Origin of the sequence: Hoeflea algicola (assembly GCF_026619415.1) — a bacterium.
GTDB classification, from domain to species: Bacteria; Pseudomonadota; Alphaproteobacteria; order Rhizobiales; family Rhizobiaceae; genus Hoeflea; species Hoeflea algicola.
The window spans coordinates 3,796,152-3,853,822 of the sequence record NZ_JAOVZR010000001.1 but is presented as its reverse complement, the minus strand read 5'-3'; the positions used below and the strand labels follow the sequence as shown (position 1 = coordinate 3,853,822).

Annotated in this window: 50 protein-coding genes and 2 pseudogenes (2 of these 52 cut by a window edge); 15 read left to right on the top strand and 37 right to left on the bottom strand. The window is 58.9% G+C overall.

The annotated features are described in order from the left end of the window. The 3 genes in view from OEG84_RS18740 to OEG84_RS18730 are tightly spaced (each overlapping or abutting the next) and all read right to left on the bottom strand, a layout consistent with a single transcriptional unit that may run on beyond the window. Window positions 1-2,512 carry the 5' portion of an error-prone DNA polymerase gene (locus OEG84_RS18740; RefSeq protein ID WP_267655135.1) on the bottom strand. It extends 881 nt beyond the left edge of the window, so only the first 2,512 of its 3,393 coding nucleotides appear in the window; the start codon lies at window positions 2,510-2,512; its stop codon lies beyond the left edge, outside the window. Continuing rightward, window positions 2,509-4,050 carry a Y-family DNA polymerase gene (locus tag OEG84_RS18735; RefSeq protein WP_267656255.1) on the bottom strand — a complete coding sequence of 514 codons (1,542 nt, stop codon included), beginning with the start codon at window positions 4,048-4,050 and terminating at the stop codon, window positions 2,509-2,511. The genes OEG84_RS18740 and OEG84_RS18735 overlap by 4 nt, the downstream gene beginning before the upstream one ends. Next, window positions 4,034-4,795, bottom strand: coding sequence for an ImuA family protein (locus OEG84_RS18730; protein ID WP_267655134.1), 762 nt, complete (start codon window positions 4,793-4,795; stop codon window positions 4,034-4,036). The genes OEG84_RS18735 and OEG84_RS18730 overlap by 17 nt, the downstream gene beginning before the upstream one ends. A gap of 224 nt (window positions 4,796-5,019) precedes the next feature. Between OEG84_RS18730 and OEG84_RS18725 the strand changes: the two genes are divergently transcribed. From OEG84_RS18725 to OEG84_RS18695, 7 genes and pseudogenes are all read left to right on the top strand, one after another. Beyond that, on the top strand, window positions 5,020-5,145 hold the full coding sequence (locus OEG84_RS18725) for a hypothetical protein (protein WP_267655133.1): 126 nt from the start codon (window positions 5,020-5,022) through the stop codon (window positions 5,143-5,145). Between the two features lie 47 nt (window positions 5,146-5,192). After that, entirely contained in the window at window positions 5,193-5,327 is a 135-nt protein-coding gene (locus OEG84_RS18720; protein WP_267655132.1) for a hypothetical protein, read from the top strand. Continuing rightward, window positions 5,324-6,193 carry an FkbM family methyltransferase gene (locus OEG84_RS18715; RefSeq protein WP_267655131.1) on the top strand — a complete coding sequence of 290 codons (870 nt, stop codon included), beginning with the start codon at window positions 5,324-5,326 and terminating at the stop codon, window positions 6,191-6,193. Before OEG84_RS18720 ends, OEG84_RS18715 begins: the two co-directional genes overlap by 4 nt. After that, window positions 6,186-7,088 (top strand): glycosyltransferase family 10 domain-containing protein, encoded by a 903-nt coding sequence (locus OEG84_RS18710; protein WP_267655130.1) that lies wholly within the window; start codon window positions 6,186-6,188, stop codon window positions 7,086-7,088. Before OEG84_RS18715 ends, OEG84_RS18710 begins: the two co-directional genes overlap by 8 nt. Beyond that, window positions 7,085-8,144: pseudogene (gmd, locus tag OEG84_RS18705) on the top strand (GDP-mannose 4,6-dehydratase). The gene OEG84_RS18710 and the pseudogene gmd overlap by 4 nt, the downstream one beginning before the upstream one ends. After that, on the top strand, window positions 8,137-9,081 hold the full coding sequence (gene fcl, locus OEG84_RS18700; protein ID WP_267655129.1) for a GDP-L-fucose synthase: 945 nt from the start codon (window positions 8,137-8,139) through the stop codon (window positions 9,079-9,081). The pseudogene gmd and the gene fcl overlap by 8 nt, the downstream one beginning before the upstream one ends. Window positions 9,082-9,134: 53 nt before the next feature. Then, complete coding sequence (locus OEG84_RS18695) at window positions 9,135-9,842, top strand: FkbM family methyltransferase (RefSeq protein ID WP_267655128.1); 708 nt, start codon at window positions 9,135-9,137, stop codon at window positions 9,840-9,842. Here the strand turns inward: OEG84_RS18695 and OEG84_RS18690 are convergent. The 8 genes and pseudogenes from OEG84_RS18690 to OEG84_RS18655 all read right to left on the bottom strand — a co-directional run bounded on the left by OEG84_RS18690 (window position 9,767) and on the right by OEG84_RS18655 (window position 17,171). After that, window positions 9,767-10,492: an FkbM family methyltransferase gene (locus tag OEG84_RS18690; protein WP_267655127.1), complete on the bottom strand. Its 726-nt coding sequence runs from the start codon at window positions 10,490-10,492 to the stop codon at window positions 9,767-9,769. The genes OEG84_RS18695 and OEG84_RS18690 overlap by 76 nt on opposite strands. 143 nt (window positions 10,493-10,635) lie before the next feature. Then, window positions 10,636-11,517, bottom strand: a complete 882-nt coding sequence (locus OEG84_RS18685; RefSeq protein WP_267655126.1) for an alpha-1,2-fucosyltransferase — start codon at window positions 11,515-11,517, stop codon at window positions 10,636-10,638. Next, complete coding sequence (locus OEG84_RS18680) at window positions 11,514-12,221, bottom strand: class I SAM-dependent methyltransferase (protein WP_267655125.1); 708 nt, start codon at window positions 12,219-12,221, stop codon at window positions 11,514-11,516. Before OEG84_RS18680 ends, OEG84_RS18685 begins: the two co-directional genes overlap by 4 nt. 44 nt (window positions 12,222-12,265) lie before the next feature. Further along, window positions 12,266-13,303, bottom strand: coding sequence for a UDP-glucose 4-epimerase GalE (galE, locus tag OEG84_RS18675; protein ID WP_267655124.1), 1,038 nt, complete (start codon window positions 13,301-13,303; stop codon window positions 12,266-12,268). Beyond that, the gene (locus tag OEG84_RS18670) at window positions 13,300-14,064 is read right to left on the bottom strand and encodes a glycosyltransferase family 25 protein (RefSeq protein WP_267655123.1); all 765 of its coding nucleotides are present in this window, start codon (window positions 14,062-14,064) and stop codon (window positions 13,300-13,302) included. Before OEG84_RS18670 ends, galE begins: the two co-directional genes overlap by 4 nt. 242 nt (window positions 14,065-14,306) lie before the next feature. Beyond that, entirely contained in the window at window positions 14,307-15,812 is a 1,506-nt protein-coding gene (locus OEG84_RS18665) for an aldehyde dehydrogenase (NADP(+)) (RefSeq protein WP_267655122.1), read from the bottom strand. A gap of 1 nt (window position 15,813) precedes the next feature. Then, window positions 15,814-15,936 (bottom strand): hypothetical protein, encoded by a 123-nt coding sequence (locus OEG84_RS18660; RefSeq protein ID WP_267655121.1) that lies wholly within the window; start codon window positions 15,934-15,936, stop codon window positions 15,814-15,816. A gap of 174 nt (window positions 15,937-16,110) precedes the next feature. Then, window positions 16,111-17,171, bottom strand: a pseudogene (locus tag OEG84_RS18655) (Ldh family oxidoreductase). Window positions 17,172-17,576: 405 nt separating this feature from the next. On the opposite strand from OEG84_RS18655, the gene OEG84_RS18650 reads away from it, so the two are divergent. The 4 genes from OEG84_RS18650 to OEG84_RS18635 are packed head-to-tail and all read left to right on the top strand — an operon-like array spanning window position 17,577 to window position 21,990. Continuing rightward, entirely contained in the window at window positions 17,577-19,148 is a 1,572-nt protein-coding gene (locus tag OEG84_RS18650) for an AMP-binding protein (protein WP_267655120.1), read from the top strand. Continuing rightward, window positions 19,145-20,635, top strand: a complete 1,491-nt coding sequence (locus tag OEG84_RS18645) for a hypothetical protein (protein ID WP_267655119.1) — start codon at window positions 19,145-19,147, stop codon at window positions 20,633-20,635. Before OEG84_RS18650 ends, OEG84_RS18645 begins: the two co-directional genes overlap by 4 nt. Beyond that, a complete protein-coding gene (locus tag OEG84_RS18640; protein ID WP_267655118.1) occupies window positions 20,632-20,883 on the top strand; it encodes an acyl carrier protein in 252 nt (83 codons plus the stop codon). Before OEG84_RS18645 ends, OEG84_RS18640 begins: the two co-directional genes overlap by 4 nt. 21 nt (window positions 20,884-20,904) lie before the next feature. Then, window positions 20,905-21,990, top strand: coding sequence for a hypothetical protein (locus tag OEG84_RS18635; protein WP_267655117.1), 1,086 nt, complete (start codon window positions 20,905-20,907; stop codon window positions 21,988-21,990). A 105-nt stretch (window positions 21,991-22,095) separates the two neighbouring features. On the opposite strand, the gene OEG84_RS18630 is transcribed toward OEG84_RS18635, so the two are convergent. From OEG84_RS18630 to dctP, 5 genes are all read right to left on the bottom strand, one after another. After that, window positions 22,096-23,643: a malonate--CoA ligase gene (locus OEG84_RS18630; RefSeq protein ID WP_267655116.1), complete on the bottom strand. Its 1,548-nt coding sequence runs from the start codon at window positions 23,641-23,643 to the stop codon at window positions 22,096-22,098. Beyond that, window positions 23,633-24,970, bottom strand: a complete 1,338-nt coding sequence (locus OEG84_RS18625; RefSeq protein WP_267655115.1) for a malonyl-CoA decarboxylase — start codon at window positions 24,968-24,970, stop codon at window positions 23,633-23,635. The genes OEG84_RS18630 and OEG84_RS18625 overlap by 11 nt, the downstream gene beginning before the upstream one ends. Next, entirely contained in the window at window positions 24,967-26,283 is a 1,317-nt protein-coding gene (locus OEG84_RS18620) for a TRAP transporter large permease (protein ID WP_267655114.1), read from the bottom strand. The genes OEG84_RS18625 and OEG84_RS18620 overlap by 4 nt, the downstream gene beginning before the upstream one ends. Continuing rightward, window positions 26,280-26,777 carry a TRAP transporter small permease subunit gene (locus OEG84_RS18615; protein WP_267655113.1) on the bottom strand — a complete coding sequence of 166 codons (498 nt, stop codon included), beginning with the start codon at window positions 26,775-26,777 and terminating at the stop codon, window positions 26,280-26,282. Before OEG84_RS18615 ends, OEG84_RS18620 begins: the two co-directional genes overlap by 4 nt. Window positions 26,778-26,854: 77 nt before the next feature. Next, window positions 26,855-27,850 carry a TRAP transporter substrate-binding protein DctP gene (gene dctP / locus OEG84_RS18610; RefSeq protein ID WP_267655112.1) on the bottom strand — a complete coding sequence of 332 codons (996 nt, stop codon included), beginning with the start codon at window positions 27,848-27,850 and terminating at the stop codon, window positions 26,855-26,857. 145 nt (window positions 27,851-27,995) lie between these two features. Here dctP and OEG84_RS18605 point away from each other — a divergent pair, with 145 nt between their 5' ends. After that, the gene (locus OEG84_RS18605; RefSeq protein ID WP_267655111.1) at window positions 27,996-28,664 is read left to right on the top strand and encodes a GntR family transcriptional regulator; all 669 of its coding nucleotides are present in this window, start codon (window positions 27,996-27,998) and stop codon (window positions 28,662-28,664) included. Between the two features lie 456 nt (window positions 28,665-29,120). Here the strand turns inward: OEG84_RS18605 and OEG84_RS18600 are convergent, their stop codons facing one another. The 9 genes from OEG84_RS18600 to OEG84_RS18560 all read right to left on the bottom strand — a co-directional run bounded on the left by OEG84_RS18600 (window position 29,121) and on the right by OEG84_RS18560 (window position 39,848). Next, a complete protein-coding gene (locus OEG84_RS18600) occupies window positions 29,121-30,569 on the bottom strand; it encodes an NAD-dependent succinate-semialdehyde dehydrogenase (RefSeq protein ID WP_267655110.1) in 1,449 nt (482 codons plus the stop codon). 69 nt (window positions 30,570-30,638) lie between these two features. After that, window positions 30,639-31,028 carry a nuclear transport factor 2 family protein gene (locus tag OEG84_RS18595; protein ID WP_267655109.1) on the bottom strand — a complete coding sequence of 130 codons (390 nt, stop codon included), beginning with the start codon at window positions 31,026-31,028 and terminating at the stop codon, window positions 30,639-30,641. Further along, window positions 31,025-31,999: an ABC transporter permease gene (locus OEG84_RS18590; RefSeq protein ID WP_267655108.1), complete on the bottom strand. Its 975-nt coding sequence runs from the start codon at window positions 31,997-31,999 to the stop codon at window positions 31,025-31,027. Before OEG84_RS18590 ends, OEG84_RS18595 begins: the two co-directional genes overlap by 4 nt. 13 nt (window positions 32,000-32,012) lie before the next feature. Beyond that, on the bottom strand, window positions 32,013-33,551 hold the full coding sequence (locus tag OEG84_RS18585; protein WP_267655107.1) for a sugar ABC transporter ATP-binding protein: 1,539 nt from the start codon (window positions 33,549-33,551) through the stop codon (window positions 32,013-32,015). Window positions 33,552-33,573: 22 nt separating this feature from the next. Continuing rightward, window positions 33,574-34,608 carry a substrate-binding domain-containing protein gene (locus OEG84_RS18580; RefSeq protein WP_267655106.1) on the bottom strand — a complete coding sequence of 345 codons (1,035 nt, stop codon included), beginning with the start codon at window positions 34,606-34,608 and terminating at the stop codon, window positions 33,574-33,576. 32 nt (window positions 34,609-34,640) lie between these two features. Then, the gene (locus OEG84_RS18575) at window positions 34,641-35,651 is read right to left on the bottom strand and encodes a Gfo/Idh/MocA family protein (RefSeq protein WP_267655105.1); all 1,011 of its coding nucleotides are present in this window, start codon (window positions 35,649-35,651) and stop codon (window positions 34,641-34,643) included. Then, window positions 35,648-36,553, bottom strand: a complete 906-nt coding sequence (locus OEG84_RS18570) for a sugar phosphate isomerase/epimerase family protein (protein WP_267655104.1) — start codon at window positions 36,551-36,553, stop codon at window positions 35,648-35,650. Before OEG84_RS18570 ends, OEG84_RS18575 begins: the two co-directional genes overlap by 4 nt. Beyond that, complete coding sequence (locus tag OEG84_RS18565; protein ID WP_267655103.1) at window positions 36,553-37,830, bottom strand: aspartate aminotransferase family protein; 1,278 nt, start codon at window positions 37,828-37,830, stop codon at window positions 36,553-36,555. The genes OEG84_RS18570 and OEG84_RS18565 overlap by 1 nt, the downstream gene beginning before the upstream one ends. Window positions 37,831-37,937: 107 nt before the next feature. Continuing rightward, window positions 37,938-39,848: a thiamine pyrophosphate-dependent enzyme gene (locus tag OEG84_RS18560; protein WP_267655102.1), complete on the bottom strand. Its 1,911-nt coding sequence runs from the start codon at window positions 39,846-39,848 to the stop codon at window positions 37,938-37,940. Between the two features lie 94 nt (window positions 39,849-39,942). On the opposite strand from OEG84_RS18560, the gene OEG84_RS18555 reads away from it, so the two are divergent. Then, window positions 39,943-41,391 carry an FAD-binding oxidoreductase gene (locus OEG84_RS18555; RefSeq protein ID WP_267655101.1) on the top strand — a complete coding sequence of 483 codons (1,449 nt, stop codon included), beginning with the start codon at window positions 39,943-39,945 and terminating at the stop codon, window positions 41,389-41,391. After that, window positions 41,328-42,098 carry a FadR/GntR family transcriptional regulator gene (locus OEG84_RS18550; RefSeq protein ID WP_267655100.1) on the top strand — a complete coding sequence of 257 codons (771 nt, stop codon included), beginning with the start codon at window positions 41,328-41,330 and terminating at the stop codon, window positions 42,096-42,098. The genes OEG84_RS18555 and OEG84_RS18550 overlap by 64 nt, the downstream gene beginning before the upstream one ends. A gap of 225 nt (window positions 42,099-42,323) precedes the next feature. Here the strand turns inward: OEG84_RS18550 and OEG84_RS18545 are convergent, their stop codons facing one another. The 12 genes from OEG84_RS18545 to OEG84_RS18490 form a co-directional block, all read right to left on the bottom strand. Continuing rightward, window positions 42,324-43,760 (bottom strand): NAD-dependent succinate-semialdehyde dehydrogenase, encoded by a 1,437-nt coding sequence (locus tag OEG84_RS18545; protein WP_267656254.1) that lies wholly within the window; start codon window positions 43,758-43,760, stop codon window positions 42,324-42,326. A gap of 33 nt (window positions 43,761-43,793) precedes the next feature. Then, window positions 43,794-44,798, bottom strand: coding sequence for a proline racemase family protein (locus OEG84_RS18540; protein ID WP_267655099.1), 1,005 nt, complete (start codon window positions 44,796-44,798; stop codon window positions 43,794-43,796). An 8-nt stretch (window positions 44,799-44,806) separates the two neighbouring features. Beyond that, window positions 44,807-46,510, bottom strand: a complete 1,704-nt coding sequence (locus OEG84_RS18535; RefSeq protein WP_267655098.1) for a GMC family oxidoreductase — start codon at window positions 46,508-46,510, stop codon at window positions 44,807-44,809. A 1-nt stretch (window position 46,511) separates the two neighbouring features. After that, window positions 46,512-47,987 (bottom strand): aldehyde dehydrogenase family protein, encoded by a 1,476-nt coding sequence (locus tag OEG84_RS18530; RefSeq protein WP_267655097.1) that lies wholly within the window; start codon window positions 47,985-47,987, stop codon window positions 46,512-46,514. 21 nt (window positions 47,988-48,008) lie between these two features. After that, window positions 48,009-49,016, bottom strand: coding sequence for a proline racemase family protein (locus OEG84_RS18525; RefSeq protein ID WP_267655096.1), 1,008 nt, complete (start codon window positions 49,014-49,016; stop codon window positions 48,009-48,011). Between the two features lie 3 nt (window positions 49,017-49,019). After that, the gene (gene dapA / locus OEG84_RS18520; protein WP_267655095.1) at window positions 49,020-49,928 is read right to left on the bottom strand and encodes a 4-hydroxy-tetrahydrodipicolinate synthase; all 909 of its coding nucleotides are present in this window, start codon (window positions 49,926-49,928) and stop codon (window positions 49,020-49,022) included. Between the two features lie 24 nt (window positions 49,929-49,952). Continuing rightward, the gene (locus OEG84_RS18515) at window positions 49,953-50,777 is read right to left on the bottom strand and encodes an amino acid ABC transporter ATP-binding protein (protein ID WP_322988706.1); all 825 of its coding nucleotides are present in this window, start codon (window positions 50,775-50,777) and stop codon (window positions 49,953-49,955) included. Then, a complete protein-coding gene (locus OEG84_RS18510; protein ID WP_267655094.1) occupies window positions 50,774-51,421 on the bottom strand; it encodes an amino acid ABC transporter permease in 648 nt (215 codons plus the stop codon). Before OEG84_RS18510 ends, OEG84_RS18515 begins: the two co-directional genes overlap by 4 nt. A gap of 69 nt (window positions 51,422-51,490) precedes the next feature. After that, window positions 51,491-52,333, bottom strand: coding sequence for a transporter substrate-binding domain-containing protein (locus OEG84_RS18505; RefSeq protein WP_267655093.1), 843 nt, complete (start codon window positions 52,331-52,333; stop codon window positions 51,491-51,493). A 29-nt stretch (window positions 52,334-52,362) separates the two neighbouring features. After that, on the bottom strand, window positions 52,363-54,252 hold the full coding sequence (locus OEG84_RS18500; RefSeq protein ID WP_267655092.1) for a proline racemase family protein: 1,890 nt from the start codon (window positions 54,250-54,252) through the stop codon (window positions 52,363-52,365). A gap of 275 nt (window positions 54,253-54,527) precedes the next feature. Further along, window positions 54,528-55,654, bottom strand: a protein-coding gene (locus OEG84_RS18495; RefSeq protein WP_267653243.1) for an IS3 family transposase whose coding sequence is annotated in 2 segments (ribosomal slippage) — window positions 54,528-55,390 and window positions 55,390-55,654 — 1,128 coding nt in all. Because the reading frame shifts where the segments join, the coding sequence is not laid out codon by codon here. Between the two features lie 526 nt (window positions 55,655-56,180). Further along, complete coding sequence (locus tag OEG84_RS18490) at window positions 56,181-56,834, bottom strand: DUF2326 domain-containing protein (RefSeq protein WP_267655091.1); 654 nt, start codon at window positions 56,832-56,834, stop codon at window positions 56,181-56,183. Window positions 56,835-56,977: 143 nt separating this feature from the next. On the opposite strand from OEG84_RS18490, the gene tnpC reads away from it, so the two are divergent. After that, window positions 56,978-57,671, top strand: partial view of an IS66 family transposase gene (gene tnpC / locus OEG84_RS18485; protein WP_267651873.1) — the 5' portion only. 584 nt of this gene lie beyond the right edge of the window; the window shows 694 of its 1,278 coding nt (coding positions 1-694); it begins with the start codon at window positions 56,978-56,980; the stop codon falls past the right edge of the window.

Genomic DNA, 57,671 nt, shown 5'->3' with positions numbered 1-57,671 from the left:
CATGCCTGAGCCCGAGCCGCACAGCGTGCGCGTGCTTCATCACACCTTTCATCTCGCGGTGGCGGCTTGAGAGCGGCTGCGGGCAAGCGCCGGCCTCAAGCGTGGCGTCCCAACCGGACGCGTTGACATCGACCGCACGGATGTCGACGCCATGCTCGCGGGCATCACGGATGAGCTGCGCCGGGGCATAAAACCCCATCGGCTGGGAATTGAGAATGGCGGCGCAGAAGACATCCGGATAGTGGCATTTGAGCCAGCAGGAGACATAAACCAACAGCGCGAAACTGGCCGCATGACTTTCGGGGAAGCCATATTCGCCAAAGCCCTCGATCTGGCGAAAGCAATGCTCGGCAAACTCGCGTTCATAGCCGTTTGCGACCATGCCCTCGACCATCTTGGTCTGGAACGAGCCGATGGTACCGACACGGCGGAAGGTGGCCATGGCGCGGCGCAGCTTGTCCGCCTCACCGGGCGAGAAGCCACCGGCGACAATGGCGATGTTCATCGCCTGCTCCTGAAACAAGGGTACACCGAGCGTCTTGCCAAGCACGGCCCGCAATTCCTCCTTGGGAAAAGAGACATCTTCCTTGCCCTGACGGCGACGCAGATAGGGATGGACCATGTCGCCCTGAATCGGGCCGGGGCGGACAATCGCCACCTCGATCACCAGGTCATAATAGCAGCGCGGTTTGAGCCGCGGCAGCATCGACATCTGCGCCCGGCTTTCGATCTGGAAGACGCCGATGGTATCGGCGCGGCAGATCATGTCATAGGTGGCCTCGTCACCGTCGGGCAGCGAAGCGAGCGTTTCGCGGCGGCCGTAATGAGCTTCCAGCAGGTCGAACGCCTTGCGGATGCAGGTCAGCATGCCGAGCGCCAGCACATCGATCTTGAGCATGCCGAGGCTTTCTAGATCGTCCTTGTCCCATTCGACAATGGTGCGATCCTCCATCGCCGCGTTCTCGATCGGGATCAGCGAGGACAGCTTGTCGCGGGTGATGACGAAACCGCCGACATGCTGGGAGAGATGGCGCGGGAAGCCGATGATCTGGCTCGCCAGATCAAGCATCTGGGCAAGATGCTTGTCGGTCGGATCGAGGCCGGCACGGCGCGCGTCCTCGGGGTCGACCTCGCGCGACCAACCGCCCCATTTGGTGCCTGAAATGGCGGCGATCGCGTCCTCGGAGAGTCCGAACACCTTGCCGACCTCGCGGATTGCTGACCGTGCCCGATAGGTGATCACCGTGGCGGCGAGTCCTGCCCTGTCACGTCCATACTTCGAGTATATATACTGGATCACCTCCTCACGCCGCTCATGCTCGAAATCGACATCGATATCGGGCGGCTCGTTGCGCTCCTCGGAGATGAAGCGCTCGAACAGGAGGTCGACCTTGCCGGGGTCGACCTCGGTGATCTCGAGGCAATAGCAGACGGCGGAATTGGCCGCCGAACCTCGCCCCTGGCAGAGGATGTTTTGCGAGCGGGCAAAGCGGACGATGTCATAGACGGTGAGGAAATAGGGCGCGTAATCGAGCTTCTTGATCAGCCGGGTTTCATGGGCGATGGCCTTGAGCACCTTGTCCGGCGCGCCTTCGGGATAGCGCTTTTGAAGGCCCAGTGTGGTGAGTTGTTCCAGTGCCTGCTGGGCCGGGAGCGGTTTGGGGCCGAGTTCTTCAAACAGTGGCGCGTCGGGGTATTGATAGCGCAGCTCATCCAGCGAAAACCTGATCCGCCCGAACAGCGTGACCGATTGCGCGACCGCCGCCTCGTAGCCCTTGAACAGATGCAGCATGTCGGCGTGCGAGCGCAGGTGCCGTTCTGCATTGGGCTCAAGCCTTGTTCCGATACTGGCCAGCGTCGCGTGCTCGCGGATGCAGGTCAGCACATCCTGCAGCGGCCGGCGTTCAGGCGTGTGATAGAGCACGTCGCCAATCGCCAGCAGCGGCACCTGGTGATCATGGGCGAGTTGCGCAAGGGCTGCCATGCGACGCTGATCGTCACTGCGGTGATGGCGCGCCAGCGCCAGATGAAGGTGACCGGGAAAGACCTCGCGCAGCCGCTCTAGCACCGGCGCCAGGCCTCGGGCCAGATCCTGCCCGGCGGCAGCAACCGGTGGCACCACGGCCATCAGCAGGCCTTGGCCAAGCGTGAGGAGATCTTCCAGCGTCAGGTGGCATTGGCTCTTCGGTGCGCGGCGTTTACCCCGTGTCAGCAACTCGCAGAGATTGGCGTAGGCGGCGCCATCTTCGGGCCAGACCAAAATATCGGGGGCGGCATCGACAAACACCAGCCGGCAGCCCGGCGCATAGGCGAGCCCCTCCTGCTTGGCCGCCATGTGGCCACGGACCACACCGGCCAGGGAATTGCGGTCGGCAATTGCAATACCGCCAAGCCCGAGCCGGGCAGCCTGCACCACCAGCTCCTCGGCATGCGAGGCGCCGTGCAGGAAGGAAAAATTGCTGGTCGCGGCCAGTTCGACATAGGCCGGCCCGGAGGGAACGGACGCACTCATGCAAACAGCCCGTGCATGTACCAGCTGGGCTCGCTGGTCTCACGGCCGTAAAGCCCGTGGCGGAACAGCCAGAAGCGATAGCCCTGACGGTCCTCGACGCGAAAATAATCGCGGCTGCGGGCACCGCGGCCGTCGCGCCACCATTCGCAGGCGATACGTTCAGGCCCTTCCGAGCGCGCCACCTCGTAGAAAACCCCGCGCCAGCGGAACCTGAGCGGCGGGCCGTCGGGCACTTCGGCGATGGTGTGCATCAGCTCGGGCCGGTCAAACAGAATCAGCGGACGGGTGACGAGGTCGCAGGGAACTGGCAGATCCGGCGCCAAGGCCAGCGCGCTGTTGCCTTTGTCCGCGCCGCGCACGCCTGCATGGGCCAGCGGCTGCCGGCCGAAGCTGCGCTCGGGGATGTGGGTGTCGGCCAGCACGAAATGCTGAACCCGGCCGAGACCGAGCCGCGCGCCAAGCCGATCGACCAGCGCATCATGGCTTTCGGTCGCCCCATGGCCGGCTGTCTGTCCGGCCATCAATTCAGACTGGCCGGCATCGAACGGATCGGCATGGACGATATCGAGCCGCGCCAGATCAAAGCCGAAACCGGCATCGAGGTCGTCGTGCAGGCTGGCGAGGCGTTCTTCAAACAACCGGGTGATCATCGCGGCATTGCGCAGCGGCCGGGCTGTCTGGACACTGAGCGAGGCAACATGACCATCGACCCTGAACAATCTGAGCCGGCAGTGGCGGACACCGAGGCCACGCTGTTCGAGCGGTTCGATGATCCCCGATGCCAGCGCCGCGATCACATGGGCGATCTCGTCATGCTGGCTCATCGGGTCGGCGAAACGGCGCTCGGTGGAAAGCTCCGCCACCGGCATGATCGGCGAAATCGCCTCCGTCTCGCGGCCCAGCGCCTGATCAAGCCGCTGCATCAACCTGGTGCCGAAACGGGCGGCCAGTGGCGCGCGCGGCAGGCTGGCGATGCAGCCAATGGTCTTCAGCCCAACCCGGCCGAGCGAGGCGACCAGGGACGGCTGTAGCCGCAGACCGCTCAGGCTGAGCGGCAGGATCGCCTCGCCATGGCCGCCCTCGGCAATCAGCCGCGCCTGCCCGTAGCGGGCCATCGCCCAGGCTGCGCCGGGGGTATCGGCCAGACACAGCCTGACATGAAAGCCTTGCGCCAAAAGCCGGGCTTCGAGATCGGCGATCAGCGCCGCCTCGCCGCCAAACAGATGGGTACAGCCCGTAATATCCATGAACAGGCCGTGGTCGGGCGCTGCCCCGTTCTGCGCCTGCGCCTCCATGCCGAGCGCAACAAGCGGCGTATAGCGCTCGCACCATGCGGCAATGCGCATCAGTAACGCACGGTTACTGGCGGCATCTGCCGGATGACAGGCGAGACCGGGCGCCAGCGCACGGGTGTCGCTCAGCGTCTGGCCGGCGCGGATGCCGCAGGCCCGGGCGCGATCATCCAGCGCAATGATGCGGATGGCGTTCTTGTGCGTATCGGTGACAACCAGCGGCGGCGCCTCAGGATGCGTGTCCAAAACCCTGTCGGTGATCCAGGACCTGCCCCATGCCGTCCGACGGATCGCGTCGGTTGGCAGATGGGTGAAGGTGATGGAGAGAATGCGCTGCCGGCGCTGCGGGGGATGATGCGGCATGTTCAAAAGCTCTCATCTTTGCGTTCCAGGCTAAAAGCCATTGGCCGGTGCGTCCGGCGCGGTTGCGTTCCAGCGTCAGGGACAGCCGCATTGCCCCCACGCCACGATGGTCGAGATCATCCGTCCCCGAAGGATGTGGCTGCACCTGCCAGCGCGTCACTGCCGCGCCGGCCTCCTCCTCCCCGCTCTGGCGCAAGGTCAGTGCCAGCACCCCGCTGGCCCGCGCGCGCAACATCAGCCGCCGGGTGGCGGTGATATCGAAACGCGCCGGATTACCCCTGATCTGAAACACCATGGCCGCCAGGTCGGCACAGCCCGCCGCCTCGTCGGCCGCCCACATGGCGCCTTGCAGATCACGCGGCTCGACCAGCGTCAGCCACGATGGATCCACCCCGTGCTGGGCAAGCCCAACCGGGAAAAGTTCGCCGCCATCGCTGCGCGCGGCAGGATCATTGACCCAGACAATCCGGCGTCGACCATCCTGCCGGGCATCGGCAGCACGGCGCGCCAGCCCGAACGCAAATCCGGCGCCGGCACCAATGTCGCGCGCCAGCGCGCAGCGCACTTCGTGCAGTCCGCCACAGACGAGGCCACCCTCAAGGTGCCGGTCAACCGCAACGGCGCCCAACGATAATTGCTGTGAGCCTCCGGCGCCGGGAGATTGCCTGTCTTGAGACCGCGTATGATCGTTCAATATATCCGTCGCGGCCCGCAATCTCGCAAGGTCCATGTTGCACCTAAATGTTCATGTTATGTTCCATATTAATGCTTAATCCGATACGAGAGTCAATCAGCTGTTTTACCCGGATGACAGCCCCTGGAAGCTAGGCAATTTGCCCCTCTGACGACCTGATGGCCAGCCAATTGGCCATCAGCCGGGCTGCAGCAACGCCGGTTGCGCCGGTGTTTCGTTGCTCACGGCTTGAATTTACCGTCAAGAACAAGGAAAAGCTTCCCGGTACGACGATTCCACATTGAAGGCTGCTCGGATCGGGCAGACCACCGCCGAAGGGATAGCCGCAGCCGTGACCAGCACCACTCCGCCAAAGCTTGCCATGATCACCGGCGTGACCGTTCGCGTCCACACGGCTTTGCGGATCGTGCGCCATGCCGGCCCCTGCTTGGGCAAAAGCATGAGCGTAAACGAGGCAAGCTCGTGAGCGGCCCGGAGTGGAAGCAGCTTGATGCACATCGCTGGACGGCTGCGGGAGCATCGGCCAGCGCCGCTGAAGCGCCCGGCAACCGCCCGCCGAACGCATTCCAGCGGCTGGTGATCAACGCCGCACGCAACAGCCTGTTCCGCCGCGGTGTCTTCCGCGCCACCGTCAGCCGGCTGGTGTTTCTGCTTGGCGGCGGTCGTGACATTGACATCGAATTTCGCGATGTGGCTTTCCGGCTCGAAGGTGGGCGCAACCTGATCGAATACGGCATCCTGCTCAACCTCGATTACAATGCACAGGACATCGATTTCCTGTGCGGAGCGATGACGGATGGTGGTGTGTTTGTCGATGTAGGCTGCAATATCGGCCTTTACAGCCTGCCATTGGCGCGCGCCGCCGGGACTCGCGGGCGCTGTATTTCAATTGACGCCAATCCGCTGATGACCGCACGCTTGCTGCGCAATGCAGCGCTCAGCGGCCTTGCCAATGTCACCGCGATTGCCAGTGCCGTCGGCGACCGGGAGGCGGTCGGACAACTGGTGGTTCGCAAGAACGACGATGCCATTGTCGCCGTTGAGGAGACGGATGACGGGCCGATCCGGGTCAGACCGCTGACAGCGCTGCTGAATGAGGCCGGGATTACTCGCATCGACGGGCTGAAGATCGACATCGAAGGACACGAAGACCTGGCATTGCCGCCGTTTCTCGACACCGCTGAGCCCGCCATGCTGCCGCGCCGCATCGTCATCGAGCATCCTGAACCAAATGCCGACTATCCCGGATGTGCCGCCGCCCTTGATCGCCACGGCTATCAGCTTGTCGGGCGGACGCGCAACAATTCGCTCTACAGGCTTGGCGATGGCTGAGAACCCGAGTGCCAAAGCCGAGGCGGCGGTTGCCATCATTCCTTACGGCACACGGTTGACCCCAATGCTTTCCAGGATGCCGCTTGATGCTCTGGCTTGGCCACTTGGCAGGCCCGCGCATTTCAACCATGGCACGATTTCCGACATGGGGCCTGCTGACCACCTGATTGCCTATGTGAGTTCACGGCTTCTCTACATGCCGCGGCCCGGGGTTCGGGCCAGGATATCGGTGATGATCGTCGAGCCGCAGGCGGTCCACGGCCGCAACATGGCCTGGCTGAGACTGCTCTACTGGCGATTTTACCGGGTGCTGACATGCAATCCGGGCCTGCTGGCGGGAGTTCCCAATGGTGTGCGCTTTCTGTTCGGCTCTACGTGGGTGCCCGACTGGAAAACCGTAAATACGCAGAAAAGCCGAATGCTGTCGCTAATCGCTTCCTCCAAGACCTTCTTCGAAGGCCATGGGCTGCGCCACCGGGTTGTCGACTGGCTCAAACGCACCGACATCGACGCGGAGATCCTGGGGCGCGGCTACGCCCCTTTCGAGCACAAGGCCGAAGGACTGGCGCCCTATCGCTTTTCCGTAATTATCGAGAATGTTCGCGAGCCGAGCTATTTTACAGAAAAACTGATCGACTGCTTCCTGTGCGATACCGTTCCGATCTATTGGGGCGCACCTGATATCGCCGAAGTCTTCGACCCACGCGGCATGATCATCTGTCTGTCATTTGACGACATCACCGCAGCGCTCGGCACGTTGTCGGAAAGCGATTATCGTTCGCGGCTTGAATTTGTCGCAAAGAACAAGGAAAAAGCCGTCTTGTACGCCAATCACGAATTGGCGGCTGCACGTATCGTGCTGGCCACCACCCAAAGGGGACCCCGCAAGCCATGACCACGACCGCAACGCCAAAAACAGCCCTCATCACCGGCGTAACCGGTCAGGACGGTGCCTACCTATCCGAATTCCTGCTCAAAAAGGGCTACCAGGTGCACGGGATCAAGCGGCGAACATCACTGTTCAACACCGCGCGCATCGACCATCTTTTCGATGGTGAGTACGGCCAATCGGGACAATTCGTGCTGCACCATGGCGACATGACGGATTCTGTCGTCACTAACCCATATTCTGCAACAGACCAAGCCGGACGAGGTCTATAACCTCGCCGCCCAGAGCCATGTTGCTGTGTCCTTCGAAGAACCGGAATACACGGCCAATTCCGATGCGTTGGGCACGCTGCGGCTGCTCGAGGCGATCCGCATTCTGGGTCTGAAGGACAAGAGCAAATTCTATCAGGCTTCAACGTCAGAACTTTATGGCCTGGTTCAGGAGACCCCGCAAACCGAGAGAACGCCGTTTTATCCGCGCTCGCCCTATGCCGTGGCCAAGCTATACGCCTACTGGATCACCATCAATTACCGCGAGGCCTACGGGCTTTACGCATGCAACGGTATCCTGTTCAACCATGAAAGCCCGCTGCGCGGCGAAACATTTGTTACCCGCAAGATCACCCGCGCGTTGGCGCGGATCAAGCTTGGCCAGCAGGACGTGCTCAAGCTTGGCAATCTCAACGCCTTGCGCGACTGGGGCCATGCCCGCGACTATGTCGAGATGCAGTGGCTGATGCTGCAGCAAGAGACGCCGGATGATTTCGTGATCGCCACCGGAGTGCAATATTCGGTGCGGGACTTTGTGCTGGCGGCGGCCGATGCGCTCGGCATGACCATCCATTTCGAAGGCGAAGGCGTTGACGAGATCGGCCGCGATCCATCCGGCAAGGTGATCGTTCAGGTCGATCCGCGCTATTTCCGCCCTACCGAAGTCGAGACATTGCTGGGCGACGCTTCCAAGGCCAAACAAAAGCTTGGCTGGACCCCTCAAACCTCGTTTGCCGATCTCGTCGCCGAAATGGCGGAATCAGATTTGGCTGAGGCTAAACGCAATGGTTGAGGCGATTTATTCGCTTTTTGGGAAAAAGGTCTATGTCGCGGGTCACCGTGGCATGGTGGGATCGGCACTTGTGCGGCGTCTCGGGCAAGAGAACTGCAAGATTCTGACCGCCACCCGCCGCGAACTGAATCTAACCGATCAAAGCGCAGTAAAGGCCTGGTTTGCCGAGCATACGCCGGACGTGGTGTTTCTCGCTGCCGCCAAGGTCGGCGGCATTTTGGCAAATGAAACCCAACCGGCCGGCTTTTTATATGAAAACCTGATGATCGAGGCCAACATCATTCATGCCGCGCATGGTCACGGCGTGGAAAAACTGATTTTTCTTGGCTCCTCCTGCATCTACCCAAAATTTGCCACGCAGCCGATCGCCGAAAGCGAGCTCTTGACCGGTCCGCTGGAGCCGACCAATGAATGGTATGCAATCGCCAAGATTGCCGGCATCAAGCTCTGCCAGGCCTACCGGAAACAGTACGGATCGGATTTCATCTCGGCGATGCCAACCAATCTGTACGGAACCGGTGACAATTATGATCTGACCACCAGTCATGTGCTTCCGGCTCTAATCCGCAAGATTGAAGAAGCCAAGGCGGCCGGCGCACGGTCCATCACCCTGTGGGGAAGCGGCACCCCATTGCGCGAGTTCATGCATGCCGATGATTGTGCCGATGCGATTGTGTTCCTGGCCCGAACCTATTCCGACTACGAACATGTCAATATCGGCAGCGGTCACGAGACAAGCATACGGCAGTTGGCGGAAATGATCGCACGTGCCGCAAGCTATGAAGGATCCATCGAACTCGACACATCCAAGCCAGACGGGACACCGCGAAAACTGATGGATTCGGGAAAACTCTCGGCAATGGGCTGGCAGCCGAAAATTGACCTTGAAGCGGGCATTGCTCGCACCGTGGCCGAATTTATGGAGATTTCAGCATGAATATTCTAAGGTATTTGGGCATGCGCGGGCGAACGTTGCGCAATAAAACGATCGTGCATGTCGGCGCCCATTTCGGCGAAGAGGCCTCCCGTTACCAGGATTGGGGCGCCAAGACGGTTGTCTGGTTCGAGGCCGCGCCGAACATTTTTTCCGCGCTTCAAACCCACCTGGACTCCATGGCAAGCCGACCGGCCAGTCTTTTCTGTCGACTGATGCGCCAGAAGCCAACCCGCCATATTGCGGTGCAGGCGCTGGTGGGTGCGGAAGATGGCGGATCGGCCGAGTTTCACCTGTTTGACAATGATGGCGCGTCAAATTCGATGTTCAAGATAAAGCGGGAAGGGAATGACCGATTCGCGAAAGTGCGCGAAACCGGCGAAGTACTGGAATTGCCGATGCGGACACTTGACGCGGCACTGGATGACGTCGGCGTCCCCCCTGAAACAGTTGATGTTCTGGTGCTGGACGTGCAAGGCGCGGAGCTGATGTGCCTACAGGGAGCAGCTCGCACGCTTGCGGCTGCAGACTACCTAGAAAGCGAGATCTCCCGCGAGACTGTCTATGAGGGCGGCGTGCTGCTTTCCGAACTGGAACCCTGGCTTTCCTCTCGCGGGTTCAAGCGCAAAACCATGGTGCGCCGGAGCCACATGAACGCCATTTTCAAGAAAGTGCGTAAAGGCAAGGATCAACATGGAAGCTCAACACGACCTTCCACATACCAGTCATCAAACAAGGACACTTCCGGCAACACGCGGCGGTAGCCGGCGTTGACCAAAAGATCATGGATCACCTGCCGGTTAGCCGTGTAGTTGTGCTCGACCGTAATCACCGCCGGACGCCAGCGCTGCATATCAAATGCCTCGAGGATGGCCAGTTCGCTGCCTTCCGTGTCGATGGATAGATAGTCGAAATCTGCCGGCGCGGCATGCTGCTCCAGCATATCGTTGAGCGAGATGGTCTCGACCTGATAATTTTTGGCACCACGCCGCCGGCGGGAATGGCTGTCGGAATCCTCGAACTGAGTCAGGGTCGACAGTTCACGTGAAGCGCTTTCCGAAAAAGTCAGCTGCTCGCCGCTTTTAGACCAGACGCAACGTGGTTCAACGATCGCGCCGGGTCGATTATGTCTGAGGCCCTGATGCCAACTCGTCGCCGGTTCGGCGCAAATGCCGGTCCAGCCGAAGTTGGTTTCCAGCGCATAGCTATTGGAGAGAAACACGCCGTCGGTGGCGCCGAAGTCGCAGAAGAAACCTTCGCGTTTTCCCTTCAAGGCCCACTGTACAAAAGCATCCTGAAAGATTTGCGAGCGCGACAGCGCACCAAACGAGAATGCATACAGCAAAAACGCCTTGATCTGCGGATCTGACTCGAGGAGAACCTTGTTGCGAACGCGCGCCAGATCGAGCGTCAACCTGAAATGGCCGGGAGATACCGGGCCATGACGCTTCTTCCCCGCAAGCGATTGAGAAATTCCTTGAAAGCATAATCGAGGTGCATTGCGCGGGTACCCTGTTTTACTGTTGCCAGTCTTTTAGGCGTTTCAGATGTCTGCGGTCAATCGCCAAGCCGCAGCCATGTTGACGGCGTGATGTCGGGGTTGGAAAGCTTGAGGCTGGCAAACCATTGCGCCGGGGCCGCGACTATCTTGCCGGGCGATGGATTGAGCCATGCGCCCCACCAGGAAAATGTCGAATTGGCGATCACATTGTGGTTGCACAGGCTCATCAGGCGCAGATCCTCATGCGCCGTCCGGCCATCATTGATGGCAACCGGCACCAGCTTGGCATCCAGTTTCATGTTCTCCCGCACCCAGTCGGGATCGTTGGAGAAAAGATAGACCACCGGATCTTCGCCAGACCGCGCCCGGATCTCCTCAAGCGCCCGCTGGTAATAGGCGAGACCTGTCGATCCATGGGTGGAGAGCGCCTTGGCAGAAGCAATATAATCGCCGCGCCGGATATGCATCGAAACCGACGGCCCACCTTGAATGCGTTCGGCCATCCGCGCATTGTCGCCGCGAGCGTCTGATTTCAGGCTCAGCTCGCGGCGCAGATCGGCGGTAATACCGGCAAAATAGCGCTCTGACTGGAAGTAGCCGTGCAGATAGCAATCAGGGCCGATAGTCGAGACGCGCTCATTGAAACCCAGTCCCTGCTCGCGGATAAAGCGTGGCGAATGGCGCAAAACACGCCACCACGTATAAGCAATTGGATGATTTCTGGCAGGTGGCAATTCGTCATCATTAGCAAGCCTCGCCTCGATCCTGAAATTACCGAGATCGTACTGAAACGGATTTCTATCGGTGAGCAAGCGTGCATCAAGCAGTAATTCAGCGCCAGTCCTAATAGCCACCGCACGACCAACCGCATACTGAAACAACTGGTTGCCTAGCCCGCCATGCAGTCGCGAGATCACATTGGCGCTTGTCCCATTCATTGAGGGCGTCGGGCGACTACATGAAAGCCAAACGTCTGCAGTTCGGAAGATCTACGCGCATTGCGTGGGCCATCCAACCGCGCGTACAATCGGGCGCTCATGCGTGCTAATTGGAAAAAGACGAACGAAATAGGATCGATTGGAATGCGGCTGTACTTTCCCGGAATGCGAGTGGAGCGACCAATCTCCTGATCCATGAAATCAAAAAAACCACCATTTGGCTCGATTTTCTCGATCTCGAAACCAAGCTCCGAAAAATGGTGCCTATAGAAATACTCACTAAAACCCGTACAAAAATGGTAAGGGGCGAAATGAGTTAGACTATTAAACGGCGCCGTAATAACTATTCTGCCGCCCGGGCTTACGATACGAGCCATTTTTTGTATCGCGCGAACCGGATCAACCACATGCTCCAACACTTCAGAACATAACACGTTATCCCATGATCTATCTTCTGGTATTTCGTAAAGATCACATATCAAATCAATTTTTTTAAAATTCCATTTTTTCGTATGCAAACCCTTGCTGTTGCCAGCCCCATCATATTCAGCAATGTCCTGACTGGTATAATCGAGATGTTCACAAAGAGGCGCGTTGTCACATTCGCCAGCACCGATATCTATCAGGCTTTCGCCTCCCGGGATATCGCGCAAGGTCTTCTGAAGCCACATGTCGCGTGCTTGCTTGTTCTTCACTCTAGCCATAAATAAACACCCTACTTGTTTATAAAAAACTGTTAGCTACCTATCTAAATCGAATTCTCAGGACAAACTTGAGAATCTTGATCTGATGGAGTTTTTGGGCCCTGTTCGGCCAATCGCCTTTCCCACTCCAGCGCGTGGCGGATGATGGTTTCGAGATCATCTAGCTGAGGGGACCAGTTTAAAACCGTGCGGGCCAACGTCGAATCGGCGACGATCATGGCGGCGTCACCGGGCCGGCGCGGGCCGATAATGGCCTCGAAATCGACCCCGGACACGGCCTTCACTGCCTCGATCACCTGACGAACCGAATAGCCGCTGCCGTAGCCGCAATTGGCAATGATCGAGGGCCCGCCCGCGCGCAGATGGACCAGCGCCTGGTAATGGGCCTCGACCAGATCGGAGACGTGAATGTAGTCCCGCACACAGGTGCCGTCGGGCGTCGGGAAATCATCACCGAAAATGGACACGCCGTCGCGCTTGCCTACGGCCGCTTCGGCGGCGATCTTGATGAGATGGGTCGACACCCGCGACGACTGGCCCGAGCGCATGTCCGGATCAGCGCCGGCGACATTGAAATAGCGCAGGGCCGCGTAGCGGAAGGCTGGATTGGCTGCGGCAACATCGCGGAGCATCCACTCGGTCACCAGTTTGGAGGTGCCGTAGGGAGATTCGGGCGCACAGGGCGCGGCTTCGGTTACCGGATCCATGCCGGGGGCACCATAGACGGCGGCGCTTGAGGAATAGATGAAGTGAGCGATCCGCCTTTCGATTGCGTGATCAATCAGAGCGCCGGTCTTTGAAGCATTCTCGCGGTAGTATTTGAGCGGAAATTCCACCGATTCCGGAACAATGATGGCGCCGGCGAAATGGAACACGGCATCGATCTGGTGCTCGGAGAAAATGCGGTCAAGCGCGCTCTTGTCGGCGACATCGGCATGAACGAAGGCAACCCCGTCCGGCACCGCCCAGGCGTGACCGGTGGACAGATCATCGATGACGACAACCTGCTCGTTGCGGTCAAGAAGCTTCCAGACCATATGGCTGCCGATGTAGCCGGCGCCGCCGGTAACTAACACTGTCATCGCTCACCTCCATGGGCCGCGGCATAGCGTTGCGAGCGTTTGCGGATACCGCGGCGGTAGAGAAAGCGGTTGATTTCACGCGGGACATTGCCCAGCGACCGCTGCTTTTGCGAAATCGTGCTGCCACCGGTCTCGCCGGTCCGATCGCTGATGCCCGAAGGCACCACGCAGCACAGCGGCTTGCCGGTCACCCAGCCCATCTGCAAGATACCGTCGACAGGCCGGTCAAACCGTTCGGTGAGTCCCAGCAGATGTTTGGCGTGGGCGGCGCTAACCAATTGTGCAGAGGTGCGCAACGGCCCCAGTTCGGGCCTGATGATCGCGATTCCACCCAGCCGCGCAAGTTCGACCGCCGGCCCGGGCACCGGCCGGGTCTGGAACTGTATGTAGCCCAGCGCATCAATGTTCTGGATAGCCAGATCCAGACCGGGGCCAAAGCTTTCAACGTCAATCTCGACATCGTCTTCGATGATCAGTCCAGCCGAAAGCTCCCTGTCGACAATTGTCTGCCAGGCCCTGCGGTGACTGAGAAAGCAGCCAATTTCACCAACCGTGAGGTCAAAAGGATAGCGCGGCGCATGCAGGGATTGTCGCGAATAGACAGCGTCACGTTCCGCGGCTGTAAGCGCCCGGCCATCGACGGCATCCATTACCTCGGCAGCCACCGGGCAGGCGGCCAGAATCCGCTCCACCTGCGGCCGCCGCGCTTCAGCGCGCGCCAGGTGGATAACAAAGGCTTCAATCCCGCCTGCTGTGCTCATACCACCCCCGTCCATCGCCTTCCACTCGATCACGATCCATGATGCCGGTGGATTTCATCCCCTTCTAGACGACAGGCTTTGTCAACAGCAAGGGGCTGCGGGCGAGATCAGCACGGCACATGATAACACCGCGCACCTGGTTGAACGCGCGGTGTTGTATTTGACGGAAAATGCCACCGATATCGAGGCCGGTCACCCGTGCCCAGATCGGGCTCAGCGCCAGCGATGTGTCAGCTTCTGGGTCAGCCGAGATCCTCGGGCAGCAGCTCTGTCGGCAGGTTCTGGTAGCAGACCGGACGCAGGAAGCGGCGGATCGACAGCGTGCCCACCGAAGTGGCACCGAAATTGGTCGACGCCGGATAGGGTCCGCCGTGTACCATCGCATCGCAAACCTCGACACCGGTCGGAAAGCCGTTGGCCAGAACCCGGCCGGCCTTGCGCTCAAGCACCGGCATCAGCTTGCGGCCAAGCGCGGTATCGCCCGCATCCATGTGCAGCGTGCAGGTGAGCTGGCCCTTGAGGCTTTTGGCGACGCTAAGCATCTCGTCGGCATCGGCCACGCGGACAACCAGGCCAAGCGGGCCGAAGACTTCCTCGCCGAGATCGTCGTTGCCGAGCCATTGCTTGCCGGTGGTGGCAAACAGATAGGGAGTGGCGTTGCGCAGATCGCAAGTCGAGGTGAGCAGTTCCTGCACGCCCTGAGCGCCGGCCACCCGGTCGCGGCCGTGGCGGTAGGCTTCGGCAATGCCATCAGTCAGCATGGTCTGGGCGCCGACCGGTTCCAGCGCAGCAGTCGCTGCGGCGATGAAGGCGTCGGCATCGGGACCATCGATCAGCACCGAAATGCCGGGGTTAGTGCAGAACTGCCCTGCCCCCATAGTGAGCGATCCGGCCCAGCCCTTGGCAATTTCGGCGCCGCGGGCGCCGACCGCTTCAGGCAGCAGGAACATGGGGTTGACCGAGCCCAATTCGCCGAAGAACGGGATCGGTTCAGGGCGCTGGGCACATAGATCAAACAGTGCGCGGCCACCGCCGAGCGAGCCGGTGAAGCCGACCGCCTTGATCAGTGGATGGGTGACCAGCGCCTGGCCAGTCTCGCGGGTTCCGCCCTGAACCAGCGAAAAGACGCCCGGATGCAGGCCGAGACGCTTGATCGCCGCATCGATTGCCTGAGCCACGATTTCGCCGGTGCCTGGATGGGCGGAGTGCCCCTTGACGACGACCGGGCAACCGGCTGCCAGAGCCGCAGCAGTGTCGCCACCGGCGGTGGAAAAGGCGAGTGGGAAATTCGACGCGCCGAAAACAGCAACCGGGCCGATAGGGCGCTGGATCATGCGCAGATCAGGGCGCGGCAGCGGCGCACGGTCGGGCAGCGCCTGGTCGTGGCGGCGGTCGAGATAATCGCCCTTTTCGATGTGGCTGGCAAACAGCCGCAATTGTCCGGTGGTACGGCCTCGTTCGCCTTGCAGCCGCGCCTCGAGAAGACCGGATTCAGAGGTGCCGATGGCGGTGATCTCGTCGCCTCGCGCCTCAATTTCGTCTGCGATGGCGTTGAGCAGGGCAGCGCGCTCGGCGCGGCTCGAATAGCCGAAGGTCGCGAAGGCTTCTTCTGCAGCAACAACCGCCGCATCAACATGGGCGGGCGTACCAACCGCGAAATCATGGGCATCGCCGTGCGCCGGCTGGCTGGCAAACGTGGTCTCGCCCGCGACCCAGTTTCCGGCAATCAGATGTTTTCCCGTCAGCATGTCATTCTCCATTCATATTGGCTTTGGCGCGAAACAATGCGCATGAAACCACCAGACCGGTGCCTTTCAGGCATCCCGACAACAGGCAGCTATTTTCTTCCGGGTGGGCGGTGATCTTATGCATATGTCGCTCAAACGGGTTCATTTGGGCGCTAACGTACATGCATCAAATCAATGCCGTAAAGTGACTGCCCTTTCGAGCAGAGCAAACGGCCCTATGCAAGACCGCTCCGCGCCGTTTGTCGATACTGGTCCCTGCCCTATGTCCTGCGATTAGGCAGTGCCGGCAGCATCGCGATTACAGTTTGTCACACGGATCGACGCCGGATTCGGCGATCGCCAGAATTCTGGCGTAAAGGCTTTTGGGCACACGTACACCCTGCGCCTCGCTGCGTGCCCGCGCCGCATATCGGCGTTCGGAGGGAAGCCGCGCCGACTGGTCGGTAAAGCCTGCAAACAACTGTTCGGCACGTGCCTGGTTGAGCCCGTCCTGACCATCTCCCAGCAGTTTCGGATCGAGCGCTATCACCAGTTCGCCATGGAACGGAGCTGCCCGCTCGCCGCCATCATAGGCCATTGACTCGCTGCTGGTCAGGTCACCAATCAGCGGGCCAGCCAGAAGCTCGATCATGGTGGCGATCGCCGCGCCCTTGTGGCCGCCGAAACTCCACATGGCTCCCTCCAGAACCCGGGCAGGATCGGTTGAGGGGTTGCCGTCGATATCGACACCGCAGCCCTCAGGAATGGCACCCCCTTGAGCCTGGCCATGGCAATGTCACTGCGGGCCATGACGCTGGTGGCAAAATCGAAAACATAGGGCTGACGCCCGGCGCGCGGCCATCCGAAGGCAAGCGGGTTGGTGCCGAATATTGGTTTGGTTGCGCCCGCAGGTGCGACCCAACTGTGGCTGGGGGTCATTGCCATCCCCACCAGATTTCGCGCGCAGATGGCCTCGATTTCCGGCCATAAGGCAGAGAAATGAAAGCAGTTATTGATCGCCAGCACGGCAACGCCCAGCGCCTTGGCCTTTTGCTCAAGCACCGGAAGCCCCTGCTCGAATGCCGCCAGCGAATAGCCGTTGCGGGCATCAACGCGAACCACGGCTGGTGTCACATCCTCCAGCACCGGTTCTGCATCGCGGACAAATTTCGGATGCTGCGCGGTGGAAACACATCCGGGCAACCGCAGCAATCCGTGCGATCTGCGTTCGTCACGCTCGCAATCGGCAATTACCCGCGCCACCGGCCGAGCCTGGGTCTGCGAAAGCCCGGCTACGGTCAGAACCGACAGCGAGAGATGGTAAACCTCGGCCACCGGAATGAGGACATGCTCCTCGCCGCCGCTTTCAATTTCCTGCATGCAATTTCCCCCTAATTCCGATCCGCAACCACGGTGCGGCGGCGCAGCTTGCCTGGCAATCGGCGTTGCAATTTGATTGAATCGATCTGAACCCGACATACGCTGGAGAGGCAACATATAATTTGCCATCTCATCACCGCAACAGACGGTCTGCCGCTGAGCCAGGCTTGGGCGTCTTTTTCACACCAGTTTCGCCAATACCCACCTACCGCCCCCGAAATGATGTCGACCGCGGCAATTTCAATTCAGCACGCACACCAAAACAAGTATGGCGCACCAATCCCCACCAACATAAACAACATATTTTAGTAAAATTGGATACATTAAGGTAAATACTTCCTTTAGATTTAGATTTACATCCGTTGTCGCTAATGTCCCATAATAATTCATGGGAGCGCATCCGGAATGTCGAAGAACTTCAGTATCGCCGAGCCATTTAATCTCAATGCCAAGTGCAACTCCGCTCAAGACGCACTCGTATCTGCCGGCGCTCACATCAGCTACGGTGATCTCGCGGCCAAGGTGCAAACCCTTGCGGCCGCAGTTCGGCCGGGGATGAGCCATGGCCGTGTAGGCATTCTCGCATCCCGGAGCGTCGAGGCATGCGTCGGCATACTGGCAACCGCGTGGGCGGGCGGCACCTATGTTCCGATCAGCCTAAAGCTACCGGCAGCGCGGCTGATCGAATTGTTCGCGATGCTGGAGCTCGACGCGCTAATCGTTGATCGGGCCGGCGAACTACTGTTGTCGCCCGAATTGGCCGCCGCGGCGCCAGCCCTGGTCTTCGCGCCAGGGGCGTCGGCCGGTGAGTTCCGACAGATCGGCAACGGACACCCCGACACGGTCGACATTGCGGGTTTTGAACCCGCCCAGGTCGAGCCCGATCACATCGCCTATATCGAATTCACCTCGGGCACCACCGGCAAGCCGAAAGGCGTCATGGTTTCTGCCGGCGCGGTCGCGTCCTATCTCGAGGCAATGGCCGGCTGGTATGATTTTCGGCCCGGCGACAGGGCGGCGGAAACCTGCGACATCACCTTTGACCTGTCGGTCCACAATATGCTGACAACCTGGAAGGCCGGAGGAGCGCTCTATCTCATGCGCCCGCTCGACATGCTGGCACCGGCGCGCTTCATTCGAGCCAACGCCATCACCACCTGGCTTTCGGTCCCCTCGGTCGTGGCGATGGCACGCAAGACCGGCGGGCTTGCCGCCGACAGCATGCCATCACTGCGGATATCGCTGTTTTGTGGTGAACCGCTGCCGGTCGAAACCGCCAGGGCCTGGACGCAAGCTGCGCCGAACAGCATCGTCGACAACATCTACGGCCCGACCGAAGCCACCATCGCCTGTCTCAGGCAGACCTGGACACAGGCTGGTCGGCAAACCGAAACACGGGGCATCGTCGCGATCGGACATCCCTATCCAGACATGCAGGCCCGCATCGTGAGCAGTAACGGCAAACCGGTAGCAACGGGCGAAGCTGGCGAAATTGCCCTCGCCGGCGCGCAACTGGCCGAAGGCTATTTCCAGCAGCCGGCCCTGACCGCGCAGCGGTTTCCTGTTGTGGACGGCACCCGCTGGTATCTGACAGGAGACAGCGGCTATGTCGATGACGACGGCGTTTTCCATCATCTGGGTCGTCTCGACAACCAGATCAAGCTGCACGGTCACCGGGTTGAACTGGAAGAGATCGATACCAGGCTGCGCGAAGCCGCTGGCACTGACATGGCTGTTGCTGTCGCCTGGCCAATGCTCGACGGCGTCGCCGAAGGTCTGGTCGGGTTCTATTCGAATGCACAATCCGACCATCAGCATATCGCCAACGAGCTGAGATCCGTGTTGCCGCCGCATATGGTGCCGGCGCGCCTCGAACACATTGAACACATGCCGCTGAACGCCAACGGCAAGATCGATCGCAATGCGCTGGGCCAAATGCTTCAGACACAGGAATTCGGTCTGGAGATTGCATCGTGACTTCACTCGACATTACCACTTCGCCCGGGCCGATCACCTTCAACCCGTTGCGCTGGCGCCGCTGGTGGCTCGATATTGATCGCAACGAGGCGGCCCAACGCTGGGCGCAAACAGGCCTCGGTCAAGGGTTGCTCCATTTCGGGTTCATTGCCCTGATGTTCCTGTTGCCGGTGATCCGCACCAAGCATGCTGCCCTTGTCGCCATTGCGCTGGTTCTCTGCGCGGTCTTTCCGGCGCGGCGAATGCTGCTTTTGACAGCTGTCGGCGCGGTGTATTTCCTGCTCAAGCCGCTTAAGCAGGAAGCCCATTACACCTATTTCGATGAGCTTGTGTCTTCCTCCTACTTGTCGCTGCCAAGTACCTTCGGCTTTGCCATCTTCGGACTTGTTTTCATGGCCTTCGCGTATCTGTTGATCCACAACCAGACATCGCGAAATATCGAGTTCATTGCCCGGCGGCCGATCCAGTTTATGCTTGCGCTTGGCGCAGGACTGGCGGCGATGACGATCGCCGTTCCGGATCAACACCCGGCATTTTCCATTGCCTGGGTTTCACTCGGCTATCTGTCCGGCAGTTTTTTCTTTCTCGGCTACATTCTGCTCGACAGCCGCTCGAAGACGGCGTTGCCTGTGCATCAGCAACTCGGGTTTTTACGTCCGGTCTGGGCTGCCGGATCTGTTCCCCTGAAGGGTCCGGCTTTCTTTCGCAAGTTTGAAGCCAAGACCCCGACTGATATGGCGATCACGCGGCTCAAGGCACTCAAGCTGGTGGTGTGGGCGACGATACTCTTCTGGATCTGGGAAATCGGTTTCAACTGGTTTGTACACGGTGCCCTCGAGCTGCCGCACCTCGAAGCCATGATTTCCGCCACAGCAAACGGGGCGAGCGAAACCGCAGTCTTGCGCTGGACGGTCCTTGCTGCGGATTTCCTTGGCCAGATCGTCGTGTTCGGCGCTTCCATCCATCTGTTCATCGCCGTGATCAGGATGGTCGGCTTCAATGTCCCCCGCGGCATGGCCAAACCGCTGGCATCACGCACCATGTCCGAATTCTGGTCGCGCTACCTGTTCTATTTCAAGGAAATCCTCGCCGACTTCTTCTTCTATCCGACGTTCCAGCGCTGTTTTAAAAAGTACCCGCGATTGCGGATGGCTTTTGCGACTTTCATGGCCGCGTTTGTCGGAAACATGCTGTTCGATTTCATAAGCGATTCGCCTTCCTTCGCGATCGCCGGCTTCTGGGAAACGGTTCGCGGATATTCTTCCTACGCGATCTATGCCGGTGCTCTGACCACTGGACTGATCTGGTCGCAGCTCTACCAGAAGAAGCCAAGCGCGGAGGACGGCTGGTTCCGCTATGACGTGCTGCCGCGCGTCCAGGTGATCCTTTTCTACGGTCTTCTTCAGGTGTTCGATGACTCCAGCGGGATGGTCCCGGTTGGCGAACGCATCTATTTCTTCCTCAGTCTATTCGGAGTTCACACATGACCACGACAATCAGCGAAACCGTCCGCACGACAATCGTCGACCTGCTGGAGGCGCGGGGGCAGGACACCCAGATTGGTGACAATGAATCACTGTTTGACAGCGGACGACTGGATTCGGTGGCGGCGGTCAATGTGCTGCTCACTCTTGAATCGGAATTCGGCGTGGATCTTAGCGATCCCGATTTCGACATGTCCCAGATCGACACGCTTCAGGAGATCTCCACGCTCGTCTCATCCCAGACTGCGTAACGTAACATCAGGAGTATCATCATGTTCATGGACACCTACAGCCAGCCCGACAGGTTTCAACAAAGGCTGGTGCTGTTTGCCCTGGCAGTTGCCGCGATTGTGGCTTCATTGTTTGTCGACATGACGTTGTTTGACCGTACCTTTCTCAGTGAGGCCGCGCCCGACTGGCAGTTAAGCGGCGCCATTCGCATCATGCTCAGCCTGACCGGCGGCCTGGCAATCGCTTTTGCTGTCATCCCCGATACCCTGCCCGAGCCCCGACTTTTCCGGATTGGCGGTGTTGCCGGCTGGAGCCTCGCAGCCATCTGCCTGATCAGTTACGGTGTTCATGTCTGGACGGTCTACGCGCTCGCGCAGACGCCGGAGGCACTGCGTGCCGCAGTGTCCGAGCTTGGCCCCATTGCCGTGCTGCAAGAGGCAGCGATTGCCCTGGCGCTGGTGTTTCTGGTGGTCACGTTCGCTGCCGGCAAGGGTTTGCGCGACATCAGGGTTCTCGGCCTTCCGGGTAGACTGCTGGCTGCCGGGATGGCGCTTGCCGTGCTGCTGCTGTTGCTGGAGGAAACCTCCTACGGGCAGCATTATTTCGGCTGGGGCACACCGGCCCAGTTCGAGGGCAATACCCAGCAGGAAACCAACCTGCACAATTTCTACACCATCCGCTTCGAGATGATTTATTACGGCGTGGCATTCGCCGCGTTCGTGCTTGCACCGCTATTGCTTCAGGCCCTGCCGGGCCAGTTGCGCGGCAAGCTGGATCATTTCATCCCGCCCGCTGATTTCACGCTTCTGGCCATGCCGCTGGTTGCAGGCATGTATGCGTCCTGGAACATCATGCCACAGCAAATGATGTTCTTCGCCGGAATCTTGATTTTTGCAGTTCTGCTGCTGCGTTGGCGCATGGTCCGGACACCGGCAATGGCGGGGCTTGCCATCATCATTGCCGTTCAAGTGCTATACCTGCTGCTGGGCAGCAATCAGAGCAGTGGATACGAAGTGGCGGAAATCCGCGAGAACAGCATCTGTTTCGCGCTGCTGGGTTATGCAGTCTGGTTCTGGCTCAGGAACCGGCGTGCAGCCACAAAGCCTGATCATACCCTTTCTGTCTAAAAGGACACCGTGCTGGTCACGGGCTTGACAGATCTGGAGTGAATCACGGCCCCACGCTTGATCGAATATGTGGGGCCGTCAGCCATTTCCCATAGCATCCGAAGTTCAGGCTTCCAGCAAGGTCTTGTAGGCGTCACGCAGGACATTCTTCTGCACCTTGCCCATGGTGTTGCGGGGAAGTTCATCGAGGACCACGATGCGCTTGGGCTGCTTGAAGCGGGCAATCTTCGGTTTGATGGATTCCAGGATCGTCGCTTCGTCGAGATTGGCGCCAGGCCTTGGTACCAGCACCGCAACCACGCCTTCGCCGAAATCGGCATGTGGTACGCCGATGACAGCGGATTCGAGCACGCCCTTTTCCTCGTCGAGCAGCAGTTCAAGCTCCTTGGGATAGATGTTGTAACCGCCTGAGATGATCAGGTCCTTGGAACGGCCGACGATCTGCACATAACCGCCAGCGTCAATCACCCCGACATCGCCGGTGATGAAGAAGCCGTCGTCGCGGAATTCCTCTTTGGTCTTCTCGGGCATCTGCCAGTAACCGGCAAATACGTTGGGCCCTTTGACCTCGATGATGCCGATCTCGCCCTGCGGCAGCACTTTGCCACTCTCGGCGTCGACGATGCGCAGCTCAACACCCGGCAGCGGGAAGCCGACCGTGCCGGCGCGGCGTTCACCATCATAGGGGTTGGAGGTGTTCATGTTGGTCTCGGTCATGCCGTAGCGCTCGAGAATGCGATGGCCCGTCCGCTCTTCGAACAGGACATGCGTCTCAGCCGGCAGCGGCGCGCTGCCGGAAACGAACAGCCGCATGTGCTTGACCAAATCACCGGTGAAGGCGGGGTCATCGAGCAGGCGGGTGTAGAAGGTCGGCACGCCCATCAGCGCGGTAGCGCCGGGTATGTTTTCAATGATGGCTTCAGCGCTGAAAGTGGGCAGGAAGATCAGCGATGCGCCGGCGCTCAGTGCGGTATTGGTGGCGACGAACAGACCGTGGGTGTGAAAAATCGGCAGGGCGTGCAGCAGCACGTCGTCCTTCGTGAACCGCCAGGCCTGCACCAGCGTCTCGGCATTGGACAAAAGATTGGCGTGGGTCAGCATGGCGCCCTTCGAGCGGCCGGTGGTGCCGGAGGTGTAGAGAATGGCGGCGAGATCGCTGGCTTCGCGGGCGACTGTATCGAACGCTGTGGGGGCAGCAAGCCCGGCGTCATTGAGCGACCCGGCGCTGGTCTCGTGGTTCTGCCAGACGCCCATGGTCTCAAGGCCGATGCCGAGGCTCGTTGTCAGCGCCTCGTAGTCAGAGCGTTTTTTGGGATCGCAGACAAAGATGCGCGGTGTCGCATTGCCGAGAAAATATTCGATTTCCGCCGGCATGTAGCCGGTGTTGAGCGGCAGGAAAACGGCGCCGGCGCGGACCACGGCAAGATAGAGCATGATCGCTTCGATGGATTTGGGCACCTGCACCGCCACCCGGTCGCCAGGCTTGACGCCGAGACCCACAAGCACATTGGCAAAACGGCCCGACACATCCTCGACATCACCATAGCTGTAATGGCGTCCATCAGCAGGCAGGGTGGCGAAAGTGGCGTTGCGGGCTTCATCCGTGGCCAGCTTGCTAGAGAGAAGTCCATCGAAGAGATAATTACGAGCCATTTTTCAGTTTCCTGCCGTTACTGTTTGCGGCCGCTGCATCGGCCAAAGTCTTGACTTCCCTGGAGGTGAACACCGTGTGGGTCTCGGCAAACCCCTCGTGGAACTGGCTGACCTTCTTGAGATCATAGAGGTAATTGACCATCAGTCCGCAGGACTGGCGCACCCCGTTTGGCGACAGGTCGGCGCCAGCGTGAATATCGTGCAGCATGGCACCGTTATTGAGATGGAAACGGGCCACCGGGTCGAGCGGCATGCCGTTACGCGTCTTCTGATTGACCAGGTAATGGGCTGCCTGGCGGCGCAACCATTGCGACTGCTCCTTGAGCCCGCCGAGTTCGCCAGATTCAATGGCCATCTCAATGTCTTCGGCAGCAACAACGGTATTGGGCTGGTCGATCACGGACTGGTGCAGCCAGCGATTGAGCCCGGGAATAGGCGACAGCGTGACAAAGGTGTTGATCGACTTCACTTCGGCCTGCAGATCCTCCACCACCTGCTTGATCAGCGAGTTGCCGAAGGAGACGCCACGCAGCCCTGCCTGGCAGTTGGAAATCGAATAGAACACCGCTGTGTCAGCGCTTTCGGGGCTGAGGATCTCGCGGTTTTCTGCCAGAATTTCCTGCACCGAACCGGGGATGCCCTTGACCAGTGCCACCTCGACAAAGATCAGCGGATCATCCGGCATGGCAGGATGGAAAAACGCGTAGCAGCGGCGGTCAGGCGGCTCGACGCGGCGGCGCAGATCATCCCAGTCGTTGATGGCATGCACGGCTTCATATTTGATGATCTTCTCGAGAATATTGGCCGGGCTTTGCCAGTGGATCCGGCGAGGAACCAGGAAACCGCGGTTAAACCACGAGCCAAACAAATGCTGAAAATCCACGTCGATCCGCCCAAACGAGGGATGGTCCTTGAGCAGCTTGAGCAGCCGGGCGCGCATTTTCACCAGATCACCGGTGGTGCCGGGTACCCGGTTGATACGGCGCAGCAATTCCTGCCGTTTGGGTTCGGCGGCATCAAGCAGGTTGGCGAAATTTTCAGGCGACTGGTCGATCTGGTAGGCAGCGGTCGACGCCTGCAACCGGTCGATATCGATATCCATCTTCTCGTTGAGGTACTCGAAGAAGGCGATCTCGTCTTCCTGCGTGAGCTCGCTGAAGCGCGACAGGATCTGCTGTCCCATATTGTAGCCAGAGACCTCACTCGCGCTAGCAATCAGATCGTCGCAAAGTGATGTGATAGAACGCCCGTCGCCCTTAACCCGGGCAATATTCTGCCGCTCGAATAATGTCGACAGCAGGTCGTAGAAGAAGCCGGAGCGGTTCAAAGCGCGGCCCCCATTATCAGTTCGGGCAGGAAGGTGACGATCGAGGGAAAGATGCACAGGATCACGATGGCCAGAATCATGCACATCACATAGGGCAGCGAACCACGCAGGATGGTACCGAGTGATATGTCCGGCGCTATCGAGTTGATGACATAGAGATTGAGCCCGACGGGTGGGGTGATCAGACCGATTTCCATGTTGATGGTGAGGATGACGGCAAACCAGTAGGGGTCAAATCCGGCACTGGTGATGATCGGTAGCAGGATTGGCGCAGTCATCAGGATCACGGCCACCGGCGGCAGGAAGAAACCGGCGATCAGCAGGAAGACATTGATGATCCCCATCAGCACCCAGCGGTTGACCTCGAGATCTGAAATCCAGTTGGCGATGCTCTGCGTGACGAAGGTCGAAGACAGGGTGAAGGCGAACAATTCGGAGGCTGCGATGATCATCATGATCATCACCGATTCCTTGGTCGAATCTCGAAACATTGAGAGGAAAGGCTTGGCCAAGAACATCTTGTAGACCACGACCACCAGCACCAGGCAGAACAGGGCGCCGACGCCGGCGGCTTCCGATGGGGTCGCAACGCCGCCATACAGCACGAACAAGATGCCTGCGACGATGGCCAGAAACGGCAGCACCCGCGGCAGGATCTCGAGCTTCTGTTTGAGTGAATAGTGCTGGGTTACATCAGAGAGTTTCAGCCCGCTGCGCCAACATGAAAACAAGGTCCAGGCCATGAATATGGTTGTCAGCATCATTCCTGGAAGCACGCCGGCCAGAAACAGCCGGCCAATCGATGTTTCGGTGGCAATGCCGTAGACAATCATGGTGATCGAGGGCGGAATGAGGATACCGAGGGTGCCGCCGGCGGCGATCGAGCCGGCGGAGATTTCGTCGGGATAGCCGCGCTTGCGCATTTCGGGAATGCCCATCTTGCCAATCGCCGCACAGGTGGCGGGCGAGGAACCCGACAGCGCCGAAAAGATCGAACAGGCACCCAGGTTGGACAGGACCAGGCCGCCGGGCACCCGGTTGAGCCAGCGGTCGAGCGCCTCGTAAAGATCCTTGCCCGCCGGCGAGTTGGAGACCGCGGCGCCCATAAGGATGAACATCGGGATCGACACCAGCGTGAAAGAATTGAGGCCCGAGAAAAAGGTCTCGCCGAGAATATCGAGCGAGCGGAAGCCATCAATCAGCAGCAGGGTTCCGATGGAAACCGCGCCCAGTGCAAAGGCGATGGGCATGCCGATGGCAAACAGCGCTATCAGCGCGACAAGGATGAGAAGGCCGATTTCCAGCGGGCTCATGCGGGGCTCTCCTCAGCGGCGGTCCAGTTCTTGTAGATTTCGGCGATGTATTGCAGGCACAGGATACCGACGCCGAGCGGCAGCGGCAGCAGCGGGATCCACAGCGGCAGCGCCCAGACCGTGTCGGTGGTCCAGCCCTTTGACATTGCCTCGTAGAAAAAATGCCAGCCGGACCAACCGAGCAGGGCGCAGAATGCCAGGCTCAAACTGGCGGCAAGAACATCCAGCAGACGCTTGCCAGTGCCGCCGAGCAACGTGGGCAGCAGATCGACCGAGACATGGCCCTTGAGCAACAGCACATAAGGCGCGCCAATGAAGGTGGAGGCGATCATGGCATAGACAACGAACTCGGTCTGCCAGACGGTGGAGGCACCCAGAAAATAGCGCATGAACACCATCTGGGAAACCACAAGTGTGGACGCGGCAATCAACAACATGGACATGAGACCGCACAGCCGCGACAGCGCCTCGACAATGGACACAAAGCGTTTCATCTAGAGGGAATCCTCGGGTCGGATAAAGGACAGGCCGGGCGGGAAAAAGGGGAGGCGAAGCTCCCCCCGATCCGGGCTCACTCGACGGCGAGCGCTTCGTCGATCAGCTTCTGGCCACCGGGAACTTTTTCGGCAAATTCCTTGTAGGCAGTCTCCTTGGCGATCGCCAGCCAGGCGTCATAGTCATCCTTCGACATGGAAACGACTTCGACGCCAGCCTCCTTGAAGGTCGCGACCATCTTGTCGTCGAGGCCGGCGGCTTCCTTGTCGAAATACTCTTCCGCCTTCTTGCCGGCGGCCATGACGGCGGCCTGCTGCTCGGGCGTCAGGCGGTCATAGGTTTCCTTGGAAATCAGCATCGGCTCGTACATGAACCACAGCGAATTCTCGCCCGGCTCTGTCAGGCAAGTGACCTGTTCGTAAAGACGGTAGGACACGAAAGACCCCGATGACGTGTTGGCGGCATCAAGCACGCCGGTCTGCATGCCGGTATAGACTTCCGATGACGCCATCGAGGAAATCGATGCGCCGGCGCCGACCAGCATCTGCTCAAACGCAGGCCCTGCTGCACGGGTAACCTGACCCTTGATCGATTCCGGCGACGTGATGCAGGTCTTTTTCGAGGCGAAGGCGCCGCCGAGCCAGGCGTCGGCAATGACGACAGCGCCATTGTCTTCAATCAGCTTCTTGATCTCGGTCATGAACGGCGAAGAATTGAGCCGCTTGGCACGATCATGGTTGCGCACCAGGCCCGGCATCAGGGTTGCCGAAAACTGCGGCACGCGGCCCGAAGCGTAATCCAGCGGGAACGAGGCGATATCGAGCTGGCCCTTGGTCAGCGCGCCCCACTGCTCCTTGGCCTTGTAGAGTGACTGCCCCGGATAGACCTGAACATCAAGGCCGACATCGGCCGCTGCCAGTTCCTTGGCGAAAAGCTGAACCATTTCGTCGCGCGCGTCGCCCTTGCCGCCCGGAAACTGGTGTGATGCTTTCAAGGTTTCGGCCTGTGCATGGCCGGTCAGAGCGATGGATGCGGCCAACATGGCTGCAAGCGCTGATAATCCTAGTTTCATATCTACCTCCCAGAAGATTGTGCTCACAGAACCTCCTCCGGTTCCGGCAACGCTCGAAGGGACCATTTTCGGGATGCAATGTCAAACGTCTTGTATACAAAAAGATTGAATTTGCATTTTGCCGGCGATTGACGATGATAGACGCATGGGCACACGCATTGCAGATTCCGTTCGCGAACGTATTGAACAGATGATTGTCACCGGCGAATTCGCCGATGGCGAGCGTCTCGATGAAGTCAAGCTTGCCGAACAGTTTGGTGTCTCGCGGACGCCGTTGCGCGAGGCGTTCCAGTCGCTGGCGGCCTCCGGTCTCGTCACGCTCGAAGCCCGGCGCGGCGCCTTTATCCGGCATCCGGATTTTGTCGAGCTGGTCGAGATGTTCGAGGTGATGGCCGAGATCGAGGCGATGTGCGGTTTTCGCGCTGCAAGGCGCGTGACAGACGAGCAGATGATTGCCATCGGCCTGACCATTGACGCTTGCGAAGCGGCGATCGCGCAAGGCGATTTCGACGAATATTACCGCGAGAACGAGACCTTCCACCATCTGCTTTACGAGGCCAGCGGCAATCGCTTTCTGGCTCGCGAGGCGGCGCGGCTGCACAAGCGGCTGAAACCTTACCGGCGGCTGCAACTGCGCGCCAACGGTCGCATGCCGCAGTCGATGCGCGAGCACCGGGCCGTCTTCACGGCACTCAAGCGCGCCGATTCAAAGGCCACCGCCGCAGCACTTCGGATACATGTCGCCATCCAGGGCGAACGCTTCAACGATCTCATGGCCAGCTACCGCCAGATGGCCTCGCTCAAGACCGGGTGATTGCGTGAAGTGTGGCGGTAAAATTCCTCATCCAGCAATCCGCGAATAGCAGGATTCAACGCACCAGGGCCCTGGAATACCGATCGGCTATTTCGCATTGAGCATTGAGCATTGAGCATTGAGCATTGAGCATTGAGCATTGAGCATTGAGCATTGAGCATTGAGCATTGAGCATTGAGCATTGAGAAAATGGCACGCCTCTGAAGGCATAGATGCAAACATATATGCAATTGAATTCTCGATGCAAAATTGGCTTAATGCCGCGCGGCGGTGCTTCCGACACCCTCAGAGCCAGCGCCGAGAGACGATCGTGTGAGCTTGGTCTTTCGCGTTCTGGACTGCGTGGCGCACGGCTAACGGCGCTGGCGCCGCGTCACCGCACGCTTCTTGCCAGATCACGAAATCCCGGCGCTCAAACGATTCCATTTAAAGATGAACGGCTCTAGCTTAAGCGCCTTATTGCATCAGCGATACGAACTTGGTTGTGAGAAACGCCTGGATGGCTTCGGTTCCGCCCTCGTTGCCATATCCCGAATCCTTGATTCCGCCAAACGGCACTTCTGGCAAAGCCAGCCCCAGATGATTGATCGTCAGCATGCCCGCCTCAAGACGTGCGCTGAGTTGAGCGATGGCGGCGGTAGAGCCGGTAAAGGCATAGGATGCCAAGCCGAAAGGCAGTCGGTTGGCTTCACTGAGGGCTTCTTCGAGATCACTGACCGGATTTATTATCGCCACCGGGCCAAAGGGCTCTTCGTTCATAATTCGTGCACTCACCGGCACGTTGGCGAGCACCGTTGGCTCGAAGAAATTCCCTTCATTGCCAATGCGCCGGCCTCCGGTTCTCAGTTCAGCGCCATGCTCAACGGCATCCTTAATCAAACCCTCCAGCGCACTAACGCGCCGTCTGTTCGCCAACGGGCCCATCTGCGTCTGTGGATCAAGCCCGTTGCCGACGCGAAGCGCCTTTGCTGCCTCTACGAAGCCATCAAGAAATTGTCCAAAGACACGTTCCTGCACCATAAAGCGGGTGGGAGAGACGCAGACCTGGCCTGCATTGCGGAACTTGGACATCGCCAGTGTTGCGCTGGCTTTGCCGATGTCCGCATCATCAAGAACAATCGCCGGCGCATGACCGCCGAGCTCCATCGTTACAGGCTTCATATGACGCCCGGCGAGAGCGGCCAGGTGTTTGCCAACTGGAGTTGAACCAGTAAACGTGACCTTGCGTATCACCGGGTGCGCAATGAGGTAATTGGATATCTCAGCCGGATCGCCGAACACAAGGCCGACCGCACCGGCGGGCACACCCGCATCGATGAACGCACGTACGAGTTCGGCCGGTGACGCGGGTGTTTCTTCCGGCGCCTTGATGACAATGGAACAGCCAGCCGCAAGCGCGGCAGAGAGTTTGCGGACAACCTGGTTGATCGGAAAATTCCATGGCGTAAACGCGGCCACAGGACCAATTGGCTGCTTGACCGCCATCTGCAGGACACCGGGCGACCGTGCGGGAATCATTTGCCCAAAAGCACGGCGGCCTTCTTCGGCGAACCAATCGATCAGGTCCGCCGCCGCCAGCGTCTCACCCTTGGCTTCAGCGAGAGGTTTGCCCTGTTCGCGTGTCATTAGCCAAGCAATGTGTTCACAGCGTTCCCGCAACAAATCGGCCGCCCGTCGCATGATTTTCGATCGATCAAACGCGGATACAGCGCTCCATGCAGCAAAGCCTTCCGCAGCTGCCACAACCGCAGCCTCGAGTTCCACTTCGGAGGCCTTGGCAACCGTGCCGATTTGTTCATTCGTCGCCGGGTCCAAAACCGCAAGTGTTTCACCACTGCGCGCGGATCGCCATTCACCGGCGATCATCAAATTGACGTCTGGATAGACGGGAGTTTCGATCGGCATGGGAGCTCCGTGAGAAAATGTGGATTTGCGATTGAGCGGATTCTGGAGATGGCCCGCCAGACACCGGTTTCAGTTTGCTGAGACGGGTGTCTGGTGGAAGCATTTCTGTATGATCCGCGTCCGGTTTTCATGCTTCATCAGTGTGAGCAGATCGATATAATGGAAACGGCCATAGGTTGTCATGACCGTCACCGTCGCGACACTTCCCGCCAGGTTCACCGAGCCTACCTGATAGGTTTCAGATCCCAGTCCCTTGCGTTCGGGCGCGCACATGGCGTCAATCCAGCGATCCCGGGGAATGTTGACGGATTGGCCTTCGTCGACGCCGATGACATGCGCCGTTTCGGCAAATGCCCCGGCCAATTGGCCGGCATTCTGTGAAGCCACGCCAATCACATATTCTCTGGCGAGTTCGAGCACTTCACCGATTTGCAGGTGTGGAGCCTCCGCCTCACTCATTTGATAATTCCGATCTTCTTGCGGTCAATCGAAATGATGACGGCTGCAATCAGAACCATGCCCTTGATGATCATTTGGGAATAGGAGGAAACACCGGCGAGGTTGAGCCCGTTCGACAGGATTGCGATAATGAGTGCGCCGATCGCCGTGCCGACAACACCGCCCATGCCCCCGGTCAACGGTGTTCCGCCAATCACCACTGCGGCGATAACATCAAGCTCCAAACCGGTCCCCGCTGTAGGACTGCCCGCCCCCATGCGCGAGGCCAGCACAATCCCGGCCAGTCCGGAATAGATGCCTGCGAGCATGAATGTAATGATCTTGATCCGGTCCACTTTGATCCCGGAGCGTTGCGCCACCACTTCGCCACCACCTACGGCAACGATGCTTCGCCCCAAAACCGTGTGATGCTGGATCACATAAGCTATTATAAAGGCTGCCATTGCGATCAGTACGATCGAGGGAACGCCCGCTATTGTTCCAGAACCGATCCCGCGCATCGTCTCGTCACGGATCATGATCGGGCGACCGCCGGTGATGTGCAACATCAAGCCGTGGCCAGCAACCATGAAACCAAGCGTGCCGATGAAGGAAGGTACTTTCAGCTTTGCATGAATACCGCCGATAACAGCGCCCAACACTGCGCCGACCACCAGTCCCGTGGGCACCGCCGCGATCCCCAGAGACTGCATGAAATAGGCAATGATCACAGCGGACAGACCAACAACCGCACCAACCGAAAGATCGATGGAAGCCATCAAGATGACGAATGTAGCTCCCATCGCGGCGATCGACAAAACAGCGGTCTGCCGCAGAACTGTTTCCAGATTCCGAGCAGAAAGGAACTGATCGGAGAAAATGGAAAATCCGATGCAGACAATCACAAGCACCAGGAACGGGAAATAAACCCGCATGGCTTCCATCGAAAACCCATTGCGCAACAGCGTGGATGCAGTTGTATTTTGACTCATTTTGAAATTGCCCTCAAAGCATCGCGTTGATGAGATTGGTTTCGGTAATCTCGGGCCCCTCAAAGACGCCCGAGATCTCTCCGTGCCGGATGGTGATGACACGATCACTCAGGCGTATGACCTCAGCCATGTCTTCCGACGCCATCAAGATGGCCAGTTTCTTTTCCTGACTCAGCTTGAGCATCAGGTCGTAGATCTCAAACTTCACACCGATATCCACGCCGCGGGTCGGGTTGTTGAGCAGCATCAGCCTGGGGTTGGTGAGAAACCATTTGGCAAGCAGAACTTTCTGCTTGTTGCCGCCGCTCAGGGAACGCACCAATTCGGCGGTGGAGCGGGCTTTGATACGGAACATATCTGCGCCTTGTTCCGCCTGCTCCGCCTCGCGGGCGCCATCTACGAAAACGCCACGGGTATTGCTGGAAAGGTTGGCAAGCCCGATATTGAATCGTATCGACTGGGTGTCGATCAATCCCTCAACCGCACGTTCCTTCGGCACCATGGCAATGCCCGCCGCGATGGCGTCAGACACCGATTTTCCCGCATAATCCGACCCTTCGAGCCGAATGGTTCCAGCAGTAAGATGCCCAGCGTCAAAAATCGCGTCAAGGATCTCGTCCGTCCCCGATCCCGCCAGCCCTGCCAGCGTCACAATTTCCCCCTTGCGCACCTGAAGCGAGACATCCCGGAAGCCAGAGGCGGTAAGCCCCGAAACATCAAGCATCTCTTCCTGCAGCGGCGGGCGTGCAGGCCGCTTCCAGTCAGCCAGGTCACGGCCGACCATCAAGGCAGACAACTGGTCTTCATCGAGTTCGGAAGCCGGCCGGGTGGCAACCCAACTGCCGTCTTTCATGATTTCAATGGAAGTACAGCTCAAGAATATTTCCTGAAGGCGGTGCGACACATAAATGATCCCGACGCCTTTTGCCCGCAGAGCATTCATCAGGCGATGCAATGTGTCGGCGTCATCATGATCCAGCGAAGCGGTAATCTCATCAAGCAGGAGCACTTTCGGATCTGTTGAAAGCGCCCGTGCGAGTTCTACCATTTTCTGGGTTGAGGGAGAGAGGCTCCGCATTTCCGCGCGCGGGTTGCACTTGATGCCGAGGCTTTCCAGAAGCCTGGAGGCTGCCGAATAGAGCGCTTTCCAGTTGATGCGTCCGAACCGGCTGAACTCATCCATCCGCCCGATGAATATGTTCTCCGCCACTGAAATATGTGGCAGTATGTTGAATTCCTGGTGAACCATCGATACGCCCGCGGTGACGGCCTGGCTGGCGTTGGCTGGTTTGTATTCGCTCCCGCTTACCGTGATGCGCCCGCCATCAGGCACCACTTCACCGGCCAGGATCTTGAATATGGTGGATTTTCCGGCGCCGTTTTCACCACACAGCGCCAAGGCCTCTCCGGCCCTGAGATAAACATCCAGTCCCTTGACTGCCTGGATTGGACCATAGTTCTTGTTTAGCCCCTCGGCAGCCAGAAGATATGGCTGCCGAGGGGTATCCAGATGATCTTTGGACCCAGTGTCTGTATGTGTTTCGACTAACATTATCTGGGAGTTTCCAGTGTTGTTACGGTGCGATGACTTGGAACACGTCTGCATGGTTGACCGACGAATCGCTGGTCTTGCTGATTGCCTTCCAGTCGACCAGCGACTTGCCTTCAGCCAGCGGATCGATAATGGCTGACCGGTAATCGTCGATGCCATCCTTGGTCAGGTAATAGAGGCTCATCTCATAGACCGGCTGATCGGTTTCATGCCCGTTGAGATAGTCGTGGATGATGGTGACGCCGTATCCGCCCATTACCCAGTGACCGCCGGCAAGCATCGAAAGCTTGTCTTCTTCCAGCGAGTCAATCGCCGCTTCCGTGATATCGATACCGGCCAGCTTGATACCGGAACGGCCGGCATTCTCGATGGAGACAATCGCGCCGAGAAGCGGGTCGGAACCAGCCCCCCAGACGCCGTCAATATTGTCAAAGCGGGTGAGAAAATCTTCCATCACCGACTGGCCCTTGGCAAGCGTCCAGTCAGTGTACTGCACGTCAAGCACGGTCACTTCGGAATGTTCGGCAGCAGCCTTTTTCATGCCGTCGTTACGGGCTTCCGAAGTGGAGATGCCGGGGACACCGCCGATGCCGACAAGATTTTTGACCCCATCCTTCTCGATCAGATGTTTGGCGACATTGTAACCCGCAGTTTCGTCATCAAGCTTGATGAAGGCGAGGTAGTTGGGCTTGTAGCCGACTTCGACGCCCGGAAAGGTATCGGTGACGACGACCGGAACGCCAGCCCTGTCAAGCAGCTCAATGGCCTGAATACCAAGCGGCTCGCTCAGAGGTGTAAGAATCATCCCCTTTACTCCGGCATTGACCAGCGTCTCGATGTCGGAAAGCTGCTTGTCCTCACGCGACTGGGCGTCGGTGACCACAAGCTCATAGCCATAGGCTTCGGCTGCGCTTTTGGCGAAGTTCACATAGTCCACCCAGAACGCGTCATTGAGCGTGGTCATCGGCATGCCGATCTTCGGCTTGTCCTGTGCCTGGGCTGCAAATGCTGTCATAACCCCAACTGTGGCGGCGATGGCTAACTTGAGTATTCTCATCTTACATTCCCCTTTTCCGATTGTTGTGTGATTCAGACTTCGACCCGACGACCTTCCATCGCCGAGCGGTAGGCGGCCTCGACGATCTCGACGATCCGCCTGGCCTCGCGTCCGTCAACGGCAAGCCGGGCTTTACCATTGACGGCATCGATGAAGTTGGCGACGGAAAGCGCGATCGTGTCAGGCCATTCGGCTGACTCCAGTTCCTGCCCCATCCACTCGCCGCCATTGCGTATGAGCAAATGCGGCTCGTCGCTGAATTTCTCGAAATGCGCTTCAATGCCAGGAATGCGGACCAGCGCATCCGGTGTCACGGCTTCGATCTGATCATCGAAAATGCCCGCTGGCGCATGGTAGCCAGCTTCAATGACGGCACGCCCGCCTTCTTCGAATTCCAAAACGACAATCCCCGAATCCTCGCCAACGCCCCGCGGGTCATCGGTATCAAGCGAGGCGTAGACAGCCTTGACTTCTCCCATGATGGAGCGTGCGACATAGAAGCGGTGAAACCCGGCATCGAACAGGAGGCCGCCGCCGGTAAGATCTGGATCGGCACGCCAGCCACCCAGCTTGCCACCGATTGCAAGGCGCAGTCTAAGGATGCTCGGGCGCGCGATCCGTCCCTCCGCAATTTCCTCACGCAACCACCGATGAGGCGGGTAGAAAAGCTGGTTGTGGCTGGCGCCAAACACCTTTCCGGACTGGTCGGCGAGTGCAATCAGCGCATCGCATTCCTGGCTTGTCACAGTCACCGGCTTTTCGACAAAGACGTGCTTTCCCGCTTTCAGAGCAGTTTTGCACAATTCGGCATGGAATTTGTGTGGCACACAGATCACCACCGCCTCGACCTGCTCATCGGCGATCAGCTCTTCGGCATTGCCATATCCGCGAGCGCCGGTGTCCTGAACGAATGCGTCGACGAGTTTTGGATTGAAATCCGCAACCGCGAACAACCGTGCACCCGCCGCCGTTTGCACACCCCTCGCCTGATGGGCCCCGACCTCACCGAGACCAATCACGCCAACCTTCAATTCCGTGGTCATTTGAGCAAACCCTCCGGCATGTATGCTTCGAGCGCACGCAGTTGCTGCATGCTGATTTCAGATGCTTTTCCGGGATCGTTCTTCAGGATCGCGCTGTAGTAGCGATAGGCTTCGAACTCGACCGACATAAACCCGCGGTACCCAACTGCATCGAGTGCATTGAACATCTCGCTCCAGTTGACCCGACCCTCGCCAATCAGCGGGAATATGAATTCGCGGCCTTCATGCCCCGGTGTTCCGGCCACATCCTTGATGTGCACATGGCGAATGTAGGGGGCCAGTTCGCGGATCACCCAGTTGATGTCGTCACGGACCAGCGCGAAATGGCTCGGATCGAAGTTGATGGCGAAAGCCGGATGCGTTCCGAACCGTCGCAGCAGAACGCCGGTGCTGTGAAAATCATGGGCCAAACCACCCCAGCAAGGCTCCAGTGCGGCCTCGGCGCCGACTTCGGCAAACCCGTCCAACATACGCTCATAGGCATCAAGCATAATGCCCCAGGCCTTGCCCTCAGCAAGTTTCGCGCCAACATCGACATGACCGTCTTCCCAGCGATTGGGGCCGGTGAGAACATTGACGACTTTGACACCGGACTGGACCGCGGCCGCAGCCGCATCAATGCTCAGCGCGATACGCTCATCAAGCACCTCCGCATCAAGGCAAACGAGATCCTGTTGCACGGTGACAGCAGAAACCTCCAGCCCCTTGTCCCGGCTCATCGTTATGACCCCGGCAAGCTCGGCGGCGGACATTCGCCGAGGATCGAAATGAGCCAGCGACCACTCGACGGCGTTGTATCCCTGCGATGCAAGTGTGGCGGCAACCTTGTCGGCCGGCCAGTTTTCATAGTCGACACAAGCAAGGAAGCCCCAACGCTTGAACTCTTCTGCCGGTCCCGCCATCAGTGTGCGGCCTCCAGACGGGCCTGCGCGGCAGCGATGCTTCGTTCGAAGCGGTCAAGCATTTCGTCCGCTTCGGCCCGAGTGGTATTGACCGCAGGCTTCAACTTGAGAACGTTGCCGAAATCTCCGAACACCGGTCCGCTCTTGCCGATCAGCAAACGCTCATTGTCGATAGCGTGTTTCCAGACGAAACCGGTCAATTCATCCGCCGACTCCTTCGTTTCGCGGTCCAGGACCAGTTCGACGCCGATCATCAGGCCAAGGCCGCGAACATCCCCGATAATGCTGTAGCGATCCTTCATTTCATTGAGCCGGGTCATGAAGTGGGCGCCGATCTCGCGGGTGTTGTTGGCGAGATTTTCCTCCTCCATGACCTCCATCATCGCAATGCTGCCTGCGCAAACAGCAGGCGTCGACATCAGCGTAAAGCCGGCCTCCCAGCCCCGCAGCGAGGTAAAGCCTTCAGCGGCAACAACGCCCGACAGCGGAAAGCCCGCTCCGAATGCCTTGCCCATGACGATCAGATCAGGCTCGATGCCGAGTTCCTTGGAGGCAAACATGTCGCCACAGCGGCAGAATGCGGTCTGCACTTCATCGACAATGAGCGCAACGCCATGCCGGGTGCAGATATCCCGCACAGCTTCGATATAGCCCTCCGGCATGGGGACCATGCCCCCGTTCGATTGAAACAGTTCGATGATGACGCCGGCCACCTTTGCATCAGGCTGATGCTTAATGGCGGTCTCCATAAAGCGTGCGCACATCAAGTCACAGGACTCGCGTTTCAAGCCGAAAGGACAGCGGTAGCAATTGTAGTTGGGAACACGGGTCTGACGCGTGAGATAACGGTCCAGCCCCTCCTTCGAACCTTCCAGCATTTTTGGATAGGAATAGCTCAGCGCCAGCGTGCTGAAAGTGGTGCCATGAAAGGCGCCATAAAGCGACACGAACTCGGTGCCGCCCGTTGCCCGCATAGCCAGATGCATTGCACCTTCGACTGCATCAGCGCCACTGAGGGCGAAAAGCACACTACGCATGTTATCGGGCGCATGTGACAGAACCTTCTCGGCCAGTTCCGTACGCTTCTGGTTCTCAAAAACCGGTGTCACATATTCGATCTCGTCAAGCTGCGCCTTGATCGCCTCGATGACTCTGGGGTGCCGGTAACCCAGGTTCACCACCCACTCGCCTGACACAGCATCGAGATATTCAGTCCCGTCTTCGTCCCAAAAACGGACGCCCTCGCCACGTACAATCCGCAGGTCATAGTGCCCCATGGGCTTAATCACGGACGATATGGTTGGCGAGTGAGTAATCGGGCTTTCGGTGAGCTGAGACATGGCTATTCCTGTTCCATTGATCGGCTGGCTATATTGCGTCGGAGTTAGAGATGATGGCGTTGAAGCTCGTCGCGCCGCTTCTCGTAATTGCGTCGTATCTCTTGCGCGGCCGGGTCCGCAGACATCTCCGGCGGCGCGATATCCCAGAAACTGTGCTTGGTGCCGACCGACATCTTGTGGGGATCAACCTCGATGACGACCACGTTGAGGCCCGGATCCGCATCCGCGGCGGCAAGCGCCTCCTTGAGCTCTTCCGGCGTCGCCGCCCTGTGAACGCGGGCACCCAGGCTCTCGGCATTCTTGGCGATATCGATATCGAGATAGGCTCCGTTGAGTTGCCCCGCATTGTCTCGCCCGCGGAACTCGGTGGAGAAGCTGGAGCCTGTAGTGAGCACCTGCAGGTCGCGAATGATCTGGTAGCCATGATTGACGAAGACGCAGACCGTCAGCTTGAGACGCTCGCGCGCCGCTACCAGCAGATCGTTCGGATTCATCAGGTAGGTGCCGTCGCCGATCATCACGTAGACGTTTTCCTGCCCGGCCTGAACAAGGCCTATGCCGGCGGGAATTTCGTAGGTCATGCAGGAGAAACCGAACTCCAGATGCACCTTTTTGCCATCCCGGGTATCCCAGAGCTTGGCAATGTCACCAGGCAAGCTTCCCGCCGCACCTACCACGTAGGAATTCGGCCTCGCGGCTTGATTGACGATAGAAAGTGCCTGCGCCTGCGCCATCAAGGCACCCGGCTTTGCCACCAGGGTCGGCTCCGCAAGCTCTGTCCAATCGCGTACGGCTTTGATCATTTCTTCGCGCCATGCCGGCTGCGGCACAACACCAGCTTCCGCGGCGGCAGCCGACAACGCGGCCAGCCCTTCGCGTGCATCGGCTACGATCGGCTCGGCACCGAGCTTTATCGTATCGCGCCCTGTAATGTTGATGCTGGCGAACTTGACATCCTTGTTCTGGAACAAGGTTTGCGAACAGGTCACCACATCAGTCAATCGGGTGCCAATAGCGAGCACCAGATCGGCCTGGGTAGCCAGTTCGTTTGCAGCCAGGTTTCCTGCGATCCCGACAGCACCGACAGCGAACTCCGACTCGCCCGGCATCGTACTGCGGCCGGCGACGGTCTCCACCACGGGAATCCCGAACCGTTCGGCGAAGGAGACCAGCTCCGCCTCCGCCTCGGAGTAATAAACGCCGCCGCCACTGATGATGAGCGGCTTGCGGGCGGCCTTGAGCAACTGAGCAACCCGTCCCACCTGCGCCGCCTCCGGAACGCGCCGTTCAATACGCCACACCCGCTTTTCGAAAAACTCCTCGGGGAAGAGGCCGACCTCGCACTGCACATCCTGGCAAATTGACAGTGTTACAGCGCCAGCCTCCGACGGAGAGGTCAGCACGCGCATGGCTTCCATCAAAGAAGGAACCAACTGCTCAGGACGGGTAATCTTGTCGAAAAACACCGACACAGTACGCAATCCATCCGCCACCGACAGATCATATTGCGGCGATTCCAGCTGCTGCAGCACAACACCCTGGCGACGCGCACCGTAATGATCAGACGCAAGAACCAGAACCGGCACACGCTGGACGGTGGCGCTGGCGACGCCGGTGTACATGTTGGCAGTCCCGGGACCAACCGACGCCGTGCAGACATAGGTCGAAAGCCGCCTCTGACCACGCGAATATGCGATCGCCGTGTGCAGCATGCTTTGCTCGTGGAATGGCTGGTGGAAAGGAATTGAAGAACCGCACTCTGCGAAGCCCTGCCCGACACCCGAAAGGTTGCCATGGCCGAAGATGCCGCAGGCTCGAGCAATAAGGGGACGCTCCACACCATCACGCTCGGTCCACTGCGCCGATAAGAAGCGAGCAATCGCTTGCCCAACCGTCAACTGGATCGCCTTAACCATGTTTTCTCCGTCCCCAAACATTTTTTGATGGGCAATCATAATTATGCTTTTATCACCTTGTCAAGCTCATCATATATCACTTATCATACAAATTAATTCGAAATACTCGTGCTATTTCAGGTGAATAGGAAATATGAAAAAATCAAAGGAATTTGCAGAGGCTCTCACAAGCTCTTTTGCGCCGGCCGCATATGTGCTCAATGAGACCGAGCGGCGCCCTTATGAAATCGACTGGCGAAAGCTTGTCGATCAGCCGGCTGAAGCGGTTCTTTTTCCGTCCACCACCCAAGAAGTGTCGGACATGGTAAAGCTATGTCAAAAGCACAAATTGGCGATTGTTCCGCAAGGCGGGCGCACGGGCTTGGTGGCCGGTGCCGTTCCTGTTCAGGGTATCCCGCAGGTCATCATCAACACCCGCCGACTGAACCAAATCCGAAATATCGACGCAATAAACAACACGGTGGAGCTTGAAAGTGGCGTCATTCTCCAAACAGCACAGGAAGCTGCTACAGCCATAGATCGCACCTTCCCCCTCAGCCTGGCCTCTGAGGGCTCATGCCAGATTGGCGGGACCATCGCCACGAATGCCGGCGGAATCCACGTGCTGTCCTATGGTTCGATGCGCGAGCAAGTGCTTGGCTTGGAAGTCGTCCTGCCTGACGGCCGAATCTGGAACGGATTGCGGCGACTGCGTAAAGAGAATATCGGGATGGACATCAAGCAACTGTTCATCGGGTCGGAAGGCACAATGGGGATCATCACCGCTGCCGCTATCCGGCTTCTTCCCCGCCCCAAGAAGACCCTGACCATGCTTGCAGCCGTCAAGGCACCCGATTTCGCACTGGAAACATTTGTCCGCATCCAAAACCTATGTGGCGCAGATCTGACGTCGTGTGAATATTTCACTGCAGAAGGCCTGAAACTGCTGATCGACCACATTCCACAGACAGCACTGCCATTTACCGATAATCATCCGGCCTATGTGCTTTTGGAAGTAATGTCCCTGGACAGCTCGGCAGATCTGTTTGCCCGGCTGGAGCCGGTGCTCGAAACTCTGCTGGCTGACAAGGTTGTAAACGACATGGTTGTCGCGCAGAGTGAAAACCAGAGACTAGCCCTGTGGAAGCTCAGAGAGGGAATTTCAGAAGCAGAGAAGGCGGCGGGCGGCGCACTCAAACACGATATTGCCGTGCCGATCTCGGTAATCCCCAGCTTCATTGAAGCTGTCAGCTCCGAGATCATGCGCATCGCTCCCGGCTACAAACTCAATGTGTTTGGCCACCTCGGCGATGGCAACCTGCACGTAAACATTGTCCCCCCGGAGGGGGTGTCTCTGTCAGATCTGTATTCGGGCAGCAACCCGATCACGTCATGCGTCGAAAAAAATGCAATGAAAGCCGGCGGAACATTCAGTGCTGAGCACGGTATAGGACAACTTAGGGTAAGTTCGCTTATGGACTATCATGACTCCGTTGAATTGGACCTGATGCGAACAATTAAGAAAGCAATTGACCCGTCATGGATGATAAACCCCGGAAAAGTCTTAAGCCACGCAAATCAGACCCACGCTCGACACCGCTAAAGGTTCGGGCGCGCCCGATTGTGCGACCGGTTCGGCTTTCAGATCAGATCATGAACACCCTGCGCAAGGACATTGAAACCGGCAGGACGGCGCCTGGCTCGCGACTACCCACCGAAAAGGAATTGACCGAGACTTTCAACGTCAGCCGCACGGTCATCCGTGAGGCTATTTCACGACTGCAAAGCGATGGTCTCGTCGTGGCGCGACAAGGCGCGGGCATCTTCATCGCCGACCCCAGAGAAGTCGCGCGCTCTTTCCGTCTCAGCCTGGTGGACACGGAAAAGCAGACTTCGATCCGTGAAGCTTATGAATTGCGTATTGGCATCGAAAGCGAAGCTTCGGCTCTGGCGGCGCAGAGGCATACAAAATCAGATATCGTCCAGCTTGAGAAAACCCTCGACAAATTGCTGACATCTGCGGACAATTTCGACCGCGGCGTTGAGGCTGACGTTAACTTCCATCACCTGATCGCTCAGATCTCCAAAAACAAGGCTATGCTGCGGTTTCAGGAATTCCTGGCCTCGATGCTCGTCGAATCGGTCAAAATCGCACGTGACAACTCTGCGCGTCAGGAAGGAATGACCGAGTCTGTCAATGAAGAGCATGTGAGAATTTTCCATGCGATTGCTTCCGGAAACTCAGACGATGCCCGTCAGTTCTCCCGGCTTCACCTGATCAGCGCATTAAATAGATTACAAATCAAATAGTAATCAGAAAACCAGCCAAATGTAGATTTTGCGCGCTTGGCCACGACACTTTCAGTGGCGCTGCAAGCCCAAGGGGTGAAGATTTGATCTCACTTTATCTTCGGCCAAGTGAGGCCTGCGCGTTGCGCGACAGATGTCTGCAAAACCGAAAATTATTCGGTGTGTGAACCGGAGTGGAACAGAGTTCCACCCCGGCTTCATTAATGCGTCAGGGCAATGCCGTGATCAGAGTGCGAACTCGGTGACGAACTTGGTGCGCTGGAACGCTTCCAGCCCTTCCATGCCGCTTTCCGAACCAAAGCCCGATTCATTGACGCCGCCAAATGGCGTTTCCGGGGTGGAGACAGCCATGTGGTTGACGCCAACCAGACCGGCATCCAGCGCTTCCTCGGTTCTGGCCGCCAGCGAACCGCTGCGGGTGAAGCAGAACGACGCGAGGCCATAGGGCAGCGCATTGGCGCGTTCGATCACTTCATCGAAGCTCGAGAACGGCATCAACGGGGCGATCGGGCCGAACGGCTCTTCGGTGAGAATGCGGGCATCGTCGGGAACATCGGTCAATACCGTGGGCTGGAAGAAATAGCCCTGATTGGTCATTCGCTTTCCGCCGAGCGCAACAGTTGCGCCCTTGCTCACGGCGTCCTCGACAAAGGCTTCCATCACGCCGAGACGTCTTTCAGCGATCATCGGCCCCATCTGCACACCGGCTTCAAGCCCGTTGCCGACAACAATGGTCTTGGCTTTGGCGACAAAGCCCTCGACGAAGGCACTGAAGATGCTCTCATGAATAAAAAACCGGGTCGGAGAGGTGCAGACCTGGCCAGCGTTGCGGAACTTGAAGGCCTCAAGCGTGTTGATGGCGAGATCCAGATCGGCGTCCGCATGGACGATGACCGGCGCGTGGCCGCCCAATTCCATGGTGGCGCGCTTGAGCGTGTCGGCGGAGCGCTTCTGCAACAGCTTGCCGATCTCGGTGGAACCCGTCAGCGTCACCTTCTTGAACACCGGCGACTTGAGCAGGGTGGAGGAGACGTGATCAGGGTCGCCAAAGACAACATTGAGAACGCCATCGGGGAGGCCTGCGTCCTGGAAGCAACGGGCGATGGCGACCGCAGTGCCGGGCGTTTCCTCGGCCGGTTTGACGACAATCGAACATCCTGCGCCCAGCGCGCCTGCAATCTTGCGCACGACGTTGCCGGACGGGAAGTTCCAGGCAGCAAAGGCTACGACCGGGCCAACCGGTTCCTTGAACACCATCTGGCGAACACCGGGCATGCGGGCAGGCACGATGCGGCCATAGGCGCGCTTGCCTTCCTCGGCATACCAGCGCGTGACTTCGGCACCGAACTGGACTTCAGGCACGGCTTCGGCGAGCGGCTTGCCGTTTTCCATTGTCAGCAGCCGACCGATACGGTCCTTGCGCTCGTCGATCAGCGCGGCGGCCTTCATCATGATGGCGTAACGCTGGACGGCGGTCATCTTCTTCCACACGGCAAAACCACGGGCAGCGGCTTCGGTGGCTTCGGCCAGGTCTGCATCGTTGCACAGCGGCACAGTGCCAAGCACTTCCTCGGTTGCCGGATTGACCAGATCGCGAACCTTGCCATCGCCCGCCTGTCGCCATTTTCCGTCGATCAGCAGTTCGATCTTTTCATCATACATCATGGATACTCTCTTGTTGGTTTGAGACGGGGGTCAGCGACACAGGAACCCGTTGGGAATCGGGTCGTCGTCGCCGCGGATAAAGCTGTGCAGGCCGGTGATATGGGCGAGGCCTTCGATGGTCGGCCGGTAGCGGATCGGATTTGCGCCATTGGTCGACAGCGGCACGGCAGAGGCGGTGAACTCGACATCGAGAATATTGATCGCCCGGATCGGCTCGCCGGGCTCGATCAGGCCGGCGCCGAGCAATTGCGCCAGACGCGCCGAGGTGCCGGTTCCGCAGGGCGACCTGTCGAACTTGTTGGCGGCGAGCACCACCAGCTGACGGCTGGCAAAACCATCAACGTCGCGGTTCGACTGATAAAAAAGCACGCTGTGGATATGAGAGTTCGCCCCCGGTACCGCACCGGTGTCGATCCTGGCGTTGACCTCGACCTTGATCCTGGCGCCGATTTCGAGCGCGTGGTGAACACCAGACGGATCGAGCGAGACGCCGGCGGCCTGTGCCTCGACCAGCGCATACCAGTTGCCGCCATAGGCGATATCGCATGTGCCCGGTCCGGGCAGTGTTTCCAGCGCAACCGCGCTGGCTGCAACATAGGAAGCCACGTTGTCGAAGCTGACCGCGGAAAGCCGCCCTCCCTCGTAATTCGCCGTCACCCGCACCAGGCCGGCGGGAACCTCGAGATCAAAGGCGGCCTGGCCCTGATCATCGGGAAGCAACAGCCCCATGTGGTTCAGGCTTGCGGCGATGCCGATCGCCGCATGGCCGCACATCGGCAGGTAGTTGTAGCTGCCGAGAAAGAAAGCGCCATGATCGGCGACCTTGCTGTCGGTCAGAACCGCGCCGACCATGGCCGAATGGCCGCGCGGTTCATGCAGCAGCAAGGTGCGGACGTCGTCCAGATTTTTCTGGAACCAGTCGTATTTTTCCGCGACCGATCCGCCCCTGAGCGGCGGCAACCCACTGGTGATGAGCCTGGTGGGGTGGCCTGCCGTGTGGCTGTCGATGGTGGTCAGGACGCGTCTTGGTGTCATGGCGTGGTTCAGGCTCCGGCCTTGATGGTGTCAGCGATCTTTTCGCCGGCCATCACCGTTGTCAGCATGGTGTTGCCACTGATCACCGACGGCATGATCGAGGCATCGACTACCCGGAGACCTTCAACGCCGATGACCTTGCCATCAGGATCAACAACCGCGTCAGGATCGTTGCGGTCGCCCATCCGGCAAGTGCCGCTGGCGTGCCAGCTTCCGCAGGTGTTGTCGATGATCCACGAACGCAGCTGATTGGGCGATTTGCGCAATCCCTGCACATCGACATCGGGCACGATCACCTTTTCGATCATAAGTTTGCGGGCCAGCGAACCGCTGCCCATGATGCCCGCCGCGATCAGCGTCAGGAACCAGTTGAGCTTGCTGACAGCGCCGAGCTTGCGCACCCGGTCGGAGAAGGTTGCCGGGAACACTTCGCCGACCACATCCGTCATTTCCGGTTCGGAGACGATGCCGAACAGGCGGTGCATGCCGTCCTCAAGCCGTTTGAGATCGCGCTCGTCTGACAACTGCCTGAAATTGACAAACGGGCCGGTCGACGGATCGCGGTCGACAAGGCGGACATAGCCGGTCGAATAGGGCCGGTTGACGCACACCAGTATGGAGCCGAGACGGCGACCGAGCGGGTGCCAGGCGGCGCGGTTGGACGCCAGCACGAACATGTCGCCGGCGGTCGTTTTGGCCAGCTTGGAGCTGTAGCGGTAGCCCATCTGGATGTGGCGGCGCATGCTCTTGGGCAGGCGGGATTTCTTCGGCAGGTAAGCGGCAAGCGCCACCATCGGGTGATCCTGAAGGTTCTGACCGACGCCGCGGCGGTCGGCACGCACTTCGATGCCCATTTCCGAAAGATGATCGGCGGGGCCGATCCCGGCGCGCATCAGGATTGCCGGCGATTGCAGCGCACCGGCAGAAATGATCACCTCTCCGGCACCAAGCGTGCGCGTGCCCTGCGGGCCTTCGATCTCGACACCACAGGCGCGGTTGCCGTCAAACAGGATCCTGCGCATTTCGGTGGAACCCATGATCGTCAGGTTCGGACGGTCGCGGACTTCCCCGGTCAGATAGGCTCGCGCTGTCGACACCCGCTTGCCGTCGACATTGTTGTTGACGGTCATCGGGAAATAACCGTCATCGGTGCAGCCATTGTGGTCGCGGATATTCTTGACGCCGAGCTTGTCGAGCACCTTGGCGGTGGCCTTGGTGAGCGGTGACCAGTCCTTCTCCGGCACCCGCCGCAACGGCATAGGTCCGCTACCGCCATGGACTTCGGTTTCACCGTAATCGAGATCGGTCTCGAGCTTCTTGAAATAGGGAAGAACGCCCTTCCAGTCCCAGCCTGCCGCTCCGTGCTCGGCCCAGTCCTCATAATCCCAGGGCAGGCCGCGGAAGGCGAACTGGCCGTTAATCGAGGTGCCGCCACCGATCACCTTGGCTTGCTCGTAACGGCGGGCCTCGGCATCAGGGGTTTTCGGATCATCGAGATGAACCTTCACATTCTGCCAGTGATAGGAGCGGTTGAAATAGGCAACAATCGGGTAGGCATCTAGAATGTCTTCGGGTTCGGTTCCCGGCTCCATGTCCGGGCCGGCCTCGATCAGCGCCACCTTGAAGCGAGTTTCTTCCGACAGCCGGCTGGCGAGCACGGCACCGGCGGCGCCGCCGCCAACAACGATGTAATCGAAATGCTCAGCAGTCATCTTATTCGCCATGATTGAGAAAGACAGTTTTGAAACGAAGGAAGCTTTCGAGGCCGTTGCGGCCCATTTCCTTGCCGAAACCGGAACCGTTGAAGCCGCCCTGCGGTGTTGCATAATCGGGCTGGCGGCCATGGGCGTTGACCCAGACGGTTCCCGCCTCGATGCGATCGGGCAAGGTCATCGCCTTGTGCAAATCGTCGGTGTAGATGCTCGCGGCGAGCGCATAGGAGGGATGGTTGGTCATGGCGATGCCCTCCTCCTCGTCCTCATATTCAAAGACGGAAAGAACCGGGCCGAAGAATTCCTCGCGGAAGCCAACCGAGGTTTCGGGCACATTGCGCAGAATTGTCGGCTGGTAATAGGCGCCGGCATTCTGGGCAGCAACACGACCGCCGCCAGTGACGACTTCGGCGCCATCACTCAGGGTTTCGGCCAGCATGGAATCGATGCGACGCGCCTGCTTTTCCGAGATGATCGGCGGCAGGGTGTTGCCATTCTGCCAGGTTGGCCCTGCCCTGCGCCCGGCAGCAATTGCGATGACCTTTTCAAGCAGTTCGTCGCGCATGCCGACCGGCGTGATCAGCCGGGTACCGGCAGTGCAGACCTGGCCTGAATTGGCGAGGAAGCCGTTGGCGATGTTGGTCGCCACCGCATCGAGATCGCGCACATCCTTCATCACCAGTTGCGGTGACTTGCCGCCGAGTTCCAGCGTCAGCGGCTTGGTGCCGGTCATGGCCGCATCGGCCATCACCTTGGCGCCGGTGGCGGAAGAGCCGGTGAAGGTGATCTTGCGCACCAGCGGGTGACGTACCAGCAGCGAGCCGGTGATGCCTGCGCCCTGGACAATGTTGAACAGGCCTTCAGGCAGACCCGCCTCGATGGCGAGTTCGGCAATCGCCAGCGCCGAGTAGGGTGTCATTTCCGAAGGCTTGAGCACCACAGCGTTGCCGACGGCGAGCGCCGGAGCCGATTTCCAGATCGCGTTGATGGCGGGAAAATTGAACGGCGCGATGGAGGCAACAACACCAAAGGGCTCAGGCCGCGCCATCGAAGTAGTGCCGGCCTTGCCGGCCAGCAACTGGCCTTCGACCTTGTCGGCCCATTCTGCGAAATAGCGCAGGGCGCCGGTGGCGCGAACCAGATCGCGGCCAAGCACGTCTTCGATCGGCCGGGTCGAGGATACGGATTCGATCCGGCCGATGCGTTCGCGGTCACGGTCAATCAGATCAGCCCAGCGTTTGAGCACTGCAGCACGCTCGAGCGGCGCGGCCTGACGCCATCCGCTTTCGGTGAACGCCCGATGCGCCGAGGTGACGGCACGATCAATGATGGTTTCATCGGCCATCGGCAGCGGCGCCGTTTCAGCGCCATCAGAGGGACGGAAGACCGCAAGGGCTTCGCCCGCTTCCACACGTTTGCCGTCAATCAGATGTGCGGCGACGAGGGTGATGCTGTCGGGATTGAAATCGCTGGTCATGATTGTCTCCGGATTGCTCGATCAGACGCCCGTGAGCCGGAACCCGGCAGGGAACGGATCGTTGGGATCGAGGAAGAAGTTAAAAGTCCCGGTCAGGTAGGCCGAACCGGTTACCGTGCAGGCGATGGCGGGAATGTCGCCCACCGTCGTGGCGCCGGTGATATTGCCGGTGAAGACCGTGTCGAGAATGCCGGCGTGGCGGAAGCTGTCGCCCGGCTTGAGTTCCCCCTTGGCTGCCAACATCGCCATGCGCGAGGCAGTGCCGGTTCCGCACGGCGACCGGTCGATCACCGTCGGCGGACAGACGACGGCATTCTTGCCATCGGTGGTTTCGCCATCGCCGTCCTGGATGATCTCGATCTGGTAGATCTCATTGACATGGGCCATGGTCGGATGCTGGACCGGATGATCCTTCAGCCCGGCGCGCAGTTCAGCGGCAGCAGAGACGATCTGCCAGGCCTGATCGGGATGGATCTTGAGGCCCAGATCGCTGGCCTTGACGATCAGATAGAAATCGCCGCCAAAGGCGATGTCGGCGCGCACCTTGCCGAAGCTCGGCGTGTCGACGAGGATGTTTTCGCGGTAGAGAAAACTCGACGGCATTTCCAATGTCACCGAGACGGCACGTCCGCCCTCGACCTTGACCCGGGCAGGCACCACGCCTGCGGGAGTATCAAGCCGAACCAGCGTTTCGCCTTCGACCGCTTCAATGTAACCGGCTTCCACCGCAATTGTGGCAACCGCCATTGCACAGTGGCCGCACATCGGCGGATAAGTGTCGGGCTCGAGAATGAGCATGCCGATATCAGCGTCTTCCGAACAGGCTTCGGTGAGGACGGCTGCGGGCATGTTGAAACTGCCGCGCGGCTCGAACAGCACCAGTTGGCGCAGCCAATCGCGCGACATCAGGTCGGCGCGCTTTTCCACCATGGTCTTGCCACGGATCGGGCCAAAACCGGAGGTGATCAGCCGCAGCGGGCAGCCTGCGGTGTGGGAATCAATACCCTGGATAATGCGTGTGCTTTGCATGGTTCAGCCTGCCTGCTTGATGGTTTCGCGCACTTTTCCAGTTTCCAGGATCGAGCGGACCGTGGCCTGCTGCTGATCGGAGAAAGGCAGAAGCGGTTCGCGCGGAATGCCGACCGGCTGGTCGAGTTCGTTCATCACTGCCTTGATGCCGGCATAGAAGCTGCCGGTCTTGAAGCAGCGGTAGATGTCAAACAGCGCAGGTTCGAGCTTGTCGGCCATAGCGGTGTCGCCGTGCTGGCAGGCATCGTAATAACTGCGGACAAGTTTGCCGGAGAGCTGATGAGCCATGGCGACAACACCGGAGCAGCCGACTGGAAGCGTCGAGCGGATCATGGTTTCGTAGCCGACAAAGACGGCGAGCTTGTCCTTGACCTTGGCGCAAAGCTCGGTGACCTGCTGGATATCGGCCGAGGAATCCTTGATAGCCACCACATTGGGGATGTCGGCAAGGCTGGCGACGAAATCCGGGGTCAGGTTCACGCCCATCCGCGCCGGGCTGTTGTAGAGCATCAGCGGCAGATCGGTGACCGCGGCAATGCGGCGGTAGAACTGGGCGGTTTCGCGCAGGTCGGGCTTGGCGTAGATCGGCGGCAGCGCGAGGATACCATCACAGCCTGCGGCCTTGGCGGCTGCGCAGAGTTCTTCGACAACCTTGGTGCGTAGATCCGACACACCGGCAATCACCGGCACCCGGCCGTTTGACGCCTTGACGGTGGCCTCGAACAGATCGATGCGTTCCTGCACCGTCATTGTGTAGAATTCACCGGTGCTGCCGCAAACCACAAGGCCGTCGGCGCCATTGGCGATATTGACTTCCGCCAGTTCGGCGAAACGCTTGAAATCGATGCTTCCATCCTGGGCGAACGGGGTCACGAGGACACTGTGAATGCCCTTCCAATCAGTCTTTGACATTTGATACTCGCTGGTTATTTCGGGTTAGTCCTGCAGCAACGGACGCATGAGCTCCGCGGTCGCATGGAAACGATTGACGAACGATTGGACCCGTTCGTTGGTGGGGTGCAGAAGCACGTCTGCGGGCGGACCTTCCGCCTCGATGGTGCCCTGGTCTAGAAACACCACGCGGTCGGCCACCTCGAGGGCGAAGCCGAGTTCGTGGGTAACCACGAGCATCGTCATGCCTTCCTTGGCAAGCGTGATCATGGTGCTGAGAACTTCGCCGACCAGTTCAGGGTCGAGCGCCGAGGTCGGCTCATCAAACAGCATCACCTCGGGGCGCATGTTGAGTGCACGTGCAATCGAGACACGCTGTTTCTGGCCACCGGAAAGGCGGTGCGGCATGCGGTCGGCAAAGTCGGCCATGCCGACCTTTTCGAGATATTCCATCGCCCGCTTGCGGTTGCTGGCATCGTCCTCCTTGAGCACGATGCGCGGCCCCTCCATCACGTTGCCCAGCACTGTCATGTGCGGGAACAGATTGAAGTGCTGGAACACCATGCCAACGCGACTGCGCAGCGTATTGACCTGCTTTTGCTTGATGCCCGCCTTGTCGTCACCGCCGGCGGACTGATTGAAGATGGCCTGACCGGAAATCTCGATGCGGCCGCAGTCGGGATTTTCGAGCAGGTTCACGCAGCGCAACAGCGTGGTCTTGCCGGAACCGCTGGACCCCAGCAGCGCGACCACTTCGCCCTCGTGCACATCAACATCGATGTCGCGCAGAACCTTGAGCGGACCATAGGATTTCGACAGGTTGCGGATCGAGACCAACGGCTTGTCTTGGAGAGTTTCTGGCGTGCTCATTGGCTGTGCGCCTCCAGCTTGCGGGCAAGGTAGTTCGACGGAATGAGAATAATGAGGAAGACCACGCCGATCGCCGTGTAGACTTCCATCGGCCGGTAGGTGAACGAGGCGATGTAGCCCGCCTGATAGAGCAGGTCCGGGATGGTCAGCACCGACAGCAGTGTCGTGTTCTTCATCTGGATGATGGTCTGCCCCGCCAGCGGCGGGATCATGCGGCGGAACGCCTGCGGCAGGATGATCCGGCGCATCGACTGCGTGGTCGACATGCCCAGCGCGCGGGCGGCATCGGTCTGGCCCGGGTCCAGCGTCTGGATCCCGGCGCGCAGGATTTCGGCATAGTAGGCAGCGCCATAAAGGCTCAGCGCGGTGATGCCTGCCAGTTGCTTGGAGATGTTGATATCGAGGAAAATCGGCAGTGCGTAATAGCTCCACAACAGCCACACCAACAGCGGCACGTTGCGGAAGAACTCGACAAACAAGAGCCCGATCCAACTGATGGCAGAGATACGGGCAAGTTGCGCCAAGGCCACGAGGAGGCCTATCGCAAGGCCCAGCGCCGTGGTGACGACCGTATAGTAGAGCGTGATCCCAAGCCCCTTGAGGATAAGGTCCGCATTTTGGGTGATGATCGACCAGTCAAACACGAGAAGACTCCTGGCGTGGCTTGGTTGGGTGCTGCCGGGGACAGCAAGTGCCCCCGGCTAACAGAGTGATCAGAAGCTGAATTCAGGCGGCAGGATCGACAGATCGATGCCGTGAGCTTCGAAAGACTTGTGCAGCTTGCCCTGGGCAAGGCCGAGCGCGCGCTGCTGGTTGACCCAGTTGGTCAGCCAGTTTTCGTAGCCTTCGTTGCCTTCTTCACGTGCGTAGCCGATGGTTGCTGGATTGAGCAGCATAGGCGCCGGCAGAATGATTTCGCCGCCGGTCTGCTTGGCAACCTGGACCGCGTCGAAGATAGCCAGAACCATCGCGTCGGCGCGGCCTGCCTGCATTTCGAGCACGCCCAGCGGACGGTCTTCGACAACAACGATGTTGGCCTTCGGGGTCAGCGCTTCGGCGACAACCTGCATGGTGCCCCCCTTCTGCACGACAAGGCTGACGGAAGGATCGTTGAGATCAGCCCAGTTCTTCTTGTCGAAGCCGGGCTTGGCGACGATTGCCCATGCATCCGTGAAAAGCGGGACGGAGAGATAATCGACAACCAGGCCACGCTTGGGGTTGGGGTTGAGACCAAAGGCGATGTCGATCTTCTTGGCCTGGAAATCGGCAGCGAGATTGCCCCAGGTGGTTTCGACCGGTACGGCCTTCACACCGAGGAGTTCGGCAATGTCGTTGGCCCACTCCATGTAGAAGCCGCCCCATTCGCCGCTGTCGCGGTCGCGAATGTAACCGGGCTCTTCGCCGATCATCACCGGAACGCGCAGTTCGCCACTGTCGCGGATGCGGTCGAGAACGAGATTGGGATCAGTCGCGGCTGCGGGCTGAACCAGTGAGGCTGTCATCAGCATGACGGCCGCAAAGGCGGATGCCAGCTTGTTCATGAAAGAAAATTTCATTTTTTATCCCTTCTGGGTTTTTGACGGGTTTAGACAAGAAAACCGCGCTTCATGGGGTCATCCGGCTCGACGATGAGCGTGGAAATACCGTTGAGATGCGCCCGCCCCGAAATTTTCGGAACGACTGCAAGACGTCCGTCCGACGTCTCGACAACTGAAGTGACCCGGCCCATCAGCCGGCCACCAAAAATACTCTCAGCCTGGAGAACGGCGCCCGGCTCGAACCGGCCCTGCGCCACATATTGCGCCATCCGCGCAGCTACCGCGGTGACGCCGGGAGACCGGTCGAAGCGGTGTGCATCGATCGCCAGAAACATGCGTTCCTGACCTGATGCCAGCGGCTGGCAGACCAGCACCGAGTCAAATGCCAGCTCATCAGCCCGGTTCAGCGCTGTAATTGCATCGCGGACCAGACGGGCCTTGACGAGAATTTCATCAGCCGAGCTCGACTGCAGATCGAGCCCGAGATCGGCCGCCTCGGCGATCGCATACAAAATGCCGCTATCGACAATCTGCAGACGGGCATCCCGGCCATCCACGGCGACAGCAAATTCCGGCGTGACGACCGAGGACTGCGGCAGGATGACATCAATCTCGCCATTGTCAGGCTTGATCTCGACCCGAACCGTTGCGCCCGGCATCTCGATACTGAAACTGGTTTTCGACTTGAGCCGCCCGAGTGCTGCGAGCGCCTTGGCATAGCCGAACACGGCATGCCCGCATAAATCGGGATAGCCATAGGAAGTGATGAAGAAAGCACCGAAATCGGCGGTCTGGGAGGGGACGGGTACCAGGCCAAATGAGCCCGCGTGACCACGCGGCTCCTGTAACAGCAGCGGACGCAAATGGTCGTATCGCGCTTCGAAGGAGCGTTGCTTCTCCTTGACCGTGGTCCCGTCCAAACCTTCAAGCGGCTCCACCAGAATGCGTGTCGGGTGGCCGGCCGTATGTGTTTCGATCACCCGGAAAGTCTGGGCGTCGGTGGATAATTCGATGTTGAGCGCGCCTTCGCCAAGGCCGGTGCCCTGAGAGGAGCCGATTTCAAGGCGGCGCTCACGCTTTTCAAACTGCATGGATGCCAGCCGGGCGGTGTCAGTGTTGACCCATAGCGCCACGGCCTTACCGCCGCCGACATTCTTCCAGCGATGATCGATACGGCTGCTGAAATAGGCGCTGTCGCCCGGCGTCAATGTCACCGGTTCGCGGCCTGACAGCGCAATCTCCAGCTCGCCCTCCAGCAGGTAGATCAGTTCCTCACCCTCGTGGGCGTAGAAGCCATCGCTTTCGCGCCCCTGCTCGATGGTCCAGACCTCGACGTCCATCAACCGTTCGGCGACAGTGACCTGTTCGATCGAAACGCCGGGCCCGAAGGTGCTGACCATGCGGCCGCTGCCCTTGCGGACGATCGGAAGATGTTCGCTGCTGGTGCCGCCAAGCAGTTCGCCGAGCGAACGCTGGAACACCTCGGCAATCGCATTGAGCCGCGCCGGCGACAGAAACGCCGCCCCGCGCTCGAACATGCTCAGATGCGAGACATTGATGTTGGTTTTCTCAGACAGGTCGCGGAGCGAGAGACCAGCTTCCTTGCGCATGGCGCGGACCTGGCCGCCGATCTGGCTGTATTCGACGGTGCGGCGGTCGGCGTCCGGTTCATCGACCGGATCGGCAGCCGCATTATCGCTATCTTCCAGCATCCGCCGGATACTGGACAGGCTTTGTCCGTCGACGCGGCGCAACAGGTCGATCCGGTGGACGCGTTCGACATCGGAGGCGGAAAACGACCGGTGTCCGCCCTCGGACTTGTGTGGCGCGAGCAACCCCAGCCCTTCCCAGGACCGCAATGTTGAAATGGCAACGCCCGTTACCTTGGCCACATGGCCAATCGAGTAGGGCTTTCTATGGTTTTTCGCATCGCTCACAAAATCACCTGAAGATATGTAGGTTTTTTAAATTCTCTTGATGGTATGCAGGTTTTTTGAAATCGTCAACGGGAAATTTTGGGTTTTACCGTTCCGAGACATACGCCCCGGCCACACCGCGCAATGATCCGATACCCTCCGCCGTTCTCGCGCGGGCCTGATCTGATATGATGGGAATTCTCACCGATGCGGCCGCGGCCTGTGAGAGGTGGCAGGGCCGTCCCGACTCCGGCCAAAGGATTGGCGTGCCCCCATCAGGTGGTCCGGTTTGATTGTTAGTGCATCATGGGCGTCTGGTCCATCGGGACAATGCTTTCCGGCGCGGGCGGGCGGTAGCCCAGAGCGCTATGCGGCCTGACGGTGTTGTAGTGGATACGCCATTGCTCGATCAGGATTTGCGCCTCCCTTAGGCTGTAGAAGATTTCGCCGTTCAGCAGCTCGTCGCGGAACCGGGCGTTGAAGCTTTCGCAGTATCCGTTCTCCCATGGTGAGCCTGGCTCTATGTAGGCCGTCTTGGCTCCAACAGCTGCAATCCAATCCCGCACTTTCTGGGCGATAAATTCCGGCCCATTGTCCGACCGAATGTATTCCGGCGGGCCGCGCAGGATGAATAGGTCTGTCAGAGCATCCAGCACGTCCGTTGAGTTGAGCTTGCGGTCCACGCGGATCATGAGTGCCTCCCTGGTGTATTCGTCGATGATATTCAGCGTCCGATAGACGCGGCCGTCAGCGGTTCGATCCTGGACGAAGTCGTAGGACCAGACGTGGTTTGGCCGTTTCGGTCTGAGACGCACACATGATCCGTCGTTCAGCCAAAGCCGCCCCTTTTTCTTCTGCTTTTGTGGCACTTTCAGCCCTTCACGCCGCCAGATGCGCTCAACCCGCTTATGGTTTACCTGCCAGCCCGCGTTGTTCAGCAGACCGGTGACCATGCGATACCCATAGCGCCCGTACTTGTCGGCCAGTTCGATGATATCATCGGTCAGCCGTTCTTCATCTGCCCGGCCCTGTGGCACCTTGCGCTGTGTGGATCGGTGTTGTCCGAGCGTGCGGCAGGCGCGGCGTTCTGATACGCCGAGCTCCCGCCGCACATGGTCGATGCACTTGCGCCGACGCGAAGGGCTTAGAAGTTTCCCTTTGCCGCCTCGGTCAGGATGAGTTTGTCCAGTGTCAGGTCAGACACCGCCCGCCGAAGCCGCTGGTTCTCCTTCTCCAGCTCTTTCAGCCGAGTGAGTTGAGATCGCTGCATCCCGCCATAGAGCTTCCGCCATCGATAAAACGTCTGCTGTGTCACGCCGATCTGGCGCACCGCGTCAGCAATCGTCGCACCTTGCCCTTGCAGAACTTCAACCTGCCGAAGCTTCGATACAATCTCTTCCGGCTTCTCTCGTTTTCCAGCCATCGCTGATCCTCCAATTTGAGGGATAATCTATCCCAGTTGGTGGACCACTTTCAGGGGGCAACTCCAGGATGGCCAAAAACTGAACTGAGCTAATTTATAGACGCGAACTCAATGGCGACCAGGCCAGGCCGCCTCCCCGCATCTGAGTAGGTTAGCGGTTCCCCAAACCGGCTATGCACATAAACAGCAGCAACGATTGCAGAAAAACATCTCGCTCCCACACGGACAATCCCTGAAGATGCAGTTGCGTTGTTCGAGAACGCACAGCGCTAGATTTTGCAAACTGGCTGCAAACCACGGGTGCTTGAGCTAAATCATTGAGAAATAAGCATCGCCAGATATCTTGGGATTCAGATTCGTTGAATTTGTTGACAAATCTCCATAGGGCAATCAATCGGCATGGGACTCGTCGCCAGTCAATTTGGGACTCAAGGCCCCTTTCGCCACATATGTTGGGACTCGGTGTTTTTCATGCAAATGGCTTATGTTGGGCAGATCGTACTGTTGATTTGCTCACTACCGTAGCCTAATCAAAACGGAAACCAAATAATCCGCCAGTTTCAGTGTCATCCAAAATTGTTGATAAGCATGCTTCATTTGCGTTCAAATCATCACTGAACGGTAGATTTTCGAAAACGTCGCTGTTCATCGTAACTATGTACTGAACCTCCATTTCTCTTGCCAATTTTGCACCAACCTCAAGCGCAGCTACAACCTGCCTCTCATCGACACCGTCGAATAGATGGCTGTCGTGGATTAAGAATCCTGGCCCACCCAATCTTTTCGTAACGACTTTAAGAAGAGCATAGTCAAGCGCAAAAACTTCCATGTTAGCTATGCCGCCACTTCTATTTCCGGCTATATGTACATTGAATTGGGGGCCTGTTTCGGTGGCAACAATTCTAAGGTACTTTTCCCGTTTATCTTCATATAGTCTATTTAGAGCTTCATCCACCGCAAGTGTTGCTGCAGTGATAGCGTCGTCACGGTTTTGATGATCCGCTTCAAGGCGTTGCTTAAGATTTATACGCTCCTTCTTCAGTTCGTCTTTTCCATTTTCAGCCCTTTTCATAGCTTCCTTTTGAGCTGCTAGCCTTGCAATTTGCTGATTGGCGTCAGCCAGTCGTTGTTGAATATCAATCAGTTCGCTAAAAGCGCCTTTACCCTTGAGACTTTCCAAGATTTCGGTTCGACGAGATGTGTGCGTCCTTCTCTCAGTCTCAAGTTGCTCCAATTTTTTTCGATTGAACTCCAAATCCTGCGAAAGATGAAGTAATTACCCACCCCCTTGCCATGCACCACAATGTCTGAATCCATGATGATATGGATCGGACTGATTTGCAGCAGCTGAGCAAGGACGAATTGATCGAGATGGTGCTTCGGCTCCAACGGCCTTCCAAGGATTCTCGGACGTCTTCCAAGCCGCCCTCGACGGACAAGAAAGAGAAACGCGTCAACTCACGACCGGGTGGAGCCAAGCCCGGGCATGAACCCCACAATAGGGTGCTGGCGGATTTTGCCGACATGTTTCGCGATCATGAACCGACCGCCTGCAAGAGATGCGGCCATGCGTTTTCCGGTGATGATACGATGGTGCTGGCCGGGGCCTATGACGAGATCGATATTCCTGCGATCCGTCCTCATGTCACCCGGCATCGGCGTTTTTCCTGTCATTGCCCGCAATGCGGCACGACAACAAAAGCCACCGCACCTGCCGTGGCAACCGCAACGCCGTTCGGGCCAGGCATTCACGCGCTGGCGATCTACCTCAAGAGTTTCCATGCATTGTCTTACGAACGCCTGAGCGGTGTGTTCATGGATATCTTCGGCCTTAATGTGAGCGAGGGCGCGATCATGAACATGTTTTCCCGCTCCCGTCCGAGCTTCCAGGCCACAGCACAGGCCGCCAAGGCCAGCCTTCGAGCCGCCCGCGTTGTCGCCAGCGACGAAACCGGTGTGCGTATCGAGGGCACAAATGCCCAACACTGGGTTTTTCATTGCAAGGATGCTGTTGTCC

Coding starts and splice junctions, on each gene's coding strand:
- OEG84_RS18725 (WP_267655133.1), top strand. CDS start 5,020: ATGGCCAGCCAATTGGCCATCAGCCGGGCTGCAGCAACGCCGGTTGCG.
- OEG84_RS18710 (WP_267655130.1), top strand. CDS start 6,186: ATGGCTGAGAACCCGAGTGCCAAAGCCGAGGCGGCGGTTGCCATCATT.
- fcl (WP_267655129.1), top strand. CDS start 8,137: ATGGTTGAGGCGATTTATTCGCTTTTTGGGAAAAAGGTCTATGTCGCG.
- OEG84_RS18685 (WP_267655126.1), bottom strand. CDS start 11,517: ATGAATGGGACAAGCGCCAATGTGATCTCGCGACTGCATGGCGGGCTA.
- OEG84_RS18680 (WP_267655125.1), bottom strand. CDS start 12,221: ATGGCTAGAGTGAAGAACAAGCAAGCACGCGACATGTGGCTTCAGAAG.
- galE (WP_267655124.1), bottom strand. CDS start 13,303: ATGACAGTGTTAGTTACCGGCGGCGCCGGCTACATCGGCAGCCATATG.
- OEG84_RS18670 (WP_267655123.1), bottom strand. CDS start 14,064: ATGAGCACAGCAGGCGGGATTGAAGCCTTTGTTATCCACCTGGCGCGC.
- OEG84_RS18665 (WP_267655122.1), bottom strand. CDS start 15,812: ATGCTGACGGGAAAACATCTGATTGCCGGAAACTGGGTCGCGGGCGAG.
- OEG84_RS18660 (WP_267655121.1), bottom strand. CDS start 15,936: ATGCATAAGATCACCGCCCACCCGGAAGAAAATAGCTGCCTGTTGTCG.
- OEG84_RS18650 (WP_267655120.1), top strand. CDS start 17,577: ATGTCGAAGAACTTCAGTATCGCCGAGCCATTTAATCTCAATGCCAAG.
- OEG84_RS18640 (WP_267655118.1), top strand. CDS start 20,632: ATGACCACGACAATCAGCGAAACCGTCCGCACGACAATCGTCGACCTG.
- OEG84_RS18635 (WP_267655117.1), top strand. CDS start 20,905: ATGTTCATGGACACCTACAGCCAGCCCGACAGGTTTCAACAAAGGCTG.
- OEG84_RS18630 (WP_267655116.1), bottom strand. CDS start 23,643: ATGGCTCGTAATTATCTCTTCGATGGACTTCTCTCTAGCAAGCTGGCC.
- OEG84_RS18620 (WP_267655114.1), bottom strand. CDS start 26,283: ATGAGCCCGCTGGAAATCGGCCTTCTCATCCTTGTCGCGCTGATAGCG.
- OEG84_RS18615 (WP_267655113.1), bottom strand. CDS start 26,777: ATGAAACGCTTTGTGTCCATTGTCGAGGCGCTGTCGCGGCTGTGCGGT.
- dctP (WP_267655112.1), bottom strand. CDS start 27,850: ATGAAACTAGGATTATCAGCGCTTGCAGCCATGTTGGCCGCATCCATC.
- OEG84_RS18605 (WP_267655111.1), top strand. CDS start 27,996: ATGGGCACACGCATTGCAGATTCCGTTCGCGAACGTATTGAACAGATG.
- OEG84_RS18600 (WP_267655110.1), bottom strand. CDS start 30,569: ATGCCGATCGAAACTCCCGTCTATCCAGACGTCAATTTGATGATCGCC.
- OEG84_RS18595 (WP_267655109.1), bottom strand. CDS start 31,028: ATGAGTGAGGCGGAGGCTCCACACCTGCAAATCGGTGAAGTGCTCGAA.
- OEG84_RS18590 (WP_267655108.1), bottom strand. CDS start 31,999: ATGAGTCAAAATACAACTGCATCCACGCTGTTGCGCAATGGGTTTTCG.
- OEG84_RS18585 (WP_267655107.1), bottom strand. CDS start 33,551: ATGTTAGTCGAAACACATACAGACACTGGGTCCAAAGATCATCTGGAT.
- OEG84_RS18580 (WP_267655106.1), bottom strand. CDS start 34,608: ATGAGAATACTCAAGTTAGCCATCGCCGCCACAGTTGGGGTTATGACA.
- OEG84_RS18575 (WP_267655105.1), bottom strand. CDS start 35,651: ATGACCACGGAATTGAAGGTTGGCGTGATTGGTCTCGGTGAGGTCGGG.
- OEG84_RS18570 (WP_267655104.1), bottom strand. CDS start 36,553: ATGGCGGGACCGGCAGAAGAGTTCAAGCGTTGGGGCTTCCTTGCTTGT.
- OEG84_RS18565 (WP_267655103.1), bottom strand. CDS start 37,830: ATGGGGCACTATGACCTGCGGATTGTACGTGGCGAGGGCGTCCGTTTT.
- OEG84_RS18560 (WP_267655102.1), bottom strand. CDS start 39,848: ATGATTGCCCATCAAAAAATGTTTGGGGACGGAGAAAACATGGTTAAG.
- OEG84_RS18555 (WP_267655101.1), top strand. CDS start 39,943: ATGAAAAAATCAAAGGAATTTGCAGAGGCTCTCACAAGCTCTTTTGCG.
- OEG84_RS18550 (WP_267655100.1), top strand. CDS start 41,328: ATGGATGATAAACCCCGGAAAAGTCTTAAGCCACGCAAATCAGACCCA.
- OEG84_RS18545 (WP_267656254.1), bottom strand. CDS start 43,760: ATGTATGATGAAAAGATCGAACTGCTGATCGACGGAAAATGGCGACAG.
- OEG84_RS18540 (WP_267655099.1), bottom strand. CDS start 44,798: ATGACACCAAGACGCGTCCTGACCACCATCGACAGCCACACGGCAGGC.
- OEG84_RS18535 (WP_267655098.1), bottom strand. CDS start 46,510: ATGACTGCTGAGCATTTCGATTACATCGTTGTTGGCGGCGGCGCCGCC.
- OEG84_RS18530 (WP_267655097.1), bottom strand. CDS start 47,987: ATGACCAGCGATTTCAATCCCGACAGCATCACCCTCGTCGCCGCACAT.
- OEG84_RS18525 (WP_267655096.1), bottom strand. CDS start 49,016: ATGCAAAGCACACGCATTATCCAGGGTATTGATTCCCACACCGCAGGC.
- dapA (WP_267655095.1), bottom strand. CDS start 49,928: ATGTCAAAGACTGATTGGAAGGGCATTCACAGTGTCCTCGTGACCCCG.
- OEG84_RS18515 (WP_322988706.1), bottom strand. CDS start 50,777: ATGAGCACGCCAGAAACTCTCCAAGACAAGCCGTTGGTCTCGATCCGC.
- OEG84_RS18505 (WP_267655093.1), bottom strand. CDS start 52,333: ATGAAATTTTCTTTCATGAACAAGCTGGCATCCGCCTTTGCGGCCGTC.